The organism is Cytobacillus sp. MT66 (assembly GCF_058792595.1).
The window spans coordinates 230,686-288,356 of sequence record NZ_JBXAFB010000004.1 but is presented as its reverse complement, the minus strand read 5'-3'; the positions used below and the strand labels follow the sequence as shown (position 1 = coordinate 288,356).

At 40.7% G+C, this 57,671-nt stretch carries 56 protein-coding genes (2 of these 56 only partly in view); 12 read left to right on the top strand and 44 right to left on the bottom strand.

Going from position 1 to position 57,671, the window contains the following annotated elements; genetic code table 11:
• From AC1Q59_RS09805 to AC1Q59_RS09770, 8 genes are all read right to left on the bottom strand, one after another.
• Positions 1–219: the start of a TAXI family TRAP transporter solute-binding subunit gene (locus AC1Q59_RS09805; protein WP_492365631.1), read on the bottom strand. Its footprint begins 792 nt before the window's first position; 219 of the gene's 1,011 nt are visible here — the first part of the coding sequence; it begins with the start codon at positions 217–219; its stop codon lies off the left edge, out of view.
• A 260-nt stretch (positions 220–479) separates the two neighbouring features.
• Positions 480–2,033 (bottom strand): tripartite tricarboxylate transporter permease, encoded by a 1,554-nt coding sequence (locus AC1Q59_RS09800; RefSeq protein WP_492365630.1) that lies wholly within the window; start codon positions 2,031–2,033, stop codon positions 480–482.
• A gap of 13 nt (positions 2,034–2,046) precedes the next feature.
• Positions 2,047–2,490: a tripartite tricarboxylate transporter TctB family protein gene (locus AC1Q59_RS09795; protein ID WP_492365629.1), complete on the bottom strand. Its 444-nt coding sequence runs from the start codon at positions 2,488–2,490 to the stop codon at positions 2,047–2,049.
• A 114-nt stretch (positions 2,491–2,604) separates the two neighbouring features.
• Positions 2,605–3,633, bottom strand: a complete 1,029-nt coding sequence (locus AC1Q59_RS09790) for a tripartite tricarboxylate transporter substrate binding protein (RefSeq protein WP_492365628.1) — start codon at positions 3,631–3,633, stop codon at positions 2,605–2,607.
• Between the two features lie 43 nt (positions 3,634–3,676).
• Entirely contained in the window at positions 3,677–5,143 is a 1,467-nt protein-coding gene (gene gucD / locus AC1Q59_RS09785) for an alpha-ketoglutaric semialdehyde dehydrogenase GucD (RefSeq protein ID WP_492365627.1), read from the bottom strand.
• An 18-nt stretch (positions 5,144–5,161) separates the two neighbouring features.
• Positions 5,162–6,286, bottom strand: a complete 1,125-nt coding sequence (locus AC1Q59_RS09780; RefSeq protein WP_492365626.1) for a zinc-binding dehydrogenase — start codon at positions 6,284–6,286, stop codon at positions 5,162–5,164.
• A 211-nt stretch (positions 6,287–6,497) separates the two neighbouring features.
• The gene (locus AC1Q59_RS09775) at positions 6,498–7,592 is read right to left on the bottom strand and encodes an Ldh family oxidoreductase (RefSeq protein WP_492365625.1); all 1,095 of its coding nucleotides are present in this window, start codon (positions 7,590–7,592) and stop codon (positions 6,498–6,500) included.
• A 20-nt stretch (positions 7,593–7,612) separates the two neighbouring features.
• Complete coding sequence (locus AC1Q59_RS09770; protein ID WP_492365624.1) at positions 7,613–8,998, bottom strand: sigma-54 interaction domain-containing protein; 1,386 nt, start codon at positions 8,996–8,998, stop codon at positions 7,613–7,615.
• A 203-nt stretch (positions 8,999–9,201) separates the two neighbouring features.
• On the opposite strand from AC1Q59_RS09770, the gene AC1Q59_RS09765 reads away from it, so the two are divergent.
• The 4 genes from AC1Q59_RS09765 (at position 9,202) to AC1Q59_RS09750 (ending at position 13,989) form a co-directional block, all read left to right on the top strand.
• On the top strand, positions 9,202–9,750 hold the full coding sequence (locus tag AC1Q59_RS09765; RefSeq protein WP_492365623.1) for a hypothetical protein: 549 nt from the start codon (positions 9,202–9,204) through the stop codon (positions 9,748–9,750).
• Positions 9,751–9,872: 122 nt separating this feature from the next.
• Positions 9,873–11,378: a sodium:solute symporter family protein gene (locus tag AC1Q59_RS09760; protein ID WP_492365622.1), complete on the top strand. Its 1,506-nt coding sequence runs from the start codon at positions 9,873–9,875 to the stop codon at positions 11,376–11,378.
• A gap of 26 nt (positions 11,379–11,404) precedes the next feature.
• Positions 11,405–12,511 (top strand): zinc-binding dehydrogenase, encoded by a 1,107-nt coding sequence (locus tag AC1Q59_RS09755; RefSeq protein ID WP_492365621.1) that lies wholly within the window; start codon positions 11,405–11,407, stop codon positions 12,509–12,511.
• A gap of 29 nt (positions 12,512–12,540) precedes the next feature.
• Positions 12,541–13,989: an NAD-dependent succinate-semialdehyde dehydrogenase gene (locus AC1Q59_RS09750; protein ID WP_492365620.1), complete on the top strand. Its 1,449-nt coding sequence runs from the start codon at positions 12,541–12,543 to the stop codon at positions 13,987–13,989.
• A gap of 108 nt (positions 13,990–14,097) precedes the next feature.
• Here the strand turns inward: AC1Q59_RS09750 and AC1Q59_RS09745 are convergent, their stop codons facing one another.
• From AC1Q59_RS09745 to AC1Q59_RS09685, 13 genes are all read right to left on the bottom strand, one after another.
• Positions 14,098–14,664, bottom strand: coding sequence for a Fe-S-containing hydro-lyase (locus tag AC1Q59_RS09745; RefSeq protein WP_492365619.1), 567 nt, complete (start codon positions 14,662–14,664; stop codon positions 14,098–14,100).
• A gap of 12 nt (positions 14,665–14,676) precedes the next feature.
• Positions 14,677–15,522: a fumarate hydratase gene (locus tag AC1Q59_RS09740; RefSeq protein WP_492365618.1), complete on the bottom strand. Its 846-nt coding sequence runs from the start codon at positions 15,520–15,522 to the stop codon at positions 14,677–14,679.
• A 93-nt stretch (positions 15,523–15,615) separates the two neighbouring features.
• Positions 15,616–17,148 (bottom strand): FAD-dependent oxidoreductase, encoded by a 1,533-nt coding sequence (locus tag AC1Q59_RS09735; RefSeq protein WP_492365617.1) that lies wholly within the window; start codon positions 17,146–17,148, stop codon positions 15,616–15,618.
• An 85-nt stretch (positions 17,149–17,233) separates the two neighbouring features.
• The gene (locus AC1Q59_RS09730; protein WP_492365616.1) at positions 17,234–18,601 is read right to left on the bottom strand and encodes an MmgE/PrpD family protein; all 1,368 of its coding nucleotides are present in this window, start codon (positions 18,599–18,601) and stop codon (positions 17,234–17,236) included.
• Complete coding sequence (locus AC1Q59_RS09725) at positions 18,598–19,515, bottom strand: succinate--CoA ligase subunit alpha (protein ID WP_492365615.1); 918 nt, start codon at positions 19,513–19,515, stop codon at positions 18,598–18,600. The genes AC1Q59_RS09730 and AC1Q59_RS09725 overlap by 4 nt, the downstream gene beginning before the upstream one ends.
• Complete coding sequence (locus tag AC1Q59_RS09720; protein ID WP_492365614.1) at positions 19,516–20,718, bottom strand: ATP-grasp domain-containing protein; 1,203 nt, start codon at positions 20,716–20,718, stop codon at positions 19,516–19,518.
• A 43-nt stretch (positions 20,719–20,761) separates the two neighbouring features.
• A complete protein-coding gene (locus tag AC1Q59_RS09715; RefSeq protein ID WP_492365613.1) occupies positions 20,762–21,421 on the bottom strand; it encodes a GntR family transcriptional regulator in 660 nt (219 codons plus the stop codon).
• A gap of 118 nt (positions 21,422–21,539) precedes the next feature.
• A complete protein-coding gene (locus AC1Q59_RS09710; RefSeq protein WP_492365612.1) occupies positions 21,540–23,012 on the bottom strand; it encodes an SLC13 family permease in 1,473 nt (490 codons plus the stop codon).
• 14 nt (positions 23,013–23,026) lie between these two features.
• Entirely contained in the window at positions 23,027–24,376 is a 1,350-nt protein-coding gene (locus AC1Q59_RS09705; RefSeq protein WP_492365611.1) for an MmgE/PrpD family protein, read from the bottom strand.
• A gap of 75 nt (positions 24,377–24,451) precedes the next feature.
• A complete protein-coding gene (locus AC1Q59_RS09700) occupies positions 24,452–25,309 on the bottom strand; it encodes an HpcH/HpaI aldolase/citrate lyase family protein (RefSeq protein WP_492365610.1) in 858 nt (285 codons plus the stop codon).
• Between the two features lie 118 nt (positions 25,310–25,427).
• Positions 25,428–26,072, bottom strand: a complete 645-nt coding sequence (locus AC1Q59_RS09695) for a GntR family transcriptional regulator (RefSeq protein ID WP_492365609.1) — start codon at positions 26,070–26,072, stop codon at positions 25,428–25,430.
• 19 nt (positions 26,073–26,091) lie between these two features.
• Entirely contained in the window at positions 26,092–27,360 is a 1,269-nt protein-coding gene (locus tag AC1Q59_RS09690; RefSeq protein WP_492365608.1) for a TRAP transporter large permease, read from the bottom strand.
• Entirely contained in the window at positions 27,357–27,914 is a 558-nt protein-coding gene (locus tag AC1Q59_RS09685; RefSeq protein ID WP_492365607.1) for a TRAP transporter small permease, read from the bottom strand. The genes AC1Q59_RS09690 and AC1Q59_RS09685 overlap by 4 nt, the downstream gene beginning before the upstream one ends.
• Before the next feature lie 382 nt (positions 27,915–28,296).
• Here AC1Q59_RS09685 and AC1Q59_RS09680 point away from each other — a divergent pair, with 382 nt between their 5' ends.
• On the top strand, positions 28,297–29,367 hold the full coding sequence (locus tag AC1Q59_RS09680) for a DctP family TRAP transporter solute-binding subunit (RefSeq protein ID WP_492365606.1): 1,071 nt from the start codon (positions 28,297–28,299) through the stop codon (positions 29,365–29,367).
• A gap of 107 nt (positions 29,368–29,474) precedes the next feature.
• Here AC1Q59_RS09680 and AC1Q59_RS09675 read toward each other — a convergent pair whose 3' ends face one another.
• The 9 genes from AC1Q59_RS09675 to AC1Q59_RS09635 form a co-directional block, all read right to left on the bottom strand.
• Positions 29,475–30,545: a tartrate dehydrogenase gene (locus AC1Q59_RS09675; protein ID WP_492365605.1), complete on the bottom strand. Its 1,071-nt coding sequence runs from the start codon at positions 30,543–30,545 to the stop codon at positions 29,475–29,477.
• The gene (locus AC1Q59_RS09670; RefSeq protein ID WP_492365604.1) at positions 30,545–31,129 is read right to left on the bottom strand and encodes a FumA C-terminus/TtdB family hydratase beta subunit; all 585 of its coding nucleotides are present in this window, start codon (positions 31,127–31,129) and stop codon (positions 30,545–30,547) included. The genes AC1Q59_RS09675 and AC1Q59_RS09670 overlap by 1 nt, the downstream gene beginning before the upstream one ends.
• A gap of 208 nt (positions 31,130–31,337) precedes the next feature.
• On the bottom strand, positions 31,338–32,180 hold the full coding sequence (locus AC1Q59_RS09665) for a fumarate hydratase (protein ID WP_492365603.1): 843 nt from the start codon (positions 32,178–32,180) through the stop codon (positions 31,338–31,340).
• Between the two features lie 2 nt (positions 32,181–32,182).
• Positions 32,183–32,851: a GntR family transcriptional regulator gene (locus AC1Q59_RS09660; RefSeq protein WP_492365602.1), complete on the bottom strand. Its 669-nt coding sequence runs from the start codon at positions 32,849–32,851 to the stop codon at positions 32,183–32,185.
• Positions 32,852–33,057: 206 nt separating this feature from the next.
• Positions 33,058–34,572: a succinyl-CoA:acetate CoA-transferase ScpC gene (scpC, locus tag AC1Q59_RS09655; protein WP_492365601.1), complete on the bottom strand. Its 1,515-nt coding sequence runs from the start codon at positions 34,570–34,572 to the stop codon at positions 33,058–33,060.
• Positions 34,573–34,704: 132 nt separating this feature from the next.
• Positions 34,705–35,349, bottom strand: coding sequence for a LytTR family DNA-binding domain-containing protein (locus tag AC1Q59_RS09650; RefSeq protein WP_492365600.1), 645 nt, complete (start codon positions 35,347–35,349; stop codon positions 34,705–34,707).
• Positions 35,350–35,466: 117 nt separating this feature from the next.
• Positions 35,467–35,850, bottom strand: a complete 384-nt coding sequence (locus AC1Q59_RS09645) for a hypothetical protein (protein ID WP_492365599.1) — start codon at positions 35,848–35,850, stop codon at positions 35,467–35,469.
• 90 nt (positions 35,851–35,940) lie between these two features.
• Positions 35,941–36,468, bottom strand: coding sequence for a nitroreductase family protein (locus tag AC1Q59_RS09640; RefSeq protein ID WP_492365598.1), 528 nt, complete (start codon positions 36,466–36,468; stop codon positions 35,941–35,943).
• 87 nt (positions 36,469–36,555) lie between these two features.
• Complete coding sequence (locus AC1Q59_RS09635; RefSeq protein WP_492365597.1) at positions 36,556–37,542, bottom strand: spermine/spermidine synthase domain-containing protein; 987 nt, start codon at positions 37,540–37,542, stop codon at positions 36,556–36,558.
• 162 nt (positions 37,543–37,704) lie between these two features.
• Here AC1Q59_RS09635 and speD point away from each other — a divergent pair, with 162 nt between their 5' ends.
• Positions 37,705–38,079, top strand: a complete 375-nt coding sequence (gene speD, locus AC1Q59_RS09630) for an adenosylmethionine decarboxylase (RefSeq protein WP_492365596.1) — start codon at positions 37,705–37,707, stop codon at positions 38,077–38,079.
• Positions 38,080–38,175: 96 nt separating this feature from the next.
• Here speD and AC1Q59_RS09625 read toward each other — a convergent pair whose 3' ends face one another.
• The 8 genes from AC1Q59_RS09625 to AC1Q59_RS09590 form a co-directional block, all read right to left on the bottom strand.
• Positions 38,176–39,441: an MFS transporter gene (locus AC1Q59_RS09625; protein WP_492365595.1), complete on the bottom strand. Its 1,266-nt coding sequence runs from the start codon at positions 39,439–39,441 to the stop codon at positions 38,176–38,178.
• Positions 39,442–39,466: 25 nt separating this feature from the next.
• Positions 39,467–39,649 (bottom strand): histidine kinase, encoded by a 183-nt coding sequence (locus AC1Q59_RS09620; RefSeq protein ID WP_492365594.1) that lies wholly within the window; start codon positions 39,647–39,649, stop codon positions 39,467–39,469.
• Between the two features lie 79 nt (positions 39,650–39,728).
• Positions 39,729–40,676, bottom strand: a complete 948-nt coding sequence (locus AC1Q59_RS09615; protein ID WP_492365593.1) for a DMT family transporter — start codon at positions 40,674–40,676, stop codon at positions 39,729–39,731.
• Positions 40,677–40,856: 180 nt separating this feature from the next.
• Complete coding sequence (locus AC1Q59_RS09610) at positions 40,857–42,590, bottom strand: CocE/NonD family hydrolase (RefSeq protein WP_492365592.1); 1,734 nt, start codon at positions 42,588–42,590, stop codon at positions 40,857–40,859.
• Between the two features lie 107 nt (positions 42,591–42,697).
• Entirely contained in the window at positions 42,698–43,366 is a 669-nt protein-coding gene (locus AC1Q59_RS09605; protein ID WP_492365740.1) for an ABC transporter permease, read from the bottom strand.
• Between the two features lie 28 nt (positions 43,367–43,394).
• Entirely contained in the window at positions 43,395–44,306 is a 912-nt protein-coding gene (locus AC1Q59_RS09600; RefSeq protein ID WP_492365739.1) for an osmoprotectant ABC transporter substrate-binding protein, read from the bottom strand.
• 25 nt (positions 44,307–44,331) lie between these two features.
• Positions 44,332–44,985 carry an ABC transporter permease gene (locus AC1Q59_RS09595; protein WP_492365591.1) on the bottom strand — a complete coding sequence of 218 codons (654 nt, stop codon included), beginning with the start codon at positions 44,983–44,985 and terminating at the stop codon, positions 44,332–44,334.
• 18 nt (positions 44,986–45,003) lie between these two features.
• Positions 45,004–46,143 (bottom strand): betaine/proline/choline family ABC transporter ATP-binding protein, encoded by a 1,140-nt coding sequence (locus AC1Q59_RS09590; protein ID WP_492365590.1) that lies wholly within the window; start codon positions 46,141–46,143, stop codon positions 45,004–45,006.
• A 285-nt stretch (positions 46,144–46,428) separates the two neighbouring features.
• Between AC1Q59_RS09590 and AC1Q59_RS09585 the strand changes: the two genes are divergently transcribed.
• From AC1Q59_RS09585 to AC1Q59_RS09565, 5 genes are all read left to right on the top strand, one after another.
• On the top strand, positions 46,429–46,965 hold the full coding sequence (locus tag AC1Q59_RS09585) for a GbsR/MarR family transcriptional regulator (RefSeq protein WP_492365589.1): 537 nt from the start codon (positions 46,429–46,431) through the stop codon (positions 46,963–46,965).
• Between the two features lie 272 nt (positions 46,966–47,237).
• Positions 47,238–48,131: a beta-keto acid cleavage family enzyme gene (locus AC1Q59_RS09580; protein ID WP_492365588.1), complete on the top strand. Its 894-nt coding sequence runs from the start codon at positions 47,238–47,240 to the stop codon at positions 48,129–48,131.
• Between the two features lie 4 nt (positions 48,132–48,135).
• The gene (locus AC1Q59_RS09575) at positions 48,136–49,092 is read left to right on the top strand and encodes an L-carnitine dehydrogenase (protein WP_492365587.1); all 957 of its coding nucleotides are present in this window, start codon (positions 48,136–48,138) and stop codon (positions 49,090–49,092) included.
• 16 nt (positions 49,093–49,108) lie between these two features.
• Positions 49,109–49,588 carry a thioesterase family protein gene (locus AC1Q59_RS09570; protein WP_492365586.1) on the top strand — a complete coding sequence of 160 codons (480 nt, stop codon included), beginning with the start codon at positions 49,109–49,111 and terminating at the stop codon, positions 49,586–49,588.
• 511 nt (positions 49,589–50,099) lie between these two features.
• Positions 50,100–51,617: a sodium-dependent transporter gene (locus AC1Q59_RS09565; RefSeq protein ID WP_492365585.1), complete on the top strand. Its 1,518-nt coding sequence runs from the start codon at positions 50,100–50,102 to the stop codon at positions 51,615–51,617.
• Between the two features lie 158 nt (positions 51,618–51,775).
• Here the strand turns inward: AC1Q59_RS09565 and AC1Q59_RS09560 are convergent, their stop codons facing one another.
• Complete coding sequence (locus AC1Q59_RS09560; RefSeq protein ID WP_492365584.1) at positions 51,776–52,570, bottom strand: aspartate/glutamate racemase family protein; 795 nt, start codon at positions 52,568–52,570, stop codon at positions 51,776–51,778.
• Positions 52,571–52,755: 185 nt separating this feature from the next.
• Here AC1Q59_RS09560 and AC1Q59_RS09555 point away from each other — a divergent pair, with 185 nt between their 5' ends.
• Positions 52,756–54,015, top strand: coding sequence for a CdaR family transcriptional regulator (locus AC1Q59_RS09555; protein ID WP_492365583.1), 1,260 nt, complete (start codon positions 52,756–52,758; stop codon positions 54,013–54,015).
• A gap of 73 nt (positions 54,016–54,088) precedes the next feature.
• On the opposite strand, the gene AC1Q59_RS09550 is transcribed toward AC1Q59_RS09555, so the two are convergent.
• The 5 genes from AC1Q59_RS09550 to AC1Q59_RS09530 all read right to left on the bottom strand — a co-directional run.
• Positions 54,089–54,436, bottom strand: coding sequence for a truncated hemoglobin (locus AC1Q59_RS09550; RefSeq protein WP_492365582.1), 348 nt, complete (start codon positions 54,434–54,436; stop codon positions 54,089–54,091).
• A gap of 82 nt (positions 54,437–54,518) precedes the next feature.
• Positions 54,519–55,682, bottom strand: coding sequence for an MFS transporter (locus AC1Q59_RS09545; protein WP_492365581.1), 1,164 nt, complete (start codon positions 55,680–55,682; stop codon positions 54,519–54,521).
• Between the two features lie 35 nt (positions 55,683–55,717).
• The gene (locus tag AC1Q59_RS09540; protein ID WP_492365580.1) at positions 55,718–55,849 is read right to left on the bottom strand and encodes a hypothetical protein; all 132 of its coding nucleotides are present in this window, start codon (positions 55,847–55,849) and stop codon (positions 55,718–55,720) included.
• 159 nt (positions 55,850–56,008) lie between these two features.
• On the bottom strand, positions 56,009–56,989 hold the full coding sequence (locus AC1Q59_RS09535; RefSeq protein WP_492365579.1) for a D-2-hydroxyacid dehydrogenase family protein: 981 nt from the start codon (positions 56,987–56,989) through the stop codon (positions 56,009–56,011).
• A gap of 72 nt (positions 56,990–57,061) precedes the next feature.
• On the bottom strand, positions 57,062–57,671 hold the final stretch of the coding sequence (locus AC1Q59_RS09530; RefSeq protein WP_492365578.1) for an FMN-binding glutamate synthase family protein. It continues 797 nt past the right edge of the window; the window shows 610 of its 1,407 coding nt (coding positions 798–1,407); its start codon lies off the right edge, out of view; its stop codon occupies positions 57,062–57,064.

The following is a 57,671-nucleotide window of genomic DNA, read 5'->3' as shown; positions in this document are numbered from 1 at the left end:
TCCTCCAGTTTCAACAACAGATATCTGTATTTCCGGATTGATCGTGCTAATAGCATTAGCCAAACCTACATTATAAGCATAATAAGATGATGAACTATCCGTAGCAAATAAACTTAAAATCTCTGTTTCTCCTTTTTCTTCTCCTCCGCCAGTACTAGATGAACACCCTGCTAGAACAACAATCAGCATAATCACAAAAAAATTCCTTAAAGATTTCATTACTTGTAATTACCCCCTTTTCATTAGAATAGTATATTGTCGACAATATTCAAAAAACTAACTTAATCTTAACCTATGTTTTGAAAATTGTAAATATTATTAACATTATAATGTTATTAATATTTACAATACCGTTATTAACAAAGCCAATCTCCTTTTTTCCATAAAGAAAGCCGCAATCTCTCATTATGATTGCGGCTTCCTTTTAAACTGTTTTTATTTCTTACTTTGTTTAAATTAGGATAATAGGGCTTCTTATTTTATTTAGCCACCGTATCCTTTTTATTGTCATCTTCATCCAAATCTTGGTTCAATCCGCTATTTTCTAACTGACTATTTCCTTTAAATCCCTTTATTACTTTTAAAATTAAAGGATAAAACAATGTTAAAATAGCAAGCACGATCAAGGTTAAGGAAATTGGTCTTGTAAATAATATACCTATATCTCCGTTTGACAGGACTAAGGACCTTCTTAAATTAGCTTCTAACATCGGCCCCAGAATTAGTGCAAGAATTACTGGCGATACAGGGAATTCATACCGATGCATAAAGTATCCGATTACACCAGCTACTAACATGACCCATACATCAAAAAAGTTATTCCCTAAGGAGTAGGAGCCAACAATACAAAGCACCAAAATAATTGGTGTTAGTACAACCTTAGGAATGGTTAATATCCTTACAAAGAGACGGATACCTAATAATCCATAAAATAATATCAACAGATTGGCCAGCATCATTCCGATAAATAATGTATAAACGATGTCTCCGTGATTTGAAAATAATAACGGCCCCGGCTGAAGTCCTTGGACCATCAAGGCACCTAGCATAACAGCGGTTACAGCATCTCCCGGAATACCTAGCGTCAGCAAAGGAATCATGGCACCGCCAGTACAGGCATTATTTGCAGCCTCTGAAGCAGAAACTCCTTCAGGGTTACCCTTACCGAATTCATCTGGCTTTTTTGAAAATCTTTTTGCTTCATTGTACGCTACAAAAGAGGCGATATCTCCTCCTGCACCAGGGATCATCCCAATAAACGTCCCAATTCCAGTTGACCTTAGGATGACCGTAATTAACCTCTTAAACTCGTACCATTTTAACTTAACCTTTTCTATCGCATTAAACTTTAGGTTTCCTTTGAAGATATCTTCCATTGATCGAAATGCCTCAGATGCTGCAAAAAGTCCTATTAATACGGGTATGTAATTAACTCCGCTCATTAGATTACTAAAACCTAATGTGAACCGCGGAAAACCGCCAATAGGATCAATTCCAATAGTGGCAATCAATAAACCAGCAACACCAGCAATTAACCCTTTTAAGAGTGATTTACCAGAAATACTAGAAATAATAGCAAGTCCAAAAAGTGCAAGAGCAAAAGATTCTGGAGCACTAAATTTCAATGCAAATCTTGCCAACTGAGGGGCAACTAATATTAGAATAATGACACTTATAACCCCGCCAATTGCAGATGATAGGGTAGATATTGTTAAGGCTTTATAGGCCTGCCCTTTTTTTGTCATTTCGTACCCGTCTAGGGCTGTTGCCGCAGAAGATGGTGTGCCAGGAGTCCTTAATAAAATTGCGGTAATCGATCCGCCATAAATGGCCCCAAAGTAAACCCCAACTAATAATAATATCCCTGTAACCGGTTCCATTCCAAAGGTGACAGGCAATAGCAATGCCACTCCCATTGTTGCAGTAAGTCCTGGTAAAGCACCTAAAATAATGCCGATAGCACCCGCTAAAAATAGGATAAAGATCACTTTTATATCTAGAATATTTAGAAATCCATTGATTAATAATTCCATGTTTTAACCCCCTTTACTGAAAGATTTTCCCTAAGGGTATCGGTACCAAAAGGAGCTTTTGAAATAAGACATAGATAAATAATACAATTCCCAGTGGTAAACCTATAAGAATAAATAAATTCTTTTCTTTGCACATTAGTAAAAATGCGACAACAGCTAAAGGGGTTACGATATAAAATCCTAAAACTGGAATTAAACTAATGAGGAGAGTTATTAAAAGCATTGTTAAAAACACCAATTTTGAATTTGTGCTGCTGCTTTTGGAATTATCCTTAGCTTTGATAGAGTTTATAAATAGAAGAATCGCGAGAATAACCAAGATTCCTGCGTATAACTGCGGCATGAACGCGGGACCTGTATCCTGAACAGGAATATCTTTAAATTGATTCGCCATCACATAAAATAATAAAGCGATGCCAACTGCTATAAAACTGCTGATAATATTTGCTGTTCTCATGCAAAACCCCCCTTATAATATAAAAACAGTTAATAAAAACCTCCATTAAGCAAGTACAAAGAATTGTAAAAACAATTCTTTGTACTTTTTAAACCTTCTATTAAGTTATTGGGGTTATTTTGCTATTCCAAGCTCTTTTAGAAGTTCACCGAAATATTCATGGTCCTTGGCAACCAATTCTTTATATTCCTCGGTCCCCTTAAATACAATACCTAGCCCGTTGCTTTCCATAAACTTAACGAATTCTTCATCTTTCGTTGCTTTTTCAAAAGCATCTGCTAAGATTTTGACTACTTCTGGAGGAGTATCAGCTGGTGCGTCAATGGCTCTCCAAACCCCCACTGAAACATCATAGCCAGCTTCCTTAAAGGTAGGAACATCAGGCATAATAGAAGATTTTCCATCAGCTAATACACCTAACGTTTTTAATTCCCCTGCTTCAACTTGCGGAAAAACTTCAGCAGGACTTACAGTGATAGCTTCAATATGTCCGCCAAGCAACGCCGTTTTTGCTGGTGCGGCTCCATCAAAAGGAACATAGTTGAATTTCACATCTGCTGCCTTTTCAATTGATGCTGCAGCTAAGTGCCAAATACCGCCTTTACCTGTGCCGCCTACACGGATTTCCCCTGGATGTTCTTTTGCATAATTAATAAATTCTTCCACAGTATCATACGGTGCATCTGCAGGTACCGTTAGAGCAGCAGGGTCAAAGTTAATATGGGCAACCTGCGCAAGGTCCTTATAGGTAATTGGGGTTAGGCCCATATGGGGTAAAAGAGCGATTTCATTAGCATTCATAATGATTGTGTAGCCATCTGGCTTAGCGTTCGCTGCTTCGCTTATACCAACAACGGCATTTCCGCCTGTTTTATTAACAACAGCTATTGATTGACCTAAATGTTTTTCCGCTGCAGTTGCCAATGCTCTTGCAGTTGCATCTGTACCCCCACCAGCAGCATAAGGTACAATCAATGTAATTGGCTTTTCAGGAAATTTAACTTCCTCTTTAGCATCAGTGCTATCTGTTCCTGAACTGTTAGAAGCACTTTCATTACTAGCTGAGTTCGAACTATTTCCGCATGCCGCTGAAATTATCAGCGTTAAAATCAGGATCATAAAAAGCATAAACTTCTTTTTCATTAGCCTACCCCCTAATTATCTAACAATCTATAATCTTCTTTTTTTATGCTTTCACAAAAACAGTCTGTGAAGATGTGAAAAATTCAAGTGCGGCCTTACCTTGTTCACGTGTATGGGAACTTGAATCCTTCATACCGCCAAATGGTGCTTGAAGTTCCACACCAGCTGTTTCTGAATTAATTCTTACTAGACCTGCATCCATTTCCTTGATGAACTTAAGCATTTTTCCAATATCTCTTGTGAAAATGGCTGCACTTAATCCATATTTCACATCATTAGCAATTTCTATTGCTTTTTCGATCGTATCTACTCTAATTAAAGCTAGCACTGGTCCAAAGATTTCCTCTTGAGCAATTGTCATCTCTGTATCCACATTTTCAAAGACAGTTGGTTCAATATAATAACCTTCACTGTATGCGCCACTATCTAAGATATTCCCCCCGGTGAGAAGAGTAGCCCCCTCTTCAATTCCTTTTTCTATATAGGAAGCAACGGTATTTAGCTGTTTTTCACTTGAACAAGGACCCATCCATGTTTCTTGTTCTTCCCCGTTGCCCACTTTAATCTCTTTAATTTTATTAATTAGCTTTTCTTTAAAACGGTCATAAATATCACCAACAACAATCACCCGGCTAGTACATGTACACTTTTGACCAGTTGATTTAATTCCTCCATTAATTGTTTCCTGCACTGCTAAATCTAAGTCTGCATCTTCGGCAACAATTACTGGGTTTTTTCCGCCCATTTCAGTTTGGAATTTTGCCCCACGGGATGCTGCACCAATCGCAACTCTTTTACCAATATCATTTGACCCTGTAAAGCTAATTGCCTTTATTTCTGGGTGGTCAATAATTCCTTGGCCGATAATCGATCCCGTACCAGTTACAAGATTTACTACTCCATCAGGAACGCCAGCTTCGGCAATACACTTCACAAGCTTCGCAGCTGTAATGCTAGTCTCCTGTGCTGGCTTGAATACTACTGTGTTCCCAGCAACAATAGCTGGAGCAATCTTCCAGGCTGGAATCGCAATTGGGAAATTCCACGGAGTGATAACACCGACAACACCTAACGGAACACGAGTAGTAAACATAAGTCCTTCACTATCCGTATGAGGGATGACATCCCCGACTTTATTCATTCCTTCGCTTGCATAGTACTTAAAGACGGCAATGGCACGCATTGTTTCGCCTTTTGCTTCAGGTAATGTTTTACCCATTTCCTTTGTAATCGTTAAAGCAATATCATCAATATTTTTCTCAAGGTTTTCTGCAATTTTATATAAGTATTGTCCTCTGGCAACAAATCCTTTGTCTCTCCATGCCTTTTGGACATCTTTTGCTACTTTAACAGCTTCATCCAAGTCTTCTTTTGTTGACTTTTGAATAACGCCAACTACTTCTGACTTCCTTCCTGGGTTTAAACTCTCGATAATTTCATTACTTTGGCTTGGCTTCCACTGCCCTCCAATGTAGTTATAATAGGTATTTGTGTCTGTTTGAATTTGCATTCTCCAACCATTCCTTTCTTATATCGTAATTGAAGCACGTGTTACTTCACGATTAGCCGATTTATCTAAGGCTTCCTTAATGTTTTCAAATGGAATTTCACAATCAATCATTTTATCAAAAGGGTATTTATCAACGTATTTTGATAAAAATGTAAGTGCTTTCTTTAAATACCAAGGTTTATAGCGTAAGACCGGAATTATCCGGATAGACTTTCTAGTCAAAAATCCTGGATCAAATTCAATTGTAGTTCCTGGAGAGATATTCCCCATCGTTACATATCTTCCATTATTTCTTATGTGATGCAAGCCTTCGCCAAAAGCAGCTGGAACACCAGAAACCTCAAGAGCCATGTCAGCACCCTGACCATTTGTTAATGAACGTACAACTTCCGCCCTTTCCTCAACAGATGGATAATCTTTCATATTAATCACATGATCAGCACCAAACTGTTTTGCTGCCTCTAAGCGTGATTCAACTGCATCAATGACAATAACTGTGGCTCCTCTTTCTTTTGCAACAGCTGCAGCATTTAACCCAAGTCCCCCTGCTCCCTGAATAACTAGAGTTTCGCCACAAGCTAACTCCCCTTGGTCAAGCCCATAGTATACTTGGGATAGCGCACAGTTGGCACTAGCTGCAACAACATCAGGAATATTATCTGGAACTTTATAAAAATATTGATTAGGATGAATGTAATAATGTGAGGCAAATGAACCATGGAAATGTGGAAATTCTTCCGGAGTCTTATTCCAAAACTCAATTCCATGTTCACAGTTGTTAAAATCACCACGCAAGCATGAATTACATTTTAAACAGCTTCTAAAGTAGCATGCAGCAATCCTATCCCCTGTTTTAATCGCCTGTCCGGCAAAATCTGTTTCAAGCTCTGGTCCAAGCTTTTCAATTACACCAACCATTTCATGTCCTAATACACCAGTCTTTTTCGTTGGGTGGTGTCCCTTCCAAATATGAAGTTCGGAACCGCATACATTCGTACGAAGTACCTTTACTAGAATAGAATTTGCACCTGGTTCAGGTAACTGGAACTCTCTAAATTCAAGCTGCATCGGTTCCACCATATTTGCAACTTTTCCATAGCTTACTCTGTTTTCTTTTGGCTCATTTGTCATTAATTTCTCCATATAAACCCTCCTGCTCAATTTCTAATTTTCGTAAGCCCTTTCAAAAATTTAAATAATTAAAAAATATAAAATATTTTGAATCCTGTAATAAATAATATCAAAGTTCTATTACATTTAAAAATAGAATATTTCATTTTTAAAAATAGAAAACATTAATGTTATTGCATACAAAAAGCCAACTCTATAAAAAAGTTGACTTTTAGTGGAATATCTATTTTTCTGCCATTTTAAAATAAGACTCCAATCTTTCCATCCCAAGCTCTTCCACAGCAAATGTATTGATAAGATCAATAGTACTGTCTTTTAAAGGGATGCCATGCTCTTGTCTTTCAGTCTTCAATTGGGCTTCTAGTTCGCCTGGAAGCAGGATTCGTTCAGATCCCATGGCTTTTTCAGATTCTCTTATGGTCCTGATGAGGTAGGCTACTCTTTCCTGGAATTGCTGTCCGTTTCCGAATCGGTTGATATCGATAGCGCCAAATAGATGTCCTACGCCCCATGCAGCCTGTTCATGTTTTTGCAGCTCAGATTCGGCGGGGCCGCTTGAAATCTCTCCCACCTCAAAGGAGAATAAAGCTCCTGTTAAGGCTGCAGATAAAATTTCGTTGATAACTGCTAATCCATATCCCTTATGCCCGCCAAACGGAAGAACGGTTCCCTCGATAGCCTCTCTTGGGTCGGTGGTCGGTTCACCATCCTTGGTTATTGCCCATCCTTCAGGCAATACCTCATTTTCCCTTGCCATCATGCGAATTCTTCCTCTTGCCGATACACTGCACGCTGCATCAAGAACAATGGGCGGCTCTTCCCCAGCAGGAATAGCATAGGAAAATGGATTATTGCCGAGCAAAGCTTCCTTTCCACCCCATGGTGCCATAACGGCAGGGCTGTTTGTGGTGCAAAAGCCAATCTGATTATGGTCTAATGCCTTCATAGTATAATAGGCTGCCGGTCCGAAGTGACTGCTATTTTTCACACCGACAAACCCAACTCCATACTTTTTAGCTTTTTCTATTGCCAGATCCATCGCGATGTTTGATGCAATGACGCCAAGGCTGCCTTGCCCATCAATGACAGAAACGACCCCATCTTCAACAGGCTGGCTTTCAACTTCTGTCTTCAAATGACCTTTTAAAAATCCTCTCGCCCATCTAGGGAGGTTTTGCACTCCATGGGAATGGACTCCCCGAAGATCGGCTTCTACTAAAACGTCACCTACAAGTCTGGCATTTTCTTCGTTTAATCCAGATTTTTTCAGTGCATCCTCCGTAAAGGTACGCAAACTTTCTACTTTAACAACAGCCAATTCAATCCCCGCCTTATTCATTAAATTTGAATCTCGTATTTTTGGCACTTCCTAGATAAAGTTGAAACATCAACACCAAGTTCTTTTGCTGCTTCTCTTAAACTAGATGATTGGCTTAATTGATCAACAATAATCTCTTTCTCTATTGATTGCATTCTTTCCTTCAAGGTATAGGTCTCTTTCGCAGATTTTTGAACGGCAATCTGTGAAGGTAAATCTTTTACCTTAATGGTCGTATCATCCGTCATGATAAACATTCGCTCGATTACATTCTCCAATTCACGAATGTTTCCAGGCCAGTGATAGCTTTCTAATATTTTCAATACATCAGGAGAATAATTTTTATGAACTTGATACTTCTTAAATAGTTTTTCTGTTTTTTCAAAGATAAATGGAATAATATCCTTTTTTCGTTCCCGCAATGGAGGGATGTTAATGGGCAGAACATTAATGCGGTAAAATAAGTCCTCCCTAAATTCCCCTTTAGCCATCATCTCAGCCAACGGCCGATTCGTTGCACAGACAAGACGAAAGTTCACCTTCACAGGAGTTGTACTGCCCAGCCTAGTTACTTCAAAATCCTGCAGGACCCGAAGCAATTTCACCTGAAGCTTTAATGGCAGATCACCTACCTCATCTAAAAACAGGGTACCGTTATTGGAAATCTCAATTAATCCTGGTTTCCCTTTTTCATTTGCACCGGAAAAAGCCCCTTTTACATAGCCAAATAGCTCTGATTCTAATAGATCGCCTGGAATAGCCCCGCAATTCACCTTAATAAACGGCTTGTCCGATCCTTTACTGGTTTCGTGTATGAGTCTAGCTAATACTTCCTTACCTGTTCCAGATTCCCCAAGAAGCAATACCGGCAAATCTGCCCTGGCTATCCTCGGAATGGCATTCAAAATTTCTTTCATTTCCTCGCTTGCCGCGACAATCTTCTCGCTCTGTACACGCTCTTTATATAAACTGAGTTCACGCAAATATCTTTCTGACCGTTCCTCCGCATCACTTAGTTGGGTTTCTAATTTATTTAATTCTGATAAATCTCTTGCCGTAATGACAATACGAAACAGCTTGCCATCCTTTAGAACGGGTGTACCAGTTACTAATCCCGTTTTTCCGCTGCGAAATTTTTGAATTAAAGACACTTCTTTTTTCTGCTGCAGCACCATTTCGCCAACAGATTCAGATATCGTTCCATTTTGAACAAGATCTAAACTTGTTTTCCCTGCGAGTTCTTCTTCCTGCAGTCCTGTAATTCTTCCGTAGGCTGTATTCATGCGCAGGAATCTTAACTCAGCATCAGCGATATAAATACCTTCCTGACATGCATTGAGGACCGCCTCTAGCTCCAAATATCTCCAATCATGTTCAAATTCCATCTTACTTTTTGATACAAGCATAGTCCCAGCCTCCCTTTGTTGCAAAAACGCAAATACTTATTGTAAAAATGCAACACCCGAACCACTACTAATTTCCCGAATTTATCGTAATTTATTTTATTTTCCCAAAATTATATTTATAATTATAGCAAATTAAGCACAATTCACCAATAAATAATAGTTGGCACAAGTCTTGCATAAATAATTAACAGGAGTTGACGAATATGATGAAAACGCTTAACTATACGGATGAAATTGAATGGGAAGAATTGCAAAGCTTAGCAAAGTATAAAAATATGAATCTGAAAATCGAAGGAACCTTTTACTTTCCTGTTCTTTTTTCGATTTGGGATATTGAATATAAAACCTTTTTCCGAAAAGATCGTAAGAATACTTCCATTACAGGTGTTGATTTAGTAAAAGGCGCCTCTGGTCTAGCTGATTATTTTCCAAACTATAAAACAAAAGAAGCTGACGAGAAACATATAATTTCCCCACTTTTTCCACCAGAAGTAAAATTTTCAGAAAATAGGGAATTTATAAGAAGATACTATATTCATTACAGAAGAATATGGTCTGTTCCAAAGATAGAACTTAGGAATGAAGAAGTCATCCATATGCCATATACGATTCTTTCAGATGTGGACAAGACTTCTAAACAAATAAAATACTACTTGCTGGAGCACTCCTCAAAAAAAATTGATAAGTTATCCAACTACAAACATATTGAGGAAAGCTGCTTAAAGCTCTTGAAAGGAGGTGGCAATGAATGATTCTAGCTTGGTATGCAGGCCTTGTTTTGGCCTCTTGGGTGATTATGGGCTTTATTTTATTTAAGACGAACATCATTAAAGATGATTAAACATTAAATTAGATTAGATTGGAGGCGAAATAAATGAATTCTACTATTTTTTGGTCATGGCTATTTATGGGGATTTTTGTATTAGGAATGCTTTATTTAGGCTGGCTGGGCATGAAAAAGACTAAAAACTCTGATGATTTTGCCACAGCTCGTTCTTCATATGGATATCTCACACTAGGTTTAGCCATTACGGCTACAATTTCCAGCGGCTCCACTTTCATGGGGATACCTGGATTAGCTTTCAGCATGGGTGCTCCAAGTCTTTGGTATCCAATTCTATATCCAATTGCCACTGTTTTTGGAATGCTTCTCATTGCTTCATATGTAAAGAAATTTGGCGATAAATTTGGTACTAGAACCATCCCTGAGTTTATGGGTGAACGTTTTAATAGTGAATTTTTAAGAATTGTCTTAGCTCTTGTTTCCATTTTACTTATTTTTTACGTTGTCTCTCAATTTGTCGCGGCAGCCACTATGTTCCAGACAATGATGGGATTAGACTATAATCTTGCCCTATTCTTAACAGGTGCCATTCTAGCAGCCTATGTTTTTATGGGCGGTTCCCATTCCGACATCATGACGGATGCGGTTCAAGGATTTTTAATGCTAGCGATTGCTATAGTTGTCATTATTGCCTTTGCCACAGGAGCTGGAGTCGAAGGCGGATTCTCTGGAATGATGGATCTTATTAATGAACGACGCGGGGAAGGTTCCTTGAATCAGCTATTTGCGCCAGGCAATATTACTTATGGAAGTGCTTGGCTAGTGTTCCTGCTATTTGTTGCCCATATTCCATTTAGTATCCTTCCGCATATCGGAAATAAATTTATGGCGATCAAATCAGGCAAGGAACTTAAGAAGCTTGTTATGTTCTGTACCATCGTTGCAACAACTATGCCAGCGATGTCACTTGGCGGTTTGCTTGGTATCGCTATTATCGATCCAAGTCAAAATATTGCAGCCGATCAGGTCATTCCTGTAGTGTTCAATGAATTATTCCCTCCAGTCATTGCTGGACTATTCGCAGTAGCTGTTCTATCAGCAATCATGTCTACTTCTGACGGATTAATTGTGTCACTTACGCAAATTGTTGCCAATGATCTCTACCGTAAAACCATTGTGCCTCGAAAAGGCATTGATAAGGAAAAAGCCGAAAAGGTTGAAATGTTAATCAGCCGTTATGGTACCTTTGTTGTTCTCGGTGTTGCTATTTTAATGGCATGGAACCCGCCTCAATCTTTAGCCGTTTTCCTTTGGATTGGAATCGGCGGTATTGTTTCGGCGACAGCCGGTCCTCTATGTGTAGGAACCTTATGGAAACGTGCAACAAAGAGTGCAGCTATTTTCTCCATGCTTGCAGGATCCATTGCTTACTGGATTATTTATTTGCCAATTGGCTTTGGATTTACAAACCCATTTGGTGCAGCCGGAATTTCCGTATTAATTGGTTTTGTCACTATGTTCGTCGGTACGTTAGTAACAGCTAAACCAGCTGATAAAGAAATAGAAAGAATTTTTGGAAACGATATTTCAGCATAAAAAATTACTAAAGGAGTGTATGTAAAATGACAGAAAAAACAGCAGTAAAAACAGGAAAAGTAGCAGTAATGACAGAGCCTCTTAAATTAGATTACCAAGAATACCAAGTTCCTTCCCCAGAGGCAGGATCCTTAGTTGTAAAAGTAACACGCACAAATGTATGCGGATCCGAGCTCCATATCTGGCGCGGACATCACCCAAGCATTAAGCGAGGTGTCCTTGGTCATGAGATGATTGGAACGATTCATGAGCTTGGAGAAGGCGTGACAACAGATTATGCCGGAAACCCTGTCAAAGTTGGCGACCGCGTAGTTTCTGCCTATTTCCTTACATGTAAAAAATGTGCGCCATGCCAGGAAGGGAAATTTCACCTTTGTGAAAATGCTTATGAATTCTGGACAAAGCAGCCGGAAATAGAACCGCATTTCCACGGCACATTTGCTACTCATTATTACATTCATAAAGATCAATATTTCTATAAAGTTCCTGATAATGTTCCTGATGTAGCAGCTGCAAGCGCCAACTGTGCCCTATCACAGGTTTACTTTGGTATTGAGCAGGCAGATTTGCGCAATAACCAAACGATCGTTATTCAAGGCGCTGGCGGTCTTGGACTTTATGCTGCAGCTATCGCAAAGGAAAAAGGAGCGAAGGTTATTGTTGTAGATGGAGTTAAGAGTCGTCTTGAACAAGCGAAAAAGTTCGGAGCAGATTACGTTATTGATATGAATGACTATCAAACTACTGAGTTAAGAGCTAGAGCTGTTTTAGAGCTTACTGGCGGCAAGGGTGCAGATGTCGGCATGGAATTAGCGGGTGTTCCTGCAGCATTTGCAGAAGGTATTCATCTTATTAAGGCCGGCGGTAAATATGTAACGATCGGTAATGTATCCATCGGAAAATTTGTTGAATTTGACCCAGGCCTATTAACAAGAAAGTCTATTAACATTATTCCAGTTGTTCGTTATAATCCTTGGTATTTACGCAAGTCACTTGAATTTTTATCGAACACAATTGAAAAGTATCCATATAAACAGCTTCTTGATGCAGAGTTTACATTAGACCAGATTCAAACTGCATTAGACGAATCTGCCGCAAGAAAAGTGACTCGTGCTTCCATTATCGTAGAGTAATAACAAGATTAAGAAAGGTGGATGTCTTAATGAGTACAGAAGTGTTAGATTTAAATGCCATGTACATTAATGGTGAATGGGTTCAGGCAGAATCCGGCGATAGCTTTGATGTCATTAACCCTGGGACAGGCGAGGTCGTGTCCCAGGTTCCAAACGGCGGCAAATCAGAGGCAATATCGGCCGTAGACGCCGCGCACAAGGCTTTCAAAAGCTGGTCGCAAACTTCCTCCTATGAGAGAAGCGCACTAATTAAAAAATGGCATGATTTAATTTTAGAAAATAAAGAAGATGTTGCAAAAATTTTAGTAGAGGAACAAGGGAAACCGATGTCTGAAGCTTTAGGTGAGGTTACCTACGCAGCAAGCTTCCTTTCCTGGTATGCGGAAGAAGCCAAGCGGATTTACGGTGAAACCATCCCAGCTTCTACTACAGAAAAGCGGATCCTTGTTATTAAACAGCCCGTTGGTGTTGTTGCAGCCATTACTCCTTGGAATTTCCCAGCTGCCATGATTACCAGAAAAATTGGCCCAGCCCTAGCTGCCGGCTGTACAGCGGTTATTAAACCCGCAGAGCAAACACCGTTAACAGCGATTAAACTGGCAAAATTGGCGGAAGAAGCAGGCATTCCTAAAGGGGTCATCAACGTCGTCACTGGAGATGCAAAGCAAATCGGCGAAGCATGGCTTGAAGATGGCCGTGTGGCAAAGATTACCTTTACCGGCTCAACAGAGGTTGGAAAAATATTAATGCGCGGTGCTGCTGATACAGTTAAGAAAGTTTCTCTTGAACTGGGCGGACATGCGCCAGTTATCGTTTTTGGCGACGCAGACCTTGAAAAGGCTGTAAGCGGCGTTATCGCTTCTAAATTCAGAAACGCTGGCCAAACATGTGTCTGTGCCAACCGGATATACGTAGAAAAGTCTATATTACCGCAGTTCACAGAAAAGCTTCGTGAAGAAGCGGCAAAAATCAAGGTTGGCTTAGGCTATCAGCCGGATTCACAAATCGGTCCGCTTATTAATGAGGACTCCTATATTAAGGTTCGCAAACATATAGACGATGCTGTTGAAAAAGGCGCAACAATCGAGCTTGGCGGAAAACGGATGGAAGAATATAAAAATGGGTATTTCCTTGAACCTACTATTATTAGCGGTGTTCATGAAGAAATGATTATTCTTCAGGAAGAAACGTTCGGGCCGGTTGCTCCAATCATCGCTTTTGAAAATGAAGAGGAAGCCTTTGAAAAAGCAAATAATTCCCGTTATGGATTAGCTGCCTATGCCTATACTGAAAGCTTAAATAGGGCTATTGCTGCCTATGAAAAACTTGAATTTGGCATTGTCGGCATAAATGATGGAATTCCTTCCACTGCACAAGCGCCATTTGGCGGTGTAAAGGAAAGCGGATTAGGACGCGAGGGCGGACATCATGGGTTAGAGGAATTTTTAGAAACAAAATATGTATCTATTAAATTATAAGTTTACTGCTGCCTCAGGTGATGATCGCCTGAGGCCTTTTTATGGCGGATTCACCTTTAATCAAACGTTTGATTAAAAAAGGAGCCTTTATGAGGCTCCTTTAAAAAACTACATTGAAGTTTTATTGTCATTAAACTGCTGCTTTCCGATTTGGTACCAGTCATTTCCTTCACTGTCGATAATCACAACAGCCGGAAAATCCTTTACCTCGAGCTTATGGATGGCTTCTGGTCCTAAATCAGCATAGGCAATAACCTCCATTGATTTAATAGAACGGGTAATCAAAGCTCCTGAACCGCCGATGGCCGCGAAATACACAGCTTTATTTTTCTTCATTGAATCAATGACTTCCTGGCTTCTGTAACCCTTGCCAATCATTCCTTTTAACCCGCAGTCTAATAAAGATGGCGTGTACTTGTCCATTCTGCCACTTGTTGTTGGACCTGCTGAACCGATAATCTGCCCAGGCTTTGCCGGTGTGGGACCGACATAATAAATGGTCTGACCTGCAACATCAAAAGGAAGCTCTTCCCCTTTTTTAAGGGCCTCAAACATTCTTTTATGTGCGGCATCCCGTGCTGTATAGATGGTTCCGCTGATAAGCACGCGATCACCGGATTTCAATTCTGCAATGATGTTTTCATCTATTGGACTAGTAATCTGTTTTGCGCTCATATCCGTTCCCTCCTACAGCCTTATTTCTTTATGCCTGCTTGCATGGCAGTTCAAATTAACAGCGACAGGCAATGCAGCAATATGACATGGTTCAATTTCAATTTTCACATCAAGAGCTGTTGTATTTCCGCCCATTCCTTGCGGCCCAATGCCTAGCTCATTAATTTTTTCCATCAATTCTTTTTCCAATTCAGCAATTTCGGGACGTTCACTGCGATGGCCAATTGGTCTAAACAGCGACTTCTTCGCCAAATAAGCACATCTCTCAAAATTCCCGCCAATGCCGATCCCTACAACAAGCGGCGGGCAAGCGTTCGGCCCCGCTTTGGCTACTGTATCCAAAATATAGCTTTTAATTCCTTCTAATCCATCCGCTGGTTTAAGCATTTTTAAGGTACTCATATTTTCGCTGCCTCCGCCTTTGGCAGACATATGGATGACTAGGTCCTCACCAGGCACCATCTCAATATGAATAATCGAAGGCGTATTATAGCCTTTGCTTTTTTCGCGTGTGATTGGGTGATCCACAATGGAATGTCTTAAATAGCCTTCCTCGTAGCCTTTGCGAACACCCTCGTTAATTGCGTCGTAAATACTGCCGCCAGTAATATGGCAGTCCTGCCCGACCTCAACGATAAAAACAGATACCCCAGTATCCTGGCACATGGGTACCCTCTCACTCTTGGCAATATCTGCATTTAAAATCAGCTGCTCCAAAATGTCTTTACCTGTATCTGATGTTTCTTTTTTTAGTGCTGTCTGGAAAGCCTCAATCACATCTTGGCCAAGGTCGAAGTTAGCCTCCTGACACATTTTTGCGACTTCGTTAACAATTTCTTCGTATGTTACATTCTTCATTTTTACTTCCCCCTTTTCTCCATGTCAAAAATCTCCCTGCATGGGGGATCCTTTCAACTAATGTCTCTGTAAAATTTAACCGTAGATTTCCGCTTAAATAGCAGAAACAGGAGATCCGTCCCCGTGTTTGCAAATCGTAATTTTTTTCTCCCATTGTTTACTTTCTTCTTTGTAATCCTGAACTTTATGTGCGCCGCGGCTTTCTTGTCTTAAGGAGCCCGCTAAGGCGCAAGCCCAGGCGACCCGAACTTTGTCCTGAAGCCTTACACTTGTCAGCCCCTCAGTTTTCTCAAGCTTTAACGCGAGCTTTTCTAGTTCTTCTGCCGCTTCCTTTAATGATTGTGTGGTTCTTTCAATGCCAACCTTTTCCCACATAATTTCTTTGATTTTACGAATTACCTCAGATTCATTTATCTCACTGGAATCACCTGCAGTGAAATATATATCATCATATGAAATTCCAGATTGGTTTATTTGAACATGCTCCTTTTCTTTTGCCGCCATCTTTCCAGTCCGGCATCCAAATACAAGCGCTTCTGTTAAAGAGCCGCCGCCAAGTCTGTTGGCTCCGTGCAAACCTCCGGAGCATTCTCCGCATGCATATAAACCGGCAATATTCGTTCTTCCCCATTCGTCTGTTTCGATTCCGCCCATGCAGTAATGCTGCACAGGACTCATAACCCATTCGCCCTCATAGCCTTTTTTATATAGACGGTACAGATGCGGGCTATCTTTTTCTATATCCGTTTCTGAGACATTAGAAAAATCCAAAAGCACCTTAGCTTGTTTAAACATGGAATAGCTTAATATGTCCCTTGTTTCTAGCTCTTTTCTCGGAAACTTCTCCATAAACCGTTCGTTTTTCTCATTAAGCAACATGGCACCCTTGCCAAAAATTCTTGTCATTATATCAACATTCACCGGATGCTGCAGCCGATACGGATAGAACTGAACAAATTCCATGTCCACAAGGCGCGCACCATGCCGCCATGCCATGCCTATTCCTTCACCGGTTACATCTCTTGGGTTATCTGAAGAAGCGTAAAGTCCGCCAAATCCCCCAGTTGCTAAAATAACTGCTGGCGCGTAATAAACAAATAGCTCCTGATTCTTCTGCACGACTGCACCGGTAACGATATCGCTTTCCTTCACTAAATCAACCATCTCAGACTGCTCATGAAAGTCTATACCAAGATTTAAAGCATATTCTCTCATGGATTTAGTTGTATTTCGGCCAATCCCGCTTCCTGCATAGACTCTTCTCGGGAATGAATGCCCCGGTGTACTCACTTTTCGCTCCCTCTCAAGAGGAATGCCAAACTTGCTTTCAAGTTCATTGACTCTCTCTGTGCACTCGTCAGCTAGAATTCTAGCAAGCTTTGGATCTGATAAATTTTTGCTTCCTTTTATAATGTCCTGATAGAATACATCCGGTGAATCACCATCTGAAAATATCGCTGATTGAACGCCATCAGAAATAACAGATGAGCCGCCTAATCCAGCTTTACCTTTTGTAATTAACGCAACAGCGGCACCTTCTTCTTTTGCCGAAACTGCTGCAGCTAAGGCCGCTTGACCTCCGCCAATCACAATCACATCATAATGGAAGGAATTTTTTATAATCATTTTAGTCCTCAACTCCGTTTTTCTGAGTCTCACTTCGATGTTACGAGAAAAATCTAGCGGGACTATGTCCCGCTAGCCTTGATAATTACTGTGGCTGTTTTTCCGATACACTGCTTTCTCCCAATAGCTGCATCCAATTTCGCACATTCATCTCTTCTAAAGTTAAAACAGCCTTAATATGCTCTTTTGCATTATTTACTTTCCCTATGGTCATGGTCCTAAATTTCTCTACCAATTCTTCGCTGCTGGCCATTTTTTCCGGATCACCCTTAGGATAATCAGTTGAGCTCACAAGGGTTCTGCCATCCTTTAATGTCATTTCAACCCTTGCACCCCATTTTTCCGGATATGCATTTTCATAATATGGATCAGATTGGACATCAATTTTTTCCATTACTTCCCTGATTACATTTGAGCTTAAAGCATCATTATTGTAGTCCTTTAATGAGGCCGATCCGTTGACAGCTATGAGTGCTGCACAGAACTGGCTGCTGAATTTTGAAGCATAAATCGTATCTGGCTTAGGATTATCTGTGATATTAAGAACCGTTTGATATGTTTTTATCGTCACATTTTGCAGTTGTTCATGATGAAGGGAATGTTCTTTCATAAGCTCAAGAACACAGTCCATAGCAGGATGTGTATGACGGCAGGATGCATGAATCTTAAAGCTGTTTTCCATGATTTTGAATTCATTGCCTAGGTTCTTTGTTATTTTCCCAGCATCAAATTCATCGGACATCGCATTGAAAAAGCCTCTTCTTCCTTCAAGAATCTTGCTTGCAGATGTGAAGTTACTTCTTGCCAGCATCGCCGCTAAAGTCCCGTTATAGGCTGCTTTTGCCGTATGAAGCTGCTTCGTATTTGCTCCATCTTCAATAAATTCCCATAAACCAGCCGCTTGAGTTCCGGCATTTCCAAGCGCATACGCCGTTTGTTCAACATTTAAGTTTAATAGCTTCGCTGCTGCAGCCGCAGAGCCAAATGTTCCGCATGTAGCAGTGTTGTGCCAGTAATAATAGTGTGATGGAGAAACCGCTTCACCTACTCGATAGCAAACCTCATATCCAGCAACAACAGCTGTAATTAAATCTTTTCCGCTTAAGTTATAAGCTTCTGCAACTGCCACAGCTGCTGGAATGACGACGGTTCCCGCATGAATGATAGAAGACTTATGGATATCATCAAGCTCTACAATATGGCTAGAAGCACCGTTTACCAAGCAGGCATTGCCAATGGAAGACTTGCCTCCAGTTACAAGAGTTGCTTGCTCATTTCCTCCCCACTCTTCTGCCAGCTCCTTGATAGCCAGAATCGGCTTTTCATCTTTTCCAGCCAGCGCGGAGCCATACCAATCCAGGATACATAGCTTTGTAAACTCAACCACCTCGGACGGCAGATCTTCATATTTAAGGTTTACTGTATATTCAGCCAACTTTTTACTTAATGTCATTTCGCATCTCCCACCTTTACTTGTAATACGTTTTGCAAAACGTTAATCATTTCATCATAGCGTTCAACCACATGGGCTCCCGCATCGCGAAGTGCTTTCATCTTCAGTGAAGGTTTCCCCACATCGCCTGAAATCATGGCTCCTGCATGGCCAAAAACTGTGCCATCCGGCATGGACTCCGTAAACTTCCCAGCTACAAAGGAAATAAGAGGCTTAGTGAATCCGCCCTCTTTAATAAACTGTGCTGCATCCTCTTCGAACGAAGTTCCCGGCTCCGAAAATGTGACAACTGCATGGGTCTCTTCGTCTTTTTCGAATAAGGCCAGCAAATCTGCAATCGTTGTTCCTATTAAACTATCACCGCCAATTCCAATGCTTGTTGTTACGCCAAAACCAGCACGTTTAATCATCCAGGAGGATTCTGTTGTCATCCCTCCGCTCCTTGAAATCACCCCAACATTACCTGGAACAAAGCAGCGTTCAGGACGATCCCCGCCAATGGATCCCATTTTGATTCGATCCTTTGGGTTAATGATGCCTGCGGTATTTGGCCCTATAATTGTGACATTTTCTTGTTTAGCTGCGTACAAAAGCTTTACAACATCATGTTGCGGAACATTTTCTGTAGTTACAACAATCAATTGAATGCCATTTGCTATCGCTTCAAGAACCGCATCTAATGTAAATGCTGGAGGAACAACAATAAGACTTGCGTTTACCTGATGGTATTTGACTGCTTCCGCAACCGTGTCATAGACAGGCACGCCACGGACAAGCTGCCCGCCTTTTCCCGGCGTGACACCGGCATATATTTTGGTTCCATAAGAGGTCGTATGATCCACGATCATTGTGGCTTCACGTCCGGTAATTCCCTGAACCACCATTCGAGTATTGCTATCTATTAAAATAGCCATTTAGGACACCCCCTTCATCTTCTTGACCATTTCCGCTGCAGCTTCTTCAATGGTCCGGTCTTCGCCGAAATAGGTGATCCCTGCTTCTTCAAAAATTCTTTTGCCTTCTTCGTCATTCACACCCGCTTCTCTGACAACAATCGGAAAGGTTTGAGGGTTGATGCCCAGCTCTTGAATGGCACGGACAATTCCCTTCGCCATAATGTCAATCTGTGTATTATTCGAGATATTATGGGCGACAAACAATCCTTTTACCCCTTCTTTGGACAGAATGCCCTTTGCTAACCCGGCAACCTTTTCCTCTGGAGGATTGCCGCCTGTTTCAGAATAGTTGGCAGGCCTCACACCCAGATTGATTAAGGCATCAAAGCTTAAGAGACTTCCTCCGCCTCCGCCGCACATAAAACCAATCTCTCCGCCATCCATTTCTGTATATCGTGCCGTCCCGCGGTAATCAGCATCATTGACCTTCACCATCTCTTTTTCCAGCTCAGTAAGAGGACGCCACGACCGTTCGCTTCCCGATTCAACTAGCCCCTCAAGCTCCGGATGACGGAAAAGGGAAGAATCATCAACACCCATTACAGATGCGGCAGCAATAACATTGGCATCCTTTGTGAGAACTAGCGGATTGATTTCTAGAATCGTACAATCATATTTAGTAAAAACTTCATAAAGCTTACAAAGAACAGAAGTTGCCTTCACCAGCGGTTTGCCAGTCACACCAAGCCTGCTCCAAATTTCCTTTGCCTGATAAGGATGAAGAGGCTCAAATGGCTTCACATGGTATACAACAACTTGATGAGGTGAATCTTTTACTAAATCTTCGACCTCAATCCCGCCCTCAGTTGTAGCAATAATAACAGGTATTTTCTTTTGCGGATCAATGGTAATGGATACATACCATTCTTTATCAATATCAACTTTTTCTTCTACTAGAACTTTATCAACCGGATAGTTTCTAACAGTCATTCGAAAAATTTCCTCAGCCTTTACTTTCGCTTCCTCAAATGTTTCAGCAAATTTAATGGCTCCAGCTTTGCCTCTTTTTCCAACAGGAACAAGTGCTTTTAAAACCTTTGGAGTTGATAGCTGGTCTGCTGTCAATTCCTCACTTGATGAAATAACACTGTGTCCCGGAACAGGAACACCATTTTGTTTTAATAATGTCTTACTAGCATCCTCAAGCATTCTTCCCAACATACTTCCCCCTTTAGGATATTGGATCCCATTTTAACAAAGGAATTTACTTCATTTTTGCATCATCACGTATGCTTTTAATTAACTTTTTTCCTGTTTGGGTAATGTGCTCTGCGACTAGACTTGCTGCCGTTTCCTTGTCTTTTTTTAGAACAGCTTCAAGAATTTTTCTGTGATCAGCATTAGATGTGTCTTTTTGCCCCTTTATAAGATGTGGAGTTTGCTGTGGAAAGCCGCTCCATAATGTTCCGATAAATGAATTTAATCGTTCCCATTTGCAGCGCTTTACTAGAATGCGATGAAAGTCAATGTTAAATTGGATGAATGTATCGACATCTTCTGCTGTTTCCATCTGCTCAACCAATTCTGTGAGTTCGGTTAGGTCTTCCTTAGTTAACAGGTCGATGCTTTTATAGACGGCCATTTTCTCTAGGGAAGATCTTAAAGCATAGATTTCTTCGATGTCTTCAAGGCTGATTGATTTTACAACAGCGCCTTTATGAGGTTCAAGAGTGATGAGCCCCTCTGATTCCAGTTTTCGAAAAGCCTCTCTCACAGGCATTCGGCTCACGCCTAATTTTTCAGCAAGCTCAGATTGCTTTAATCTCTCGCCGGGTTCGAAGTCCCCCCTGATGATTGCTTCCCTTAAGATGTTGCAAACCTTTAAGTGTAATGTATCTCTGTTTTCTATGCGGAGATCTGACATTTTCTGCTACCTTTCTTATAAGTAATTTTATCTTTAGAATACAGGATCGTGTAATAATTGTCTATATTTTTAGATATTTTAGTCTATTCAATCTGTGTTGATTTTCGTTCCAATCAACTTACAAAAGGCCAATCCATTTCCACCAAAATGCAGCAGTCAATACGGTGACCGCGATCATTGCAAGGGTCATCCAGATGCCGGGCATTAGAAAATCTTTTTGCTGTATTTGACCCGTACTGTGAACAATAATATTAGGTGTAGCTTCCACTACTAAAATATAGCCATGCAGACAGGCAAGTGATGCAGTGATACAAATCAAAACTGGGTCGGCTCCAGCCTGGGCAGATAATCCTATAAAGATAGGAATTAACGTGACGACTGCTGTAGATACATTTGCAACCGCAAGATGGAGAATCTGGGTGATTATCAGCACAGCAATCACACCAATAAGTGGTGAGTGTAAAAGGCCAATCAGCCAATCGGCACTAAGACTTGCCCCCACTGCTTCAGCAGCACCAGATTGATTAAAGGCATACCCTAACGAAAGCGTGGCACCCATAAGGAGAACCGTATCAAAATTAATCTTCACCATGTTCTCCCACTTTGAACAGCCAAGACCAGGAGATGCCATTAGAATCACTCCCAGCAAAGCCGGGATACTCGGATGCAAGCCATGAAGCGGCTCAGAAAACCAGAGGCCTACAATTAAAATAAGAATACCTAGGCATTTCCTCTCTTCAAGATCCATTTTTCCGAGCTCATGTAATTTCTTCTGCATTTCCTCTTTCACATGAGGGAAATGTTTATTTTCATCGGGCAACGGAAAACTTTTCAGAAGGATTAGCCACGCTGCTGGAATTAGGAGCAGCCATATGGGCACAGTGTACATAAACCACTGAATATATGAAATTTGAATCCCAACAAATTCCTTCAAAAGCTCAACGGTCAGAATGTTTCCTATTGCAGCGGTCATGACAACTGTTCCGCTGACAGTGCCGGCAAAGGCAACAGCAAGCAAAATCATTTTTCTAAGATTGCTATTTTTCTTCGCACCTATCGTCTCAAGGGACATCAATGCAACAGGAACAAGAAGTGTAGCCCTCACAGCTGCTGCCGGGATAAAAAAAGCCTGGATTTGCGGTATCATAATAATGCTTCCTAACAGTCCTTTTGCACTTCCACCCCATCTAGCTAAAATGAAATAGGCAAGTCTCTTAGCAAGCGGGGTATCATTCACCCCTTTAGCAAGCATCATTCCTGCAATAATGAGAAACACGGCCGGAGATGAAAAACCGCTGAATACTATGGTCATCGGAACGACATGGAACATGATCATAAGAACTAAAAGCAGGACTGCCGTTACCCCAAGGGGCAACGGCTCCAATGTCCAATAGAAAACGCTCATAACTAAAAGTGCAAGCATGATTTTAGCTGTAAAAGTATACTCTCCAGGAAGGATGAAGAAAACGGCACCCATTAAAAGCCCCCCAGCCAAAAGGATGATTAGCTTTGAAGCTGTCATCGGCACAGAATTTGCTTCCTTTTTCTTTGGTATCTGATTTTCTCTTTGTTTAAAAATTGGAGAGCCCATTATCATACTCCTCTTTACAGAATAACTGCCTCCGCTGGACGGCATAATTCAAAGAACTCATCCAGATCCTCTAACTCCTCAAATCGGTAGACTAAGTCAATTAAAGCCTTCTTTGCCTCTTCGGAAATGACAGTACCTGTTACATCCATGAATTTTTCTTTTAATTGTTCATCTGTCATTGGAAGATCCATACTGCCAATGGCATGTTCCACAAATTGGCTAATTTCACGGCCATCTTTTAGTTTTACAGTGATTTGCGCCTGATCTTCCTTCATATTTTCATCAATGGTCAGGTTAATTTTAGAGCGTAATTCTTTAACAGCTGGATCATTGACAAATTCATCTGAAAACTCATCAACCGCAGCCTTTAGATTAAGGAAACCGGATGCCACGCAATGAAAAACACTGAACTTCCCTTCAAGGCCCGTTGTAAATTCAGTCTTTCCTGTCAACTCCTTGACAAGAGGATGGCCGATAATTTCAATCACATCTACATCTTCCGCACGAAGCTGATGCTGTTTTTGAACTTGGATAATGCCGTCAATGGCAGGATGTGTAACAATTCCGCTGGCAAATGGTTTATAGCTGTTCTTTTCGACTTCCCAGGCTTTCCCCCAATTTTGTGTAAGGAGCTCTAATTTATTTTCTTCGGATAGGACTTTTACAAAACCTCGAACTGCTTCTAACGGCTTTGTTGAACTTGTAAACCCTTCTGAAGCAATCAAGGCAGCCATTAAACCATTCATAGCTGTTTTTCCAGGATGGTACGGTTTTGTCATCGTTCCAAACATTTCTCTTAATCCTACAGGATCACTGGAAGCAATTCCGATGGCGTAGGAAGTTTTTTCAAGATCAAGATCAAGCATTTTGCTTATTGCGGCTGCTGCCCCAATTCCACCTACAGTCCCCGTAATATGCCAGCCTCTCCAGTAATGAGATGGATAGACGGATAACGCTAGCCGCGCCTCTACCTCACAGCCGACAATAAATGCCTCAAGAACATCTTTGCCTGATTTCTTCTGGTGTTCAGCAAATGACAGGATTGCCGGATAGACCGGGGCCGATGGATGCAAAACGGTTTCTAGCAATGTATCATCAAAGTCAAAGATATGAGAGGACATCCCGTTAAGCAATGCGGCAAATAAGATATCTGTCTTCTCCTTGCGTCCAAGGATTGTTGCCTGTTCAGAGCTCTTTGTCATTTTGGCAACGGCCAGAACCTTATCCATTGATTCATGGTTGGCCGCTCCAATGGCTACGCCAAGCCAGTTTAATAGACTTCTTTTTGCCTCATGCAGTGCGTTTTCGCTGAAATCCTTGTATGTTGTTTGCTTAATATTTGCTGCTAATTGACTTGTAACCATTGCTCATTCCCCTTTATAAAAAATTAAGCTTTGTGAATCTATTCGTTGATTTCCCCTTTTTTAGAATTGGTTTATCTATAAATTCGCTAATTGCAGAAGACTTTTTGCTTTTTTATAAACTGGATAATCTACTAATTGATTCTGTACAGCTATCGATGCAGTACCTGCTTTTTCTGCCGCTTCGAATGCTTCAACAATCTCCCTTGCCTTTTCTAATTCCTCTTGCTTCGGAGTAAAGACTTCGTGAATAATATCAAGCTGTTTTGGATGGATGGCAAGCTTCGCCTTAAAGCCAATTTTTCTTGCACGGACTGCATCATTATTTAATCCATCTGGGTTATTTAAATCCGGATAAACCGCATCGACTGGGTTGCCGATCCCTGCTGCTCTAGACGCATTGACAATTTGTGATCTTGCATAAATAAGCTCTTCTCCGTCCTCAGTTAATTCACAGCCAAGATCAAGAGAGTAATCAATGTATCCAAACACTAATCTCGGTATGTAGTGATGGGCGTTGGCAATATCGTAGGCAAAATGAACACCCTTTGCTGTTTCTATCAGCGGCATGACTTCGAACTTTCTGTCCGCCTCTCCCCTGCTTTCCAGGCGATCCTGAATAACCTGACAAATCGTCTTTAGATGAATGCCGCTTTCTGACTTGGGCACAACAACACCGCTTGCTCCTGCATCGATTGCCGCGATGACATCATCTCTCCAATAAGGCGTTGTCATATCGTTAATTCGAATATAGACATCTTTATCTGCAGGATGATTAATTAGATAATTTTTTGCCCGCTCACGAGCATTTTCTTTTTCAGATAAGGCAACAGCATCCTCTAGATCAAAAATAGCGCAGTCAGAATGGCTTTTAACTGCCTTTTCCATTAATTTTTCAGAACTCGCCGGGACAAATAAATACGATCTTTTCGCCATTATGTACTCCTCCTTTTATATGGATATTGGATCCAATTCACTTCGATAAGTGGCAGAGCTCATATAGCTCTGCTGCGGTTTTCAAAGTAATATAGAAAAAGCCTCTCCTTGTTCTATCCTATTCAACAAACTCTACCAGCATGTTTCCTGAACGCATGATGTGTTTTTCTATTAAAAGACGTATTCTGACAGGATCCTTTTCTTCTAATGCCCTTAGTATTTGTTTATGCTCCTGATTGGAGATTTGCACTGTTTTTGGAATTAGTCTTGGTACCTGAGAAGGGTAACCCTTAATCAATTCGGCTGTAAGAAGCTTTATTTTCTTCCACTTGCATCCCTTTTGCAGTAAACTGTGGAACTGCTGGTTATGGTTCATATAGGAATCCATATCATCTTTCTTGATATCCTTATCCATTAAATCAACCAGATCCTGAAGCTCATTGCGATCCCTTCTCGTCAAAAAGTTCATCGACTTTTGTACAACAATTCCTTCAAGCAGAGATCTTAAATAATAAAGCTCTTCAACGTCTTCTTTCCTGATCCCAATCACCTGTGCCCCTTTATGGGGAAGGAACATAACTAGTCCTTCCCTTTCAAGGCTATGCAATGCTTCCCTTACAGGCATTCGGCTCACTCCAAGTTTGGATGCAAGATCATCCTGAATAAGCCTTTCTCCTGGCTTTAATTCCTGTGTATAAATGGCCTCTCTGATCATAGAAGTCACTTTTTCCTGCAATGTTTGAAAATCCTTTGACTCCTTCATCGACAAGACTCCTCACTTACTATTTTGCTAGAAGCAGTGAAATCTGCGGGAAGATGACGACTAAAATAAGTGCAAGAACCATTAGGGCAAAGAATGGAAGAACTCCCTTTACAACCTCGCCGACCTTTTCCCGCGTTATTCCGCTGACAACAAACAGGTTCAAGCCAACTGGCGGCGTAATCATAGCTAATTCCATATTGATTGTCATGATGATCGCAAAGTGAATGATGTTAATATCAAACATAACAAGAACCGGAAGTAAAATTGGAAGTGTAATCAGGATGATGGCTACAGCCTCTAAGAACATTCCCAATACAAAGAACATGATGTTAACACCAATCATGAAGATCCATTTGTTTGCAGCACTTTCCTCAATCCAAATGGCAAAGTTTTGCGGTACCTGCTCTGTAGTTAAGAACATACCGAAAATCATTGCTGATGCAATAACTAGGAAAATCATGGCAGTGATATTAATAGATTCCTTAAGAACTTCACGGAATTTAGGGAAGTTCATTTCCTTATAGATAAATACAGAAACAATGACTCCGTATAAACAGGAAACAAAGGCTGCTTCTGTTGGTGTGACGATACCGGAGTAAATTCCTCCAAGAATAATAACTGGAAGCAAAAATCCCCAGATCGCTTTATATGATTTCTTAAGTCTTACATCCATTGGCTCCTTTGGCAGCATTCCATAATTATTAATTCTTGCATTCACAATAGCTGACACTAACAAAATACCGCCTAACATAAGTCCAGGTAGAACCCCGGCAGCAAATAGCTTTCCAACAGATTCTTCAGCTACAGATGCATAAATAATTAATGGAATTGATGGAGGAATAAGAATTCCAAGTGTTCCTGCTGCTGCTACTAATCCCATAGCATAGCGCTTGCTGTAGCCTGCCTTAACCATTCCTGGAATCATGATGCTTCCAATAGCCGCAGCTGTTGCAGGGCTAGAACCTGAAATGGCAGCGAAGATCATACAAGCAAGGATTGTTACAATTGCTAATCCGCCACGAATATGGCCAACCCAAGACTTTAATGCTTCGATTAGGTGATAAGAAATACCACCCTTTGACATGATAATCCCGGCAAAGACGAAACCAGGTATGGCCATCAATGTTGCTGAGTTTAATGAGTTAAACATTTTTTGAATGACTGTATAAAGGGTAAAGTCAATCATGGAAAGAGCCACAATGCTTGAAAGTCCCAAGCTGACTGCAATTGGAACCCTAATTAAGCAAAGGATGGCAAAAACTAAGAAAAGTACTAAAACCGGACTCATACCCCAACCCCCTTATCATCTGGAAGATTTGCTCCTTGTTCTTTCATCTCTTCGTACAGTGCTTCTAACTCACCTGTCAGCTCAGCTTTATCCCCTTTAGCAGCCCGTACTGCGTTAATAATGAAATAAAGCCCAAGAAGACTCATGCCAACAGGAAGAACTAAATATGTTGTCCAAATCGGAATCCCAACATCAATAGTCGTCATCCCCTGTTCCTTTGAAAGCGTTATCAATTCAAGCGAAGAATAAGCAAGATAGAAGGAGTACCCTGCACCTATTAAGTTTGAAATAGTGGCAACAATACGCTTTATGGAAAGTGGAAATAGGTCAAACAGAAGTTCTACTTGAATATGCCGCTTATCCTTCAACGCCATACCAAAACCAAGGAATATTGCCCATACCAATAAAAACTCAAAAATCTCCGTTACCCAGGCTGCAGGTGCGTTCAATACATATCTTGTAAATACACCCCATAAAGCTACAATTGTTCCACCGACAAACAGTGTCCCAGCTAAAGCTTCTTCAATACGATCCAGCCATTTAAAAAATTTCATTTTTTCAACTCCTTTTTTTGGATTGTATCCAATCTTTATAGAATTCTATTTTTCAATATACTAGATATTGCGAAAAAAATAAACAGAAAATTTATTATTTTTTATTATTTATGTGTATTCACAATATTGGACTCATTTGATATAATGTCTACATCATCTATGAAGAAAGTCATAATCGCAAATAAACTTGTATCCAATTTATTAAAGGAGGGATTATCGCAAATCGTGTAAGCGATTACTTTTTAGAGAGCAATCGTACAAAGCAGGTGCTAATGCCTTCCCGCTCTATCTTGTCTTTAAGTGGGCTGTGAAGGAATTAGATATATTTGCGGACCATACATATCTATTAGGTTCGTGACCATTTATTAAAGGGGGAAAAGAAATGACAAATGTAAGAAAAATGCTAATGGCAGTCCTTACGCTCATATTGGCATTCGGACTAGCAGCATGCAGCAGCAGTTCATCATCAGAGAAAACAGAAGGATCCTCTGAAGGTTCTTCTGAAGGAACTGAAACAGCAGATAGCGGAGTACAGGAATTAACAATTAAGATTTCACACGTTGTTGCTGAGAACACACCAAAGCACCAAGGTGCATTGAAGATGAAAGAAGTCATTGAAAAGGAATCTGGCGGTAAAATTAAAGTTCAAGTTTATCCAAACAGCTCCTTGTTCGGTGATAAAGATGAATATCAAAACCTAGTTGCTGATAACGTTCAATTTATTTTACCGGATATGTCTAAGCTTGTTGGTAACGACCCTGGCTTCAACATTCCAGCAATGCCTTTCCTATTTAAAGATGATGCAGCTGCAGAAGCTTTCTGGGATGGGGAAAAAGGACAGGAAATCTTTAAGCGTCTTGAAAAAGACGGCGTACTTGGTCTTTCTTTCTGGCCAAACGGTGCAAAACATATGACAAACGACAAGAAGCCAATTACAAAGCCTGAAGATCTTGATGGTATGAAGATTCGTACACAAGGCGGCCAGCTTCTAGAGGCCATCTATTCTAAGCTTGGTGCAGGATCTGCTTCTATTCCTTTTGGTGAGCTTTACACAGCTCTTCAGCAAGGAACAGTAGATGGACAAGAAAATACATTCAGCAACATTGAATCTAAGAAGTTTGACGAAGTTCAAAAGTATATGACAATCATGGGCCACACTCGTGTTGACTATGTATTGCTAACTAACACTAAATTCTGGGATAGCTTAAATGATGAAACAAAAGCGGTCGTTCAAAAGGGTGTAGATGAAGCTACAAAGACAGCAAGGGAATCTGCTGCTCAGCTTAACGAAGATGCATTAGCTAAGCTTAAAGAAAATGGCCAAATTGAAATCAATGAGTTATCTGATGAAGAAATTGCAGCATTCAAAGAGGCTTTACAGCCAGTATATGACGAATATGCAAAAACTATCGGTGAAGATATCATTAAGGATGCTGAAAGCAGAAATAACTAATTTCAATACGAATAATAGACCGCTAGCTTATAAGCTGGCGGTCTATTATTTTTGCGCAAGGCAAAAAGAAGAGCGCTGTCTTTTTAACAGCACCCTACTTTTTGATATTACTTTACTGAAACAGCCTTTTTTAATCTTGAGCAGATTTCGTCTCCAACCTCGATTGTTGTTGAGTTTCCGCCGATATCTGGCGTTTTAATTCCGTCATTTGTTACTTCCTCAACCACATCTAGAAGCTTTTGTCCAAGCTCATATTCACCGAAGTGATCAAGCATCATTTTCGCTGTCCATATTTGTCCGATTGGGTTAGAAATTCCCTTGCCATAAATGTCTGGCGCAGATCCATGAACAGGCTCAAACATGGATGGATATTTACCATTTAAATTGATATTAGCTGCTGGCGCAATACCAATGCTTCCCATAATCGCCCCGCCGATATCTGTTAAAATATCACCAAATAGATTACTAGCCACAATGACATCAAAGATTTGCGGTCTTGTTACGAAAAATGCAGCTAATGCATCAATATGATAGGATGCTGTCTGAATATCTGGATAGTCTGACTTTACTTCATTAAACACTTTATCCCAAAATGGCATAGAATGGACAATTCCATTAGATTTTGTTGCAGAAGTGACATGCCCTCTTCTCTTTTTTGCCAGTTCAAATGCATATCTCATTGCACGTTCTGTGCCTTTTCTAGTGAATACTGCGTTTTGAATCGCAAGTTCGTCTTCACCGCTGTGAATTCTACCGCCAACTTCACTATATTCGCCTTCACTGTTTTCCCTTACAACAATCAAGTCAAAGTCATTAGGGTTTACAAGCGGAGACCTTAGACCCTTAAACATTTTTGCTGGGCGAATGTTGATGGACTGCTCGAAATCCCTTCTAATTTTGATTAATAATCCCCATAATGATAAATGGTCCTCCACAATCTGTGGATTGCCGATCGCACCTAGAAAAATAGAATCAAAGTTTTTCAAAATATCCAAGCCATCATCTGGCATCATTTTACCATGCTCTGCGTAGTAATCGCAGCTCCAAGGGAATTCTTTAAATTCAAATTTTAATCCGCCATGAACTTCAGCGATTGTTTCTAACACCTTTAACGATACAGGAACAACCTCTTTGCCAATGCCATCTCCAGGTAAAACTGCTACTTCGATTTTCTTCATTATAATACAGCTCCTTTATTTGTTTTTTGGTTATAGTTTTCATATTTTGGAATTTCTTGCTGATATAAATCATCGCCATTGGAATCGTAAGCCACTAGCAAAGGGAAATCCTCTACTTCCAGCCTGCGGATTGCCTCAGGGCCAAGATCTTCGTATGCTACTACTTCTACCGCCTTTACTCTTCTGCTTAAAATAGTTGATAGACCGCCGACTGCAGCAAAAGAAACGGCACCGTATTCTTTACAAGCTTCTTTTACCATGTCTCTTCGCGGACCTTTGCCAATAGCCCCTACTACTCCATATTCATACATGGCTGGCGCGTATGGATCCATCCGGTAGGCAGTCGTTGGCGCCACCGGTCCAATAACCTGGCCAGGCTTTGGAGGACAAGGGCCCGCATAAAATATGACTTCACCTTTTAAATCCACCGGCAATGGTTCGTTTTTATCCAGCAGCTCAACCATTCTTTTGTGCGCCGCATCTCTGGCCATATAGATGGTTCCTGTCAAAAGAACGGTGTCCCCGATCTTTAAGTTCTTAATATCGGCTTTACTGATTGGCGTGTTTAACCGATACTCCGCCATTGTCATCCCTCCATTATCAGAAAGTTCCTGTTTCCCCTTTTAAAAAAATAACTCTATTTATCTAGTTTTGGACATAGTTCAGGCTGCTAATCTTAAATTTGTCCTTCATCGCCTTGATAAAAGACATTTCACGTTCTAATTCGCTTCAGGTTGGCCTTCATAACATCGATGAAGGTCTTTTACCCTTCAAATTTGCTTTAATTTGTCCTTATATCACAACTGTTTTCTTTCGGGCCGCATGGCACTGGATGTTGACAGCCACTGGCAGCGCTGTGATGTGGCAGGCGTAGGTTTCAATTGGCACCCATAAAGCTGTACTTGTTCCGCCTAGCCCCTGTGGTCCAATCCCAGTATCATTGATAGCTTCTAGAAGCTCAGCTTCAAGCTTTGCAATATGCGGATCCGGGTGATGAACGCCGATTTCGCGTAAAACCGCATGCTTGGCAAGGGATGTCACTTTATCGAAGCTGCCTCCGATGCCGACTCCAACGACAACCGGAGGGCAAGCTTTTCCTCCTGCTTCTTTGATCGTTTGGATGACAAAATTCTTTACACCCTCTGCACCTTCACCGGGAAGCAAGAACTTCATCGCACTCATATTTTCACTTCCGCCGCCCTTTGGCAGAACGGTAATTTTAATTTGATCACCAGGTACGATCTCTGTATGGACAACTGCAGGTGTATTGTCTCCAGTGTTCACACGAATAAGCGGATCGCCGACAACAGACTTTCTTAAATAACCTTCTCTATAGCCTATCCGTACGCCTTCCTGAATGGCATCAAGATAATAGCCGCCCGAGATATGTACATCTTGCCCTATCTCCACAAACACGACCGCCATTCCCGTGTCATGGCAGTATGGCATGTGATTGATTTTTGCTTCTTCTGCATTTTCCATTAGCTGCTGCAAGATGGTTTTTCCAATTGGCGAGGCTTCCGTTGCTTCAGCACGTTTGAATCCGGCCAATACATCCTCAGGCAGGTAGTAACACGCCTCCCAGCATAGCTTTGCTACACTATCTGTCAGCGTTTTCGCTTCAACGATTCTCAATTTTACCTCTCCTTTTCCTTAATAAGCTGAAGTAAATTTTCAAGATCTTGTGTTGTGTGGGTTTTCAGCGACTGTGATGCTTTTTCAGGGTTTCTTTCTTTTATCGCTTCAAATATTTCCTTATGGCCCGCCAAAATGATGTCTTTCCGGCCCTCACCCTTAATATTTATTAATCGATAATAATAGGTTAATGAATGAAGCTCGTCGACTAATTTTTTCAGCCTTAAGTTACCGCTAATTTGGATGATTTGCTCATGAAATTTAGTATTACATTTAACTATTTCCTCTTCATCCCCCCTTTTAATGGCGTCTTCAGTTTCCATTAATGTTTTTTCAAGTTCGCTAATTTGCTGATCAGTTGCCCGTTTTGCTGTAAGTGCCACCGCTGTGGATTCAAGTGAGAGCCTGCATTCATATATGTCGCGGACATCGTCTGCCGATGGCTCATACACAGTGATTTGCGATTTCTCATCCATCACAAGCAGCCCCTCATTTATTAGTCCACGAATCGCTTCGCGAACCGGGCTTCTGCTGACGGCAAATTGCTTTGCCAGCTGCGCTTCATAAAGCCTGTCACCTGGTTTAAATACTCCAAGCCAGATGCGTTCTTTAATGGTTTGCTGAATCTGCTGATAGAAAGGAAGAGGCTTTTGCAATGTTTTTTCTTCCAAAATGGATTTTCTCCTCCTCTTTGTTGATATGTCCTTTAAAAACTGTCGGCTGTCGACACACAACCACCTCAATATTTATAATAGTACATAAAGTCTGAAATTTCAATATTCAATTTTTACCGCAATTAATAATTTATCAGAGCGCAAAAAAGCTCTGGGATTTTTTCTCCCAGAGCTCTCTTGGCAGTATATCAAAGTCTAATAGTTTAGACGCTTTCAACTAATTCCTTTTCAAGCATTGTTCCATGTTTTGCAAAATTAATATGCCAGGATAATGCTTTTTCTAATACGTGCGGAGTTTGTCCGCCTCTTGTTAATGCTTCATAGTAGTAATCGCGAAGCTGGTCGCGGTACATTGGATGTGCACAATTCTCTATAATTAATTCCACACGCTCTCTTGGTGCTAAACCGCGTAAATCAGCATAACCCTGTTCCGTAACAATGACATCTACATCATGTTCTGTGTGGTCCACATGGGAAGCAAATGGAACGATACTAGAAATCTTTCCGCCTTTTGCGATTGATTTTGTTACGAAAATCGCTAACCGGGCGTTTCTTGCAAAGTCCCCAGAACCGCCGATTCCGTTCATCATTTTAGTTCCTGAAACGTGGGTTGAGTTTACATTTCCGTAAATGTCCAATTCCAATGCGGTATTAATTGAAATTAAACCGAGTCGGCGGATGATTTCCGGATGGTTTGAGATTTCCTGTGGTCTCATAATTAATCGATCACGATATTTATCAAAGTTTGAAAATACTTCTTTCATCTTTTGCTCAGATAAAGTAATCGAGCAGCAAGATGCAAAGTTAACCTTTCCCGCATCCATTAGTTCAAATACGGCGTCTTGGAGCACTTCCGAATAAACTTCTAAGTTTTCAAACTCTGAATCAAGCATTCCATGAAGGACTGCGTTTGCAACTGAACCGATACCTGATTGAAGAGGTGCAAGTTTTTCAGTAAGTCTGCCTGCTTCTACCTCTTTGCGCAAAAATGCTAATAAGTGCCCTGCCATAATCTCAGTTTCTTCATCTGGCGGCACGATAGTTGAAGGTGAATCAAGCTGATCAGTAAATACAATACCTTTAATTTTTTCAGGATCAACCTTTATGCCAATTGTTCCAATACGGTCATCAGATTTGGTTAATGGAATGGGCTCCCTTTCCCCTTGTTTGCCGGGAGCATACAAATCATGAAGACCTTCAAGCTCAGGTGTTTGTGACAAATTGATTTCTACAATGATTGACTTTGCATGCTCGGCAAAGCTTAAGGAGTTTCCAATAGAAGTAGTCGGAATAATCATTCCGTCCTCTGAAATAGAAACCGCTTCCAAAATTGCAAAATCAACTGGCATTACATTTGAGCGAATTAATTCAGCTGTATGTGATAAATGCTGATCTACAAAAAGAAAATCCCCTTGGTTAATGCCGCGTCGCATAGTTGGATCTGCCTGGAATGGCAATCTTTTGTTTATGATGCCTGCTTCTGCAAATAGCTTATCTACATCCGATCCTAAAGAAGCCCCTGTATACACATTTACTTTTAGCGGCTGTGTTTTAGCCTTTTCTACTAAAGCAAATGGCACAGCTTTAACGTCCCCCGCACGTGTAAAGCCGCTTAACCCCAATGTCATTCCATCCTCAATCCATGATGCTGCTTCTTCTGGCGTTACTACTCTATCATGTAAACGCGAATCCCTAATCCGTTCAAATTTCTTCTCCATTTTCCCCATCCCTCTCAATAAATGAAGTTACTATTATTTTACCCATTTAAAGAAAAGGGGAAGGAAATTTAGGACAAAATTGATTAAACAGGAGACAAAACAGCGAAAATTCAGGACAAGACAGAAAATTTATTAAAATCCTAATAGTTTTCTAAAATAACTTGAATACGTTTGGCTGACCGTCACCTTGGAACCATTATCCATTTCCAGCAGAAATGTTGAATGCGAATCTGGGTAAATTTCTTTGATATGATTCACATTTACGATAAATGATCGGTGACAGCGGATAAAATAATCCTTTGGCAGCGAATATTCAAAGTCTTGCAATGAGTATTTATGTGTACCTGAATGTTTTTCAGCATGAACAAATGTTTTTTTATCTTTTGCTTCAATATAGACGACATCTGAAAAAGGTATCGGAATCCATCCATCATGTGTTTTAACCGTCACCACAGACTTGCCGTCTGATAATACAGGATAAATGGCCAGTACACAGCCTTCTAATTCGCCGTTGTAATGAAACGGTACGGCCATTCCATGATATGGAACCCCAAATATATCACGATTAATAAATTCAGAAACCTTTTGTCCCGTGGATGTTGCTTTATATGCAATGGTACCGGGCTTTAAAGGGTCGCCAGGTTTAATTTTTAAGTCAATTCTCTTACTTGGACGATAATATATATACTCTTTTGGATTTGAAACAGCAATAGATATTTCATCTGAAAACAACTCGCCAATTACATCAAGTAGAGAATGAATGGAAAAGCTTTGCATGAAAAAATTAGTTCCCCTTTCAGATGAAAATGATCAAACACGATTCATTGTACAATGTTTTTGTAAAAGATGCTAACCTTATATTCTTCCAAAAATAAAAAAACCCATTTCTGGGTTTTAATTTGTCACAATTTGTTTCACAAATATAGCCTGGGAGGTACTAATTTTTTTGCATCCCTCCAAATCCTCTTCCTTTAATAAACCAAGATCCAGCGCAGCTTTTATTTTTCCTTCATCAGGCCTCTTCACAATAAGATCCGCCAAATTTAATTTCTCCAGCACCGCAACAGTCGCTTCCTGTTCATATTTCTCTGTAAGCCTTATTTGCCTTTGCAGCTTATAGTCACTGATCATCATATCGGCCTTTTTCTTTTCTCCGACAGCGGTATCTAAATATTCATTAAAAATCTTCTTCAATTGATCGAGCTGCTGATCAATTTCTTTCTTTCTGCGGCTTAAGTCATCATACTTGGCAAGCATCTCTCTTGTGATCAAATTCAATTTTTATCCCCCTCATTTCACAAATGCTACTTAATCATATTGCGAAATTTACAGAGATATACCATTTATACAAATTTTAAAGGACAAGAGTTACTTGGCAAATCCTTCATGGAATATAGTTTCTTTTTTATCAAGCATTTTTTTCTCTTTAGGATTTTCTGCCGGGTATCCCAATCCTAAAATCGCGACAATCCTTCTATCTTGCGGAACGTTGAGGGCTTTTTGTACATAGGATTCGCGACGGGCAGATTCTTCTTGATCTTCAGAATGATAAACCGCTCCAAAGCCAACACCCAGCCCCAAATCCGCCGCTGTCAGCCAAATGAACGATGCGGCTATGGAGGCATCCTGAAGCCAATATTTGCTTATTTCAGGTCTCCCGGTAATAACGATAGCTGCCTGTGCAGTGGAAAGCCACTTCATAAATGGAGTGGTCTTTTGCAGATGATCAAGCATTTCCCTGTCTTCAATGATAATAAATTCACGAGAGAGCAGGTTATTTCCAGACGGCGAAAGATAAGCCGCTTCCTCTACTTGCCCTAAAATCTCTTTAGGAATTTTCTTATCTTGAAAACTGGTAATCTCCCTTCGACCGCGAATAACATCTAAAACTGACACGTTGATCCCTCCCGATTAAATTTTTCAAATCCTATTTTTATCATTTAGGAAATGAACGGGTATGTCAACCAATCTGACGGTAAAAAATTAAAGGTATTCCCCAACCTCCCTGTTAAAGACTTCATGCAGGATTAAACGATTCTCGCTATTTATTACTGCTCTGCGCTTATAACTTAATATTTTATTAGGAAATTTAAACATCGTTCCGACATCATCAGGAAGCGTTCGATGAGGTACATTAATTCTTTTCATTCGTGACGTTAACGGTTTTTTAGAAGCAAGCTGGAATCCCCAGTCACCAAAAGATGGAATCACTGTATGATAAGCTGTTGTATGAAAACGAGCAGCTTCCATCGTCCGTCCAATACTCCAAAAGACGATCGGTGTCTCGTCCACGCTATTTGACTGACAAACGATGATTCCCTCATCATCTAATGTCGTGTATAGAATGTTATAAAGTTCTGCAGAATATAATTTGGCTAATTCAGGGACGGTTGGATCGGGGAAATCTATAATAATAACATCATAATGTTCCTTATTTTCCTTCACAAACTTAACGGCATCCATTGCATGTGCATTCACACGACGATCAAAGAATGCCCGGTCATTCATTTCTGCCATTTCGGGAATTTCCCGTGCTGCTTGCAAAACATGCCCATCTAAATCAATTAAATCTACATGCTTAACGTCTTTATACTTTAACACCTCGCGCAGCGCAAGACCGTCCCCCCCTCCCAGTATTAAAACCCTCTTGCGCTTTTGTGTTAAAGCCATGGGAATATGAACGAATGCCTCATGATAAATGCGTTCGTCCAATGAACTGAATTGCAGCTGTTCGTTTAAATACATGCGAATATCCTTTGCCTCGATAATCTTAATATCCTGATACCTGCTGATTGAATCATATAATCTCCGATGTTTCCCAGCCAGCAGTTCCTTTAAGCCCATTTGATCCCATTTATCGCCGCGGATACTATGATGACTGTCTTTACCTTCTTCATTATTCTTACTCTGAAAATCTGTAAAACCCTTCAGCTCTTTAGATAACCATACATTCTTCCTCTTGTCTGACATTTAGTTACCTCCTCAAAAGGAATGATTAGGTTATCATATCGCTTATCTACGAAAAAAGATTGGACATTCACCTAATTTGGGTTAGATTATAGAGCTTGTCCAGACATACATAAAAATGATCCATATAATATATAAACTTTAAAGCAGGAAGGTTGTGATATCATGCAATACGATACATTTGGGAGACATATTATCGCAGATGCTTGGGGCATTGATTTTAATAAAATAAATGATCTTGAATTCTTGAAATTCCATATGAAAGAAGCAGCAAACGTTAGTGGAGCTACCGTTTTATCAGTAGAAGGACAAGCTTTTTCCCCTGTTGGAGCCACAGTAATGGTTGTATTATCCGAAAGCCATTTGTCCATTCATACTTATCCCGAAAGAGGGTTTGCTGCAATAGATGGATATACCTGTGGAAACCAGATCGATCCAAAAGTGGCCATCAACTACTTGGTAAAGATTCTTCAGCCTAAAAATGTTTACATGAAAAAGATTGTACGCGGAACTGGCGAGCTTATCATCTCATCCGGCTAGATCTTTTTTAATTAAACGTTTGATTGAACTTTGCATAGAAAAACCGGGGATCACCCCGGCTTTTTTTATACCCTGCTATGTGGATAGGAAATCTTGTTATCCGCTGATCCCTTCATTTGCAGCTGAGGATTTGCCAATAGATTTCTTTTCTATTAAATAAACAGTAAACCAAAGAATGGCGAGTGAAATAAAAATGGCGGATCCGCCCCAATAGAGATAGCTTAATCCATTCTCCATTTCAAGCAGAATATAGCCAATAAAAGGACCACATGCTGCTCCAATATCCAATGAAATGGAGTGAATGGTTAAGAACCCAACGACATTGGTAGTTTTGGCTACATCTAGTGCAATGGCATCGGTTACTGTCGTCAGTGACGTCGCACCAATCATGACAAATAAGGTCACTGCTATCCAGAGCACCAGCGGCAATTTGCTTGATATTAATCCAAAGGTTAGTCCCGTTAAGAGAAGTGATGCAGCATAGATGGGGATTCTTCCTTTTGGGCCGTCCGACCAGTATCCGAATCTCCTTCCGAGGAATGGCTCCCACGCCCATCTGGCTGCTTGGAGCAAACCGGATAAAAGTGTCACACTTACAATTAATCCGAATATCGTGATTGTTTGGCCTTGGTGGTGTTCAATAACGGAGCTTAACGTAGAAGTTAGTGCGCCTTGAAACAGCATAGCTATTAAAAATGCGCTGAGAATAATATTGAATTTTTTTCGAAACGCAGACATGCCCTGCAGTTTTTTTTCAATTGGTGTTTTCTTTTCCTGATGTGTAACGATGTTATTTTTCAATGAGACAATAATGAACGGAATGCCTATAAATGAGAGGATGCCAAAAATAATAGAAACCATTTTCAGCCCGATAATTGGCACGAAGATACCGCCAAGCAGCATGCCGAATAAACTTCCTAATCGATATAACCCATTATATACACCCATCGCTTCCCCGCGGTACTTTTCATCAGAGTAATAGGCAACAGCGGATAACCCGCCAATTCTAAAGAAAGACCAGGCAATCCCCCATAACCCGCGCAAGATTACCCAGCCGACAAATCCATTTACAATCCCATAGCCTAATGTGGTCGCCGATCCAAGAACGACGGCCGCCAGCAAACCTGTTTTTAATGAAATTTTTTTGTATGCCCAGCCAACCAACGGATTCATCGGAAGGCGAATAAAGCGATTAATCGACAGAAGAATGCCTACCTGCCAAAGGGAATCCAGTCCGGCCTCTTTCCAAAAGATTGGTAAGGCGATATATAGCATGGAATCCCCCAACAAGCATATTCCAGTAATAATTGATACGATAACAATCACTCTGGAGGTCTTTCGGCCATGGCTAGAAATGGACATGTACACTCCTTCTTTCAGCGGAAAATTAGCGTTCTTTCCTTTCTGGTCTAAACAGGAAGTAGGTTATAATGCCTGATAACACAGCCGCTCCCAGCGCGATGAGTGTTCTTGTTGGTGATTCTATTTCTGGAAAATCTCTATTTAGCATCCATAAAGATGCTGCTCCAATAAAGATCATAATGGGAATGACGATTTGAAACCTTTTCATGTTAAACTTCCTTTCTTAAAAAACAAAAGCTTTGTTGTTAAAAATATTATATATGAAATAACTCCTCATTCATAAATGATTATGCACTAATAGATTCTTTGGCATCAGCTTTTTGGCTGTTTTTTGTTAAGGATAGTATAACAATCGTACTAATAATGCACATAGTTCCCAGCCATTCCTCTATACCGAAGGAAACCCGAAGCCAAATAACAGAAAAAAAAGCAGCTGACAGCGGCTCAATACTGGCCAGCAGGCTGGTTTCCGATGCACTGATATATTTAAGGCTTTCTAGATAACAGTAAAAAGCAATGAGTGTACCAAAAATAACAATGAATAGAACAGCGAGGAGTGAAGCAGCAGACCATTGTCCCTCTACCTTCCATGGCGGGTGGACGAAGCTAAAGCAGATTCCTCCAATGATCATCCCCCAGCCAACAACCATGGCCGATCCCCATTTAGCAAGCAGCTTATGTGGCTGCAGCGTGTAAAATGCCAGGGCAACTGCAGAGGCAATGCCCCAAAACAGAGCCAGCCCAGAGATGGAAAGGCTCTGAAAGCTTCCCTTAGTTACAAGGAGAAAGGTTCCCGCAAGTGCTAGCACAACGGCAAAAAGTTCCTTTCCTGTTGGCCATCTTTTTCCTCTTAATGCAAGAAAACACGAAATCATGGCAGGTGCAAGATATTGCAGCACCGTAGCTGTCGCCGCATTGGAATGGTGAATCGCAGCAAAATAGGTGTATTGGACACCCAGCATCCCTAACAGACTAAACAGCAGAAGGCTCGCTGCCTCTTGTTTTGATTTCCATATCGCCCAAATGTTTTGTCTTTCTTTAATCGCAGCCAGGCTCACTAAAATAAAACCAGCGCCTAACAGGCGCACTACCACAAGCCAATCTGGCGTAAAATGATGCTGCTGGAATACATATTGAGCTACAGTTCCGGAAATACCCCACAATGCTCCGCCGATCAATACCAGCATAATCCCTTTTACCCTTAAGGGAGAGGTTCTTCTTTTTTCTATGTTCATCTTTATTCCTTCAGCCCTTCATTTATAATACCTTCAGCCTAATTAGTATGAAGTATATCATATTGAAGTCCATTTGACGTTTGTTTATTTAAAGATTCAGAAATGTTTTAGCGCTTTAAAATAGTGGGGGCCTGTCCCCCGGTGCGCTGACGCGTTAAACCACCTTGGGACAGGCCCACTTTACCCGATGACAGGCAATAGGATATGTGATGGATGTTCATTAGAGTGGTAGATGGTCTGACACGCTTTGACGGCTGTTTTGCTGGTGATCATCGTTTTTCCGGTGTTTAGGTTCGGGTCAAAGCGGGGGAAATTGCTTGATGATATTTCAACACGGATACGATGCCCTGGAAGAAATACATTACTTGTTGCCCAAAGATCAATCTCGTATTCTATGATTTGATCTTTGACACTTTCCTCCTGCCATTCCCCCTTGCGGTATTTTGCACGGACAATGCCATCTGTTAAATTAATTGCCCTTTCATCAGGAAATACATCGACGAGCTTAGCAGTGAAGTCAGTGTCTTGTGCATCTGTTTTCGCCCAAAGCTTTACCTTGATGAGACCTGTCACCTCAAGCGGTTCTTGTAAAGGCTCTGATGTATAGACTAATACATCTTCTCTTTGTTCAATTTCCCGCTGATCTCTAGGACCCATAGAGTTAACCCCAGCGAACAATGTACCTCCGCCATTTGTCGGAACAGGGTTTAAAGGATCATAAATATAGGTATCTGATGTTTCATCGCCAGGCTTTTCTGTGCTGATTCCGCCATTTTCAGCCCCTATATGAGCTTGGCCGCTGCTGTGAAAATAATAGGGAATATATTTTGTTCGTGCTAACGGCCATTCCTGTTCATCCCGCCACTGATTTATGCCCATAACGAATAATTTAATTGGGGCAGCATTTTCATTCGCTGTTTCTTTTTCCTTTAGCCATTTATCAAACCAGCTTATATGCAGGTCTGTTAAATCACCTTTTTGATCAATCCAATCTCCAGAAGCATGGATTCCGAAGGTTCTTTGGCCAAGCTGGGAACTGAATACCCCATGGCCCCACGGACCAATGATTAGCCTTTGCGCCGCAGAATCTTTTTTATCAAGCTCAAGATAGTTTTGCAGCGTGGTATGTAAAAAATTATCATACCAGCCAGCTATATGGTAAGCAGGCACATCAATTTTATCGTATTTATCCAAAATGCTTAGACGCTTACGATCCTCTTCCTTGATCTGCCCATTAAGCAAATCGAAGAAAAAACGTGCAGTGCCCAATTCTTTTAATGGCGGCCATTCTTCCACAGGCATGAATTTGTACCAATCCTCAATCTGGTTGTAAAACTCAGCCATTTTTGCCATTTTCTCTTTGTATTCTTCCGGGGATTTGCATGTTCTTTTTAATTCATCCGGCGTAACAGATTCAAGTGCCCATGTTTCTGACGAACCGACAAGATACTTTCCGCCGCACTCAACAGAGTTATCCATCCAATCAGATAAAGTCATGGCAGGGACAATGGCTTTCAAATGCGGCGGCTGCTCCGAAGCAGCAAGTAATTGCGTAAAGCCATAGTAGGATAATCCGAACATCCCGACTTCCCCATTTGAATAAGGCAAGGACGCTGCCCATTCAACCGTATCATAGCCATCTTCGCCCTCGTATATAAACGGATAAAAGTCTCCTTCTGATGAATAACGGCCTCTAACATCCTGAATAATGACCACATAGCCATTCTGCACAAGGCGATTCGTATCCAAATAGCGATGAGAATAAAAGGGCAGATCCTTATTATAAGGCAGCCGGGTCAGTAAAACCGGAAACTTCCCTTCCTTATTTGGCCGATAGACATTCGCATAAAGAGTGACACCATCGCGCATCCTGCACGGAACATTCTTATCCAAAATAATCTGATCAATCTCCACTATTTTACCTCCTCAACGCGTTAACGCTTTATATTGTTGGGGGTCAGTCCCCCGTCGCTTTAAAGCGACGGGGGACTGACCCCTTTCTTCTTTTCTTCTTTCTTTCGTTAGGCAGCGGTGGTTTGCTGCTGAATTGCTTGTTTGCTTGTTTTGTTTGGTGAGAGTTTCTTTTCAATCCATCCCATGGCAATGTCTGCGATGACGGCCATGAGAGCTGTTGGAATTGCACCAGCCAGGATGATGGCTGTTCCGTCTGTGGCATTGGTTCCGCGAAGGATAATGTCTCCTAATCCGCCGGCACCGATAAATGTGCCGATTGTCGCTACACCAATGGTGATAACAAGTGCCGTCCTAAGGCCTGCCATGATCACAGACATGGCAAGCGGAAGTTCTACCATAGTCAGCACTTGGAACTTCGTCATTCCCATTGCTTTACCCGATTCAAGTAAGGCTTGCTCGACGTTCAATATGCCTGTATACGTATTCTTTATAATAGGAAGTAATGAGTAAAGAAATAGGGAGAAAACTACTGTGTTCGTGCCCAGTCCCATCACCAGCATAAGAACGGCAAGCATGGCTAGAGCCGGAATCGTCTGAATAATATTGGCTAGCGAAATCACCCATCCGCTTAATTTTCGATAGCGTGCAATCAAGATGCCAAGCGGTATGGCGACAATCGCTGCAAATAAAACGCCGTATGCCGACATTAAGAAGTGCCGATAGAACTGCTCCCAAACATAAGCTCCATTATTCGAATAATAGTTTAATATATCCATAATTGTATCCAATCAGGCCACCTCCTTTTTATTCTTCCTCAAAGTAGTTATTCTCTTTTAGAAATTCCTCAGCAACAATCGCCGGTTCCTTCATTTTTCCATCAGCTTCGTAGTTTAGTTCCTGCATTTTTTCCGTACTGATTTTTCCTGAAAGCTTTTGCAGAATCCCGCGAAGCTCGGGGTGTTTTTCCAATAGATCGTTTCTTGCAACAAGGGATGTATCATATGGAGGGAAAAAGTGTTTATCATCCTCAAGCACTTTTAAATCAAATGCTTTAATACGCCCATCTGTTGTATAGGCTAAAACAACATCCATTTTCCCGTCTGCAGCAGCCTGATATACAAGGCCAATTTGCATAGGGAATGTCTTGCCGAATTCAAAACCGTATTCCTTTACAAATCCCTCATATCCATCACCTTTACGCTTCAGCCAAGCATTATCAACGCCAAGCTTTAAGTCATCAACCAATGGCTCCAAGTCAGATACTGTTTCAAGATTCTCTTTTTCCGCCATTTCCTTTTTGACTGTAAAAGCATAGGAATTTGCAAATCCGTAAGAATCAAACCATGTTTGATCAAATTGCTTCTCGAATTCACGCTGAACAATTTCCAGCGCCTCCTTAGGATCCTTGACCGGTTCCATGCCTAAGGCTCCGGCTAAGTCTGTTCCTGTATATCGCGTTGCGGTAATACCAACATCACCGTTCATCATTGCCTGGTGCTGTACAATCGAAGAACCAAGATTATTAACCATTTCGACTTTCGCATCTGTGTAATGTTCAATCATAAGTCTGACAACGTTACCCATTATTTGTGACTCCGAGGTTCCCATCGTTCCTACTGCTATCGAGTTTTTCCCTGCCCCGGCCAGACCAGGAAGAGAACAGCCGCTTAAAATAGCAGACAATAGGACGATAAAGGCCATCAGAAAAGATTTCATTTTTATCAACTTTATTGCCCCCTTCTTAAGCTGCTTCTTTCATTTTCTTCATTCCATTAGGTGTTACCCAGTTTTCAACCTTTCCTAAAACAAGATCCATTAGCAAGGCTAGGATGGTAACAGGGATCGCACCTGCAATAATAAATTCAGGCTGGTAAAGATTTAATCCGCTAAAAATATAATCACCAAGACCGCCGGCGCCAATATAAGAAGCAAGAGTGGCCCATCCAATCAGATAAACGGTTGATAGACGTATTCCTGCCATAATCACTGGGATTGCAAGAGGTACCTCAACATACCAGATCCTTTCCCATCCAGTCATACCCATCCCGCGCCCTGCTTCGAGCAAACTGCTGTTAACATCTTTGACACCTGTATATGTGTTTCTCAAGATAGGTAGGACTGAATAGAAAAACAGCGCGATTATAGCTGGAACTTTACCAACACCAAACAGCGGAATAAAAAAGGCCAGGATCGCAAAGCTTGGAAAGGTTTGGACAATACCTAACACTCCCATGACTGCGTCTGCCATTTTAGGCGTTCGGGTCAAAGCAATTCCAAGCGGAACAGCCACAACAATGCCCAATAGTGCCGCAATAAAAGAAATATATAAATGCTCCCACGTCTTAAAAAGCATTTCCGTTCCATATTGACTAAAGAAGTTCATGAACATATCCATCTTCTATCTCCCTCCTTTTTAGACAGATTGTGAAAGATCATCTTCGCCCCAAATAGAGTCATAGACTATATCAACAAGACTTGCTCTTGTGACAATCCCGACAAGATGGTTGCTGTCGTCAACAACCGGAACATACTTCATTCCCTTTTTCAGTATTTTACGGACAGTATCACGCACAAGTGTATCCTGGCCGACAGTAAACATTTCCGGTTCTAAAGCGTCAGCTACGAAACTTGCTTTTTTACGTTTCTGATCAATCATTTCAACATCAATATATCCTTTTAATTCACGCTTTTCACCAACAACAAGCAATGAGTCCACACGGTGGTGCTTCATGAGCTGAATGGCTTCAGATAGTGAACGGTCACGAGAGATGGTAATTGGATTTGGATTCATAATTTGTTTTACTGTTTGGATATTCGGACGGGCCTGTACAAGCCTTTCCTTGCCAATAAACTCCTCAACAAACTCGTCAGCCGGATTTAATAGAATTTCATCTGGTGTACCGCATTGCACTAATTGTCCATCTCTGAGAATAACAATTTTATCAGCAAGCTTCAGCGCCTCATCCATGTCATGAGTGACAAATACGATGGTCTTGCCAAGCTTTTTCTGAAGCTTTTTAAATTCATCCTGTAAGGAATCTCTTGTGATAGGGTCTAACGCTCCAAATGGTTCGTCCATTAAGATAAGAGGCTGATCTGCGGCAAGTGCACGTAAAACACCAATCCTTTGCTGCTGGCCGCCGCTCAATTCATGCGGATATCGATTTAGATAATCTGGGGTCATATCTACTAATGAAAGTAATTCTTTTGCACGGTTTTTGCGCTTTTCCTCTGGCCATTTTAGCAGCTTTGGCACTAGTGAAATATTTTCCTGAATGGTCATATGAGGGAATAATCCGATTTGCTGAATGACATAGCCGATCTCTCGTCGTAATCGGACAGGATCCTGCTGCATAATATCCTTTCCATCAATATAAATTTTTCCTTCACTCGGCTCAATCAGCCTGTTAATCATTTTCATTGTGGTGGTTTTCCCGCAGCCGCTCGGACCTATAAAAACAATAAACTCTCCCTTATCAAATTCCAGGCATAAATCGGTTACTGCTCGCTTTCCTCCTTTATATATTTTCGAAACATGATCAAATTTCAGCAATGAAATGCACCTCCAAAAGTTATTCATTCGTTAATTATTGATTGCAAAGACAATTCTTAAAAATTAGGCAACAAGATTAGTATAACGTAAAGTTTGTGAAATAAAAAGTTTATAAACTTTATGTATTATACGATATTTAGGTAAATTATTTCCTTTACAAGGTTGATGAATTAATTTTCTTATTATTCCTCTGAAATAGTCCTCTTTCCTCCCAAATCCTCATTTTCTAGTTTTAGCCAAAATATGATACAGTGACTAGGAAAGCAACAACCTGAGGTGATCGTTATGGATGAAACACCGCTTTTGAAAATAAAGCATATTGAAGAACAATTTGTGGATAAAATTGCGGATAACATGCACACGTATGGTGTATCGACAACAGTCGGACGAGTTCTTGGAATTATCTATATGAATAGAAAGGCAATGACCCTTGATGAATTATCAAAAGAAACGGGCATGAGCAAAACCCGCATGAGTCAGGTTGTAAGGGAAATGGTTGACCTTAATATTGCAGAAAAGGTATTCGAAAAAGGAATTCGCAAGGATCTATATAATGTAGAACAAGATTATTATCAGACCTTTATTTCTTTGTTTACTTCGAATTGGCAGAAGGCAATTAATAAAAACAAGCTGTTTGAAAAGAAGCTTTCTGCTGAATTGAATAAAATCAGAGCTGAACAAGAGATTGATGAAGTCACAGAAGAAAAAATTAATATGTTGCTGAAAGAAACAAAGGAATGGCTAAATTACTACCAATGGCTTGCCAATTTAGTTGAGTTTTTTGACAGCGGAGAAATATTCAAGCATGTTCCAAAGCCGTAAAAACTAATGATTTTAATACCCCAAAAAAAGAAAATGAAAACCAGTCATTTTCTTTTTTTCTTTAGCTCTGTTAAATTTGACCGTTGATTGCAGCGAGAGGCGCTTCGCTTTCCGGGAGGCGTTTTGCGAGCCTCCTCGTCACATACGTTCCTGCGCACGTCTCGCTTCAACGCTGATCCCCCAGGAGTCTACGCGCCTACCGATCCAATCAACTAAGCGGTTAAAATCAACATTAAGCTTTAACACAGCCTTTACTTTAAGGAGGAATTCTCATGAATAAAAATGTCATTATCACATGTGCTGTAACCGGTGCAGGAGATACTGCAAAAAAGAGCCAGCATGTTCCTGTCACACCAAAGGAAATTGCCCATGCAGCCATTGAAGCTGCCAAAGCCGGCGCTGCTATTGCACACATTCACGTCCGCGACCCAAAAACGGGCGGGATTAGCCATGACCCGGCTTTATTCCGCGAGGTAGTGGAAAGGGTTCGTGAGTCTGATACAGATGTTATCTTGAATCTAACAGCAGGCGGCGGGGGCGACTGGACCCCAAGTAAAGAGGATCCAACCGTTGGCGGTCCCGGAACAGACATCCAAACACCGTTAGAGCGCCATGAACCAATCCAAGCTCTGCTTCCGGAAATTTGTACCCTTGACTGTGGAAGCATGAACTTTGGCGATCAGCTTTACATCAGTACACCTGATTGGCTCCGCGAGCAAGCACGCCTAATCCAAAAGAGCGGCGTTAAGCCTGAATTGGAATGCTTTGATACTGGACACCTCCGGTTTGCCAAACAGCTGGTTGATGAAGGCTTAATTGATGGCGATCCATTATTTCAATTTTGCTTAGGGATCCCATGGGGAGCTGATGCAGATGCTGAAACCATGCTGTATATGCGTGACAAAATCCCTGCCAAAGCACACTGGTCAGCCTTTGGCATCGGCCGAATGCAAATGCCAATTGCGATACAGTCCATGCTTCTTGGCGGCCATATCCGTGTAGGACTAGAAGATAATTTATACCTTGATAAAGGGGTATTTGCGACAAACGCGCAGCTTGTTGATCGTGCTGTTTCCATTATGAATGGTCTTGGCGCCCAGCCAATGAAGCCTGCAGAAGCACGCGTACATCTAGGATTAAGAAATCCTCATAGGAAGGAAGATTAATAGGATGAAAGATGTGAAGCAAATTACCGTCGTTGGAACAGGCGTAATCGGAAATGGCTGGATCGCACGTTTTCTTGCCAATGGCTATGATGTTATTGCCTGTGATCCTGCACAGCATGCAGAATTACGAATGCGAAAAGCAATTGACCAGGCATGGCCCACACTAGAGAAGCTAGGATTAGCAGAAGGGGCATCCAAAAATCGGGTTACCTTTGAGTCCAACCTTGCAAAGGCTGTAAAAAATGCTGATTTCATTCAGGAAAATGTACCGGAACGTGAGGATTTAAAAAGAAAAGTATTAGCGGAAATTGATCAGCATGCCAAACCAGAAGCCATTATCGCATCAAGCACTTCCGGATTGAAACCAAGCACGCTCCAGCAAGACTGCCAGATGCCTGAACGAGTGATTGTGGCCCACCCGTTTAACCCTGTTTATTTAGTTCCGCTTGTTGAATTGGTTGGCGGGGAAAAAACCGATCAAAAGATAATCAAAATGGCTGAGGATTTCTATCACTCTATTAATATGAAGCCGCTTATCCTTTCAACGGAAATTGAAGGCCATGTCGCTGACCGCCTGATGGAAGCTATCTGGCGTGAGGCACTTCATATTGTGAATGATGGCGTAGCAACAACCGAGGAAGTCGATGCGGCAATCGTATATGGTCCCGGCCTTCGTTGGGCACTAATGGGGCCGTTTTTAACCTTGCATCTTGCTGGCGGAGAACAGGGAATGAGGCATATGCTTGAGCAGTTTGGCCCTGCATTAAAACTGCCATGGACAAAGCTCGTGGCTCCTGAACTGACAGAGGAGCTAAGCAATAAGGTAATTGAGGGCTGTGAACAGCAAACCAAAGGACATTCTATCTCTGCGCTGGAACAGCGCCGCGACGAATTCCTCATTGAGCTCATGCAGCTCCTTAATAAATACTGGCCGGCAGCAAACCTGAACGGAAAAATCTAGCAAAGGAGTGATCTGGGTGGCAAAGTTTAATGGACCTCTTTTAAGCGAAGCGGTACTTGAAGATTGGATAGACTATAATGGCCATATGACTGATTCAGCATATGCGATTGTCTTTAGCAGGGCTGTAGATCAGCTGATGATTGAATTAGGAATAAATGAAGCTTTCCGCGAGAAAGAACAGTACTCAATCTATACATTGGAAACGCATCTGTGCTATTTAGCTGAGGCCCATAAAGGACAGGAACTATATGTATCACTGCATCTATTAGACTATGATTCTAAACGGCTCCACGTCTTCTTCACTATGGAAAATAAAGCTGGAGAAAAATTGGCAACTAGCGAACAAATGCTAATGGGGCTGGATATGGCTACAGGCCGGCCCGCTCCCTTTCCGGAGGTTATTCAATCGGAAGTGGACCTCCTTGCCGAAAGCCAGAGGGATACTCCTATTCCCCCTCAGGCTGGCAGAAAAATTGGCATTATTAGAAAAAACTAAGCGCGTGAAATACTGGCCAATTTTCAAGATAGAAAAATTTCACCTTCAGCAAGAGCCGATTCGCTTTAAAACTATCAGATTTCAAATGGGTGCCACAATAATTGCGGCACCCATTTTTTAATGAATACCCCCTAGTCACCTATATTTAACTAAAAACACGTATACACACCAAACTTTTAGTAAAAATGCAAGAAAAATAAAAAATCCTAGTTTCTATTTTTGTTAATGTTGCACATAGATAATATGGTGAATGATGATTTAGAATTAATAAATAGAATTTTTTGAATTTAGTAAATATTTTATTCAAAAGGGGGCTGATTACTTTTTGAAAGCGTTTTCCGTCATGAACAAACTTTATATTCGTATCCTCAAAGAAAATTAGATCCACTCTTCTTAGAAGCCACGCACATAAACATTTAGAGTCTATCCTATTTATAAGAACGAATATTTACCCCTAACAAATGAGAAAAAGGCTACCAATACAAAAATTTATCATAAGGAGTCGAGCTTATTGAAAGATAATCAAGTGGTATGGTCTTCGCGAATAGGTTTTATTTTAGCAGCTATGGGAATGGCAGTCGGAACCGGGAACATTTGGAGATTCCCGCGGATGGTTGCCGAGCATGGAGGCGGTTCCTTTCTAATTGGCTGGGCTGTTTTCTTATTTCTTTGGTCTCTGCCGTTAATCATGGTTGAGATATTTATTGGCAGAAGAACAAGAATGGGAACCATCGGCTCTTTTCGGAATTTCATCGGAGAGAAATTTGCTTGGTTTGGTCCATTTATTACCATTGTTCTAATCGGAATTACCTTTTATTACTCGGTCGTAGTAGGCTGGACATTTAAGTATCTTTTTCTAGCTTTAAAAGGTACGTTTTCCAATCATATTGATTCCAATCAGCTTTGGGAAGGATTTACTGGAAATCCCCTGGAAACTGTATTTTTTCACTTTCTAGCAATTGGTGTCTCTGGAGCAGTTGTTTATATGGGGGTAACCAAAGGAATTGAAAGGATGTCAAAAATTTTCCTGCCATTATTATTCCTTTTACTCATCTTTACTGCCATTCGTTCCGTGACTTTACCTGGTGCTATTGATGGAATCTCCTATATGTTTACACCACAATGGGAGTATCTTGCAAAGGCTTCTACTTGGCTTGAAGCGTTATCACAGTCCGCTTGGTCGGTTGGAGCAGGTTGGGGATTGTATGCAACCTATGCCATTTATACAAAGAAACGGGATGACATTGCCCAAAACTCGCTAACCGCTGGGCTAGGCAACAATTCAGTTGAATTATTAGCCGGATTAACGATTATTCCAGCCATTTTTGCTTTAGCGCCATCTCCAGAATACATTGCACAAGCAACTAGCTCAGGGAACACAGGAATAACGTTTATTTATATGGTTGAATTACTGAACGTGATGCCGCAGACATATATTTTCGGAGTTGCCTTCTTTGGTGCTTTAGCATTTGCAGCCTTTACATCCCTCGTGGCCATGGTTGAATTAATAACTAGAAATATTTCCGACCATGGTATAAAAAGAAAAAAGGCGATCTGGCTTTCAGTGATACTTATTTTCTTAGGCGGAATTCCTTCTGCGATTAATATGTCCATATTTAACAACCAGGACTGGGTTTGGGGAGTAGGTTTGCTTTTATCCTGTTTCTTATATTCCTATGCAGCAATTAAGTATGGGGTTGAAAGAATGAAGGAAGAAATTAATGAAGTGAGTTTTATTAAGATTAATAAAATGTGGGTATATTCAATCAAATATTGTATTCCAGCTTTATTCGTTATCGTTACCGCCTGGTGGTTATATCAAGCAACGACTTGGTATCCGGATACCTGGTGGAAACCTTTTGAAGAAGCGAATGTCGGTACCGTTGTTTTTCAGTTACTAATTGCCTTCCTCATTATCCCTTTCATCCTTCGTTTAAAACACAAACTAAGAAGTTCTGTAAAGGATGAAGGATTAGATCCTATGGAATTAAATACTGAAAACTCCAAAGATATTAAGGAGGGAGTATAAATGGGCATTTCATCAATCATTATGATGACCGTCATTTTAGGCATCTTTTGGGGAGGCTTCTCAGTTATGGTGTATCGCACCATAACAACAAAATATGAAGATTAATAAAATAGAAAAAACCAGTGAAGCTCAGCTTATTCACTGGTTTTTTCATTGATTTAAAAGAATCCATAGTACGGTTTTTGACTATTGGCGAAATGCACCCATTTAATCATAGTGATAAAATCATAGACAGGCAGCTGTACGGCTCTCTGAACATCCGCGGCATATGGGGGCATATCACTGCATTCTAATAAAATAGCTCCAACATCAGGGTTTTCTTTGACTAACCTGACCGCAGCCTCCACTACTTCCTGCCTGACTTTTTCATTATCAAATGTACCTCGATTTTCAAGAATTGCTGAAAATTCTGGTGCATGGCTTAAATCTGCTACGACTAAACCGCTTGAATCATCAACCCCACAGCTTTTAAATAATCTTTCCGTCAATCCATCTGCATAAGCAGTTAAAACCCCAATTTTTCTGTTTGGTTTTAACCCTGTTTTAATCCATGGGATTTGAATCATACTAGACAGATATACAGGAATATCAACTTCAGCAGCCACTTTATCCTGAAAATTCCCAAAGAATCCACATGCGGCGCATATAGCTTTCGCCCCTTCCGCTTCAAGCTCCTTAGCAGCACGGATAATTCCATCTTCCAAGGTGGTGTCGCCTGAAAGCAGATTTGAAGTATGACAGTTTGGGACTACCTTCAATCTTACCGGAAAGTCATATGTCTGCAAATTTGCAACATTTCCTGGAATGACAGGATACCAGCATTCGTCTAAATAGAGAATTCCTACCGAATAGCCTGTAACATATTGACCCTTTTTTTGGGTAACAATACTATTCTTATTTTCGGCTCCAAAATAATGATATCCTTTTGCTGAGTCTAGCTTACCTGTAACCAAATGAACCAACTCCTCATTAATGTCCTTTTTAATACTGTACTATTTACTGCGATTTTTAAGTATGTGCAATTTATACAGTAAATTAATTATTTAGAATTATTTTAATAGTCAATTTTCACAAGGGATTTTAGAATGAATAGAGAATTTACTTATATTAGCAATCTTTATCCGAAGGAGGGTTCCATTTGACGTTTTTAGAAGATATTTCGCAATCCATTGCAGATAACACGTCGAATATTATCGGGTATCCAATAAGTATTACAGATAATAAAGGATATATCATTGGTTCAACTGACCTATCTCGTTTAGGCACCTTTCATAAGGCCTCTATTGAGGTATTGGACCGAAAGGAAACGATTTGCTACGAACCAGAAGATGTGAAGGATTTCCATAATGTCTTACCCGGTGTGGCGGCCCCCATCATTATTAATAATGAACCTATTGGTGTCCTGGGGATTGTAGGCAGTTCAGCCGAGGTAAAAAAATATGCACAGGTAGTAAAAAGCCATGTGGAATTAATGTGTCACGAATATCTAAAGAAAGAAATGAGTGTGCTTGAATCAAAAACGCTCAATAACTTAATCCACTATTTATTGAACTATGTCGATAGTGAAGATGCAGATTATATTGTCAGATACGGAAAAATGCTCGGATTCAATCTAGACCTTAAGTTCAATCGGGTATGTCTTCTAATTGAAATAAACACGACAGATCAATCCCATTCCATTCAGAATGAACCTCTTCCCGATAAATTTTCGTGGCAAATTCTGCAGAATAATTTAGTTAATACATTAAGTTACTATTTAACTGACAATAAAGAGGATCTGCTTTCTTCATTAACATTGGATCAATTTATATTAATTAAAACTTTAAATGAAGATGAACCTTATCATCTTTTTGTTAAAAAAATGGAACACAAAATAAAAAGGATGATTCATTATTTAAAAATAAAATATAACTATACGGCAACTATTTCAATAGGAAGTGTAAATCAAGGAATCGCTGGTATTAAGGAATCCTACCATGATTCTTTAAAAGCTTTAAAAGGCGGAAAAAAAACAAGTATATCCCCGCGTATATATTATTATAATGATTGGAATATCATTTTAGAGCTTCTTGGAGATGGTTTGAATCCCTGCCTAGCCGATAAAATCACCGATAAAATTCAAGATTTTATTCACCATGTCAATTTTCAAACACTAGCATCAACTTTTATTTCGTATTGTAAGTGCAATATGAACATCAGTGAAGCTGCACGGAAGTTATTTCTTCATCGTAACTCGCTGGTGTACCGCCTAGAGAAAATTAAGGAATTAACATCTTTAGATTACGCCAATTTTGAACATTGTTTAATATTATATTTTGCTATAAAAAATTTAGGAATCGATGAAAGAACCGCTATAGATACTAATATCGAAGAAACTGAAGGAGGCATTCTCCCCTAATGCATTCCATTACGATTGAGAAAGTGAAAAACCGCAGTCCTTTGAAAAGAAGAACCTGCGGTTTTTTAACATATTATTTAATAATATTATTCAAAAGAGATCCAATTTTCTCCAATAAGTTCTTCTTTACATCCTTATCAAGCTCAATTTCGTTCATGGCTTCTTCCATTGTGCCCATCCAAATCGCTGCACGTTCCGGTGTTGTATGGAATGGATGCCTCTCTTTAACTTGGTTCGTTTTTCCGTCTTCATCACTTTCATTAGCCAGCCGGCTGATGAAAGAACGCTGCCTTTCCTTCAGTAATTCAATGTCTACCCCGCGTTCTTCAAACATTTTGCTGTAGTAGGAATCCTTTGTTAATTTGCTGTAAAAAACATCTACTAACAGATTGATTTTCTCTTGCCCTAAGGTCATCGTCATGGTTGAGATCTCCTTTTCATACTACTGTTTCTAATATTATTATAGGTAAAACAGTAATTGAAAAATGTGATATAACTCACACTTATGATTCCCCTGGTAAAAACGATTTATTGCGGCGTCCCATGGAAATCACCGCTGCAGCAAAAGAAAAAATGACAATGAAACCGCCTGCGATGGGATTAATGTTAACGGATGACTGTTCAATGACAATCCCGCCAACAAAGGATCCAAAAGCAATTCCCATATGAACAGCTGAGTTGTTCAAAGTTTGCTGGATATCGGATGACTCCCGTGATAATTCAATCAGGTAAGTCTGAATAGCCGGTGTAATGGCCCAGCTAAGCATGCCGTAGATAGAAAGCAATATTAAAAAAAGAGGGACAGAAACTGCCGATGCAGGAATCATGAACATGCACACAGCAAAACTAATAACGATAAGAAAGATTGCGGACTTGGGCCCCAGCCGGTCTGCCATCATGCCGCCGATACCTCCCCCTGCTACAGCGGCTATTCCAAATATTAAATACACCATACTGACCCAAGTGCCATCCATGCCCATGACTGTTTTCAAATACGGGGTTAAGTATCCATAAAAGGTTAAATGTCCTGCAATGAAAATAAAGGAGGTCGCTTGAGCAAACACTATTTTACCCTTTTTTAAAGAACGAAGCTGATTCATAATCGGCACAGCTGGCTTCGATTCAATATTTCCTAAAAAGAAATGAACACCTAGCATGCAGATAAAAGTTAAAATAGAAATCATAACAAAAGGTGCCCGCCAGCCAAACACATTCCCAAGCATTAGCCCAAAAGGCACCCCAAGGACCAAGGAGGCACTAACTCCCATAAACACAATGGAGATGGCTCTTGCTCGATACTTCTTCTCTACAATCGTTGGCACAATGGTTAAGCATAAGGCGATAAGCAATGCCGCGCACGCTGCTGTAATAATTCGGCTAAGAATTAAAATCGAGTAAACTGGGCTTACTACGGCAACCAAGTTACCAATTAAAAAGACAAACAGACAAATCTGTGTGAGCTTCTTTCTCTCAATTTTTTGCGTCATTGTCAATATCACTGGTCCGGCAATGGCAAACGATAATGAAAAGACGGTCATTAAAAAACCTGCCTTACCCAGTGTGATATGTAAATCAGCTGCAACTAAATCGAGCAGTCCTCCGATGATTAGTTCCACCATCCCAACAACAAATGAGATAATGGCCAGTAAATATACACGTTTATTCATTGAAAGGACCCCCTATGGTGTCCTCTGTGAAAGGCTCAATATTCAATCTCCTCAAAATCCTTTGGCTGCGGAACTGGCTGTTTATGTTCAGGATTAGCAAAATCTTTAATAATCTCCATTTCTTCATGAATTTCATTGTTTAAATTTTTCTTTTCATCGTTTTTCATAGTAAATACCCCCTGTCAAAAATAGTATTTTTCCTAGCTTAACCCCGAACTTGGGAAAAATACGTTTTTAATAGAGGGTACCTATATTAATCAAACGTTTGATTAAGAAACCTTAATTATTGTAGCATACTTATTCAAGTTATTCCTTTATTATGCCGTTTAGTTACGGCCATGACTTTGTCCCAGTACTTCCGGGTTTGCAATCCTTTTTGGTGAATTACTCATAAAAAAAGAAATAATATTATCTATTGATACATCAAGGAAGTTTTCAAACACTCGATCCGTTTTCCATCCGATATGCGGAGTCAAAATAACATTGCTATGAGTTAATAATGGATGATCAGGGTCCAACGGCTCATGAGCAAAAACATCAAGTCCTGCACCGCCAATTTGATTTTCTTTTAGAGCTTTAACAAGCGCCTGTTCATCAGCCACTTCTCCCCTTGCAGTATTTATGAAAAAGGCATCTTTTCTCATCATCTTAAAATGAGATTCATTTAATAAATGCCTTGTCTCTGGAACAAGTCTGACTGAGACAGAAACGAAGCTCGATTCCTTCAGAAGAGATTCCAATGACGTATAGGTTACGCCATGCTCCTCTGCCCGCTCCGGCGTCAAGGTTGGACCCCACGCTAAGACATTCATATTGAAGGCCTTAGCGACTTTCGCCGTCCCTAACCCAATTTTCCCCAAACCAATTATTCCAATGGTTTTTCCCTCGAGGTTAAAACCGACGCTTTGCGGCCAATGGCCACCCTTTATAGCTTCATTTAACACTAGCATGTTCCTTGAATAAGCAATCATAAACCCAAAAATGAGCTCAACAACTCCTTGTGTTCCCCCTGGTGTTGTTGCTACAGGAATGTTTAGTCTAGTTGCTTCTTTCATATCAATATGAGCAAGACCAGCACCTGTCTGCGCAATCAGTTTTATACTTTTCATCTGTTGCAGAATTTCTTTCGTAAACTTGGTTCTTTCCCTGACTGCCATAATAACATCTGCTTGAGATATTCGCTTAATCAATTCTTCCTCGTCAGGCATATCATGATAAATTTCAACATCAAAATATTGTTTTAGCTTTGCTAAACTCGGACTGTGAAGAAAGTTCCTTTCCCAATCATCTAAAATAACTGCCTTCATATAGATCTCCTCTCCTTTTTGGTTATCTATATTTTACAACAATTCTGAAAGAATAAAATTCCTTCTTACTTATTAATTACTCATTTGCCACGGTTTGGAGGAAAAAGGAATCCCTGCTTTTTTAGCAGTTAATTGATCATAAGAAACTAAATCTTTTTTCGTTAACTCTTTTAAACTGCTTTTCCCCATTGCCCGCAGAGCGATTTTCATTTCTTCTATGCTGGCAGTAAGGAAATACTCAGCAGATTGTGCCCCGCGATCGGCACTAAATTTATCTTTAAATTTGCCATTATACCAGAGCATCTGGGTAGGCGGTTCAAAAGGCATAGCCTTCAAAGACTGGGTATGTGCCAAAGCAAACAAGATCGCCGAACCAAGGTATACAGCATCCGCTCCTAATGCCAGCACTTTTAGAAAATGACCTGGATTAAGGAGCCCGCCTGATATAATCAAGCTTATCTTATCTCGCATTTCTCTTTTTTCTAAATGATTAACAGCCCTGACAAGTGCATGAAGTGTTGGAATACCGAAGTCATCGCATAAAATGGGAGGAGCATCCTTCATAGCGGCTTGGCCGCCATCAAGGGCAATAAAATCAACCCCCATCTCTATTAAATGGTCAATGTCTTCTTCAAGTTTCCCTCCGGCCCCAATTTTGGCACCGATGGGAATTCCGCCAGTC

Excerpts from the sequence above, each read along its gene's own strand:
- scpC (WP_492365601.1), bottom strand. The coding sequence starts at position 34,572 with ATGGAGAAGAAATTTGAACGGATTAGGGATTCGCGTTTACATGATAGA.
- AC1Q59_RS09735 (WP_492365617.1), bottom strand. The coding sequence starts at position 17,148 with ATGATTATAAAAAATTCCTTCCATTATGATGTGATTGTGATTGGCGGA.
- AC1Q59_RS09695 (WP_492365609.1), bottom strand. The coding sequence starts at position 26,072 with ATGAAGGAGTCAAAGGATTTTCAAACATTGCAGGAAAAAGTGACTTCT.
- AC1Q59_RS09540 (WP_492365580.1), bottom strand. The coding sequence starts at position 55,849 with ATGAAAAACGATGAAAAGAAAAATTTAAACAATGAAATTCATGAAGAA.
- AC1Q59_RS09730 (WP_492365616.1), bottom strand. The coding sequence starts at position 18,601 with ATGACATTAAGTAAAAAGTTGGCTGAATATACAGTAAACCTTAAATAT.
- AC1Q59_RS09595 (WP_492365591.1), bottom strand. The coding sequence starts at position 44,985 with ATGGATATGTTCATGAACTTCTTTAGTCAATATGGAACGGAAATGCTT.
- AC1Q59_RS09760 (WP_492365622.1), top strand. The coding sequence starts at position 9,873 with ATGAATTCTACTATTTTTTGGTCATGGCTATTTATGGGGATTTTTGTA.
- AC1Q59_RS09740 (WP_492365618.1), bottom strand. The coding sequence starts at position 15,522 with ATGAAGAATGTAACATACGAAGAAATTGTTAACGAAGTCGCAAAAATG.
- AC1Q59_RS09625 (WP_492365595.1), bottom strand. The coding sequence starts at position 39,441 with ATGTCCATTTCTAGCCATGGCCGAAAGACCTCCAGAGTGATTGTTATC.
- AC1Q59_RS09545 (WP_492365581.1), bottom strand. The coding sequence starts at position 55,682 with ATGAATAAACGTGTATATTTACTGGCCATTATCTCATTTGTTGTTGGG.
- AC1Q59_RS09635 (WP_492365597.1), bottom strand. The coding sequence starts at position 37,542 with ATGTCAGACAAGAGGAAGAATGTATGGTTATCTAAAGAGCTGAAGGGT.
- AC1Q59_RS09765 (WP_492365623.1), top strand. The coding sequence starts at position 9,202 with ATGATGAAAACGCTTAACTATACGGATGAAATTGAATGGGAAGAATTG.
- AC1Q59_RS09580 (WP_492365588.1), top strand. The coding sequence starts at position 47,238 with ATGAATAAAAATGTCATTATCACATGTGCTGTAACCGGTGCAGGAGAT.
- AC1Q59_RS09745 (WP_492365619.1), bottom strand. The coding sequence starts at position 14,664 with ATGAGCGCAAAACAGATTACTAGTCCAATAGATGAAAACATCATTGCA.
- AC1Q59_RS09705 (WP_492365611.1), bottom strand. The coding sequence starts at position 24,376 with ATGGTTACAAGTCAATTAGCAGCAAATATTAAGCAAACAACATACAAG.
- AC1Q59_RS09535 (WP_492365579.1), bottom strand. The coding sequence starts at position 56,989 with ATGAAGGCAGTTATTTTAGATGATTGGGAAAGGAACTTTCTTCACAGT.
- AC1Q59_RS09770 (WP_492365624.1), bottom strand. The coding sequence starts at position 8,998 with ATGCTTGTATCAAAAAGTAAGATGGAATTTGAACATGATTGGAGATAT.
- AC1Q59_RS09795 (WP_492365629.1), bottom strand. The coding sequence starts at position 2,490 with ATGAGAACAGCAAATATTATCAGCAGTTTTATAGCAGTTGGCATCGCT.
- AC1Q59_RS09685 (WP_492365607.1), bottom strand. The coding sequence starts at position 27,914 with ATGAAATTTTTTAAATGGCTGGATCGTATTGAAGAAGCTTTAGCTGGG.
- AC1Q59_RS09750 (WP_492365620.1), top strand. The coding sequence starts at position 12,541 with ATGAGTACAGAAGTGTTAGATTTAAATGCCATGTACATTAATGGTGAA.
- AC1Q59_RS09600 (WP_492365739.1), bottom strand. The coding sequence starts at position 44,306 with ATGAAATCTTTTCTGATGGCCTTTATCGTCCTATTGTCTGCTATTTTA.
- AC1Q59_RS09680 (WP_492365606.1), top strand. The coding sequence starts at position 28,297 with ATGACAAATGTAAGAAAAATGCTAATGGCAGTCCTTACGCTCATATTG.
- AC1Q59_RS09615 (WP_492365593.1), bottom strand. The coding sequence starts at position 40,676 with ATGAACATAGAAAAAAGAAGAACCTCTCCCTTAAGGGTAAAAGGGATT.
- AC1Q59_RS09720 (WP_492365614.1), bottom strand. The coding sequence starts at position 20,718 with ATGTTGGGAAGAATGCTTGAGGATGCTAGTAAGACATTATTAAAACAA.
- speD (WP_492365596.1), top strand. The coding sequence starts at position 37,705 with ATGCAATACGATACATTTGGGAGACATATTATCGCAGATGCTTGGGGC.
- AC1Q59_RS09755 (WP_492365621.1), top strand. The coding sequence starts at position 11,405 with ATGACAGAAAAAACAGCAGTAAAAACAGGAAAAGTAGCAGTAATGACA.
- AC1Q59_RS09790 (WP_492365628.1), bottom strand. The coding sequence starts at position 3,633 with ATGAAAAAGAAGTTTATGCTTTTTATGATCCTGATTTTAACGCTGATA.
- AC1Q59_RS09725 (WP_492365615.1), bottom strand. The coding sequence starts at position 19,515 with ATGGCTATTTTAATAGATAGCAATACTCGAATGGTGGTTCAGGGAATT.
- AC1Q59_RS09715 (WP_492365613.1), bottom strand. The coding sequence starts at position 21,421 with ATGTCAGATCTCCGCATAGAAAACAGAGATACATTACACTTAAAGGTT.
- AC1Q59_RS09700 (WP_492365610.1), bottom strand. The coding sequence starts at position 25,309 with ATGGCGAAAAGATCGTATTTATTTGTCCCGGCGAGTTCTGAAAAATTA.
- AC1Q59_RS09710 (WP_492365612.1), bottom strand. The coding sequence starts at position 23,012 with ATGGGCTCTCCAATTTTTAAACAAAGAGAAAATCAGATACCAAAGAAA.
- AC1Q59_RS09650 (WP_492365600.1), bottom strand. The coding sequence starts at position 35,349 with ATGCAAAGCTTTTCCATTCATTCTCTACTTGATGTAATTGGCGAGTTG.
- AC1Q59_RS09550 (WP_492365582.1), bottom strand. The coding sequence starts at position 54,436 with ATGACGATGACCTTAGGGCAAGAGAAAATCAATCTGTTAGTAGATGTT.
- AC1Q59_RS09575 (WP_492365587.1), top strand. The coding sequence starts at position 48,136 with ATGAAAGATGTGAAGCAAATTACCGTCGTTGGAACAGGCGTAATCGGA.
- AC1Q59_RS09780 (WP_492365626.1), bottom strand. The coding sequence starts at position 6,286 with ATGGAGAAATTAATGACAAATGAGCCAAAAGAAAACAGAGTAAGCTAT.
- AC1Q59_RS09620 (WP_492365594.1), bottom strand. The coding sequence starts at position 39,649 with ATGAAAAGGTTTCAAATCGTCATTCCCATTATGATCTTTATTGGAGCA.
- AC1Q59_RS09585 (WP_492365589.1), top strand. The coding sequence starts at position 46,429 with ATGGATGAAACACCGCTTTTGAAAATAAAGCATATTGAAGAACAATTT.
- AC1Q59_RS09675 (WP_492365605.1), bottom strand. The coding sequence starts at position 30,545 with ATGAAGAAAATCGAAGTAGCAGTTTTACCTGGAGATGGCATTGGCAAA.
- AC1Q59_RS09670 (WP_492365604.1), bottom strand. The coding sequence starts at position 31,129 with ATGGCGGAGTATCGGTTAAACACGCCAATCAGTAAAGCCGATATTAAG.
- AC1Q59_RS09605 (WP_492365740.1), bottom strand. The coding sequence starts at position 43,366 with ATGGATATATTAAACTATTATTCGAATAATGGAGCTTATGTTTGGGAG.
- AC1Q59_RS09800 (WP_492365630.1), bottom strand. The coding sequence starts at position 2,033 with ATGGAATTATTAATCAATGGATTTCTAAATATTCTAGATATAAAAGTG.
- gucD (WP_492365627.1), bottom strand. The coding sequence starts at position 5,143 with ATGCAAATTCAAACAGACACAAATACCTATTATAACTACATTGGAGGG.
- AC1Q59_RS09690 (WP_492365608.1), bottom strand. The coding sequence starts at position 27,360 with ATGAGTCCGGTTTTAGTACTTTTCTTAGTTTTTGCCATCCTTTGCTTA.